Here is a 57,671-nt window from a genome sequence, read left to right as displayed (position 1 = left end):
GAACGACCAGCCCTGGTACGGCAGGATGCCCTTCATGTACCAGCCGGCGACGATGGTCTGGCCGATCATCAGGGTCAGCAGAATATACCGGCGGATCGAGCCGACCGTGCGCCAGCGCGCCGGCGGCAGCTCGCGCTTGGGCGGCTGCGGGGCGTTGGTGCGCCCGGTCATGCGCCGCCAGATGCGAATCAGCACGTTGGTGCGCCACGGCTCGGGCACGACCTTGGTGCGCTTGATCGGCGGGGCGATCTTCAGGCACAGCCGGCCACTGCCATCGACGCCGAGCATCTCGGCCTCTTCAAGCTCGGCAGCGCTGCCGACGGTCAGGCGCGAACCCACCGAAGCCTGCACGGCCTCGGTGGTGCTGGCGGCAGGATGCGCCGCCAGGCGTTGGTGCAGCTCGCCGAACGAGGTGCAGCTGGCGAGTTCCACGCGCTGCTCATCGCTCAGGGGCAGGTGGGCCAGGTATTCGCCAAGCGATTCTGGCCTTGGGCTTGAATTACTCATCGGCAGGCAACTGATAGCTCCAGGTCTCGGTCAGCACTTTTTCAGTAGTGGCCGGGGCCTCGGTGGTGGATGCCGCATCGGCGGCTGGTTGCTCGGCTGGTTTCTCGGCCTTGGCTTTTTCAGCCTTGGCGTGGGCCTGCTTGGTTGCGGCCTTGGTTTCCTTGGCAGGCTTGGGCTGCTCGACCGGCACGTCACGCACCAGCGCGGCACGCATTTCGGTGGACTTTTTCGGGTCCTTGAGTTTCAACCGCAGGGTCAGGCGCCAGCCTTTGGTCTCTGGGTTGTAGCGCAGGTTGTTCTCGACCACCTCGGCGTTGTCGCCGGTGCTGACCTGGCTGCGCACGTTGGCGTCGGCCGGCAGGGCCGCCAGGTTGGTGCCGACGAAGTCGACCAGCAGGGCCACGCTGCCATCGAGCTGACGGATCAGGTTGGCCTGTTTGACGTCACCGCTGGAGCGCAGGGTCTGCTTGACCCAGCCCAGGTCCTGGGCGTGCAGCTGGTCTTCCTTGATGGTCCAACGCAGACGGTAGTCGTATTCGAACGGTTTGCCAGGCTCTGGCAGGGTTTCCGGGCTCCAGAACGCAACGATGTTGTCGTTGGTCTCGTCGGCAGTCGGGATTTCTACCAGGTCGACGGTGCCTTTGCCCCAGTCGCCTTTAGGCTCGATCCAGGCGCTCGGGCGCTTTTCGTACTCGTCGTCGAGGTCTTCGAAGTCGCTGAAGGCGCGCTGGCGCTGCAGCAGGCCGAAACCACGCGGGTTTTCGACGCTGAAGTTGCTCACGGCCAGGTGTTTCGGGTTGTTCAGCGGGCGCCACAGCCATTCGCCGTTACCGGCATGGATGCTCAGGCCTTCGGAGTCGTGCAGGGCCGGGCGGTAGTTCTGCACCTTGGACGGCTGGTTGGGGCCGAACAGGAACATGCTGGTCAACGGGGCAATACCCAGGCGGCTGACGTGGTCACGCAGGTACACCCGCGACTTGACGTCGACCAGGGTGTCTTCACCCGGGCGCAGGGTCAGCTTGTAGGCGCCGGTGGAGCGCGGCGAGTCGAGCAGCGCGTAGATCACCAGGTGCTTGTCGTTGGGCTTGGGTTTTTCGATCCAGAACTCACGGAAGCGCGGGAACTCTTCGCCCGACGGCAGCGCGGTGTCGATGGCCAGGCCACGGGCCGACAGGCCATAGCGGTGGCCCTTGCCGACCACGCGGAAGTAGCTGGCGCCAAGCAGGGTCATGATCTCGTCCTGCTTGTCGGCCTTGTTGATCGGGTAGAGCACGCGGAAACCGGCGTAACCCAGGTTCTTGGTGGCCTCGGCGTCATGCGGTACGTCGCCGAACTCGAAGCGGCTCGGGTCGTACTTGATCTCTTCGACTTTTTTAGCGGTGATTTCGTTGATTTTCACCGGCGTGTCGAAGTGCATGCCCTGGTGGTAGAAGGACAGCTTGAACGGCGTCTTGTCCTTGGCCCACTCGGCCTTTTCCTGGAGGAAGTGAATCTTCTGGTAGTCGGCGTACTTCATGTCACGGAACACCGGCGGCAGGTTGCTCTTCGGTGCCTCGTACTTCTGGCCGGCCAGATCCTTTGCCTTGGCTGCAACGTCGTCCAGATTGAATGCCCACAGCTGGCCGGCGCTCATCAGGCCAACCAGCGCAACGCCAGCCAACACTGCCTTGCGCAGCCGGGTGCCGGGGATTCTTGGTGCAATACAGGGGCTTACAATCACGAGCAATCCTCGCCGAAAAACAGATCATGAAACCAACGGCCAGCGACAAAGCCGGGTTGGCGAGCACTGTTCGGACCCCGTGAGGGCGTAATGATTCCCCAAACGGACCCAGACAATGCTCGTGTCAAAGTGGATCGAACCTGCGAACGCAGGTTCACGCAGCGCGCGATTATCCAGCAGGTCGCGTTACAACGCATCAGGCTGAACCAACTATTTATCGTACAAAACCCCTTGTTTTCCTACAAACAAGGGGTTTTTTGACCTCACATTTGTAACATAAATGTTACGGGGCCATCATTGACCAGGTGTACCTGCATGTCGGCGCCAAAACGCCCGCTCGCAACCGTTGGGTGCTGGCGCGTCGCCTGCGCCAGCAAATAGTCGAACAATTCGGCGCCCAGGGCCGGCGGCGCTGCAGTCGAGAAGCTCGGGCGCATGCCGCTGCGGGTGTCGGCCGCCAGGGTGAACTGCGAAACCAGCAGCAGGCCGCCGCCGACATCCTTGAGCGAGCGGTTCATCTTGCCCTGCTCGTCGCTGAACACCCGATAGTTGAGCAGCTTGTGCAACAGCTTGTCGGCATGTTCGGGGGAATCTTCAGGTTCCACCGCCACCAGCGCCAGCAAGCCCTGATCGATGGCGCCGACGATTTCGCCGGCGACTTCCACCCTGGCCCCGCGCACGCGCTGGATCAGCGCCTTCATGCTTCTTCCAGGGGCAGGTCGAGCAGACGCCGGGCCATCTGATCGGCAGCGCGTACCAGGGCGTCGGTGATGCCAGGCTCCGAGGCGGCGTGGCCGGCGTCGCGGATCACCTTGAGCTCACTGTTGGGCCAGGCCTGGTGCAGTTCCCAGGCGTTGTCCAGCGGGCAGATCACGTCGTAGCGGCCATGCACGATCACCGCCGGCAGGTGGGCGATTTTCGGCATGTCGCGGATCAGCTGGTCCGGCTCGAGGAAGGCGTTGTTGGTGAAGTAGTGGCACTCGATACGGGCGATCGACAGTGCGCGCTGCGGCTCGGAGAAGCGGTCGACCACCAGCGGGTTGGGGCGCAGCGTGGCGGTGCGGCCCTCCCAGGTGGACCAGGCCTTGGCCGCGTGCATCTGGGCGATCTGATCGTTGCCGGTGAGGCGCTTGTGGAAGGCGCCGACCAGGTCGCCACGCTCCTCTGCCGGGATCGGCGCGATGTAGTCCTGCCAGTAGTCGGGGAACAGGCGGCTGGCGCCTTCCTGGTAGAACCAGCTGATTTCCTGCGGGCGGCACAGGAAGATGCCGCGCAGGATCAGCCCGTGCACGCGCTCGGGGTGCTTTTGCGCATAGGCCAGAGCCAGGGTGGAACCCCAGGAGCCGCCGAACAGCACCCACTTGTCGATACCAAGGTGCTCGCGGATGCGCTCGAGGTCTTCGACCAGGTGCCAGGTGGTGTTGTTCTCCAGGCTGGCGTGGGGCGTGGAGCGCCCGCAGCCGCGCTGGTCGAAGGTGACGATGCGGTACAGGTTGGGGTCGAAGTAGCAACGGCTCTGGGCATCGCAACCGGCACCCGGCCCCCCGTGGATGAACACCACAGGCAGACCTTCCGGCGAACCGCTTTCATCGACATACAGCACATGCGGCGCTTCCACGGCCAGATCGTGCCGGGCGTAGGGTTTGATCTGCGGGTACAGGGTCTGCATTGCGCACTCCGTGTGAGGATTTAATCTGCCGTTGGGCATCATAAACCTGAATCGCGCGAAGAGCATGTACCCGTGTGAAACGGCGGGTTTTTGGGGGTGATGGGGGGCGTGATGCCAGGGAGCGCATGGTTTGGGATTGCGTCAGGGCTTACAGGTGTCCGCCACAACCCTTGCAGCGCCTATCAGATCGAGCGCCGCCCGCGCGGCGCTCGATTTCACAGGCACCGAAAGGGCCATGGCGGACACCTGCCAGCCCTGACACGGTTAACCGCCCTACCCTCGCGAACCACCCCGGTACCGCTCCCCGCCCCACGCCAGCACCGTCTCCAGCAGACGCTTGAGCACCACCTGCGTCGGCTGTGCCAGGTCCTCGCGATAATCGAACGGTTCCACCTCATTCATGTAGGTGCACTGACCCAGCTCCAGCTGCACTGCATGGATATGATTGGCCGGATCACCATAGTGGCGAGTGATGTGCCCGCCTTTGAAGCGGCCATTGAGCACATGGGTATAGGCCGGGAACTCGGCGCACACGCCCTGCAGCCGCTCAGCCAACACCGGATCGCAACTGGCGCCATTGAAGGTCCCCAGGTTGAAGTCCGGCAACTTGCCGTCAAACAGATGCGGGATCACCGACCGGATCGAGTGCGCATCCCACAGCAACGCATAACCAAACTCCTTACGCATCCGCGCCAACTCACGACGGATCGTGTCGTGGTAAGGCCGCCATATCTGCTCTAGGTAGGTCGCCCGCTCATCGGCGGTCGGCACCTGCCCGTCCATGAACAGCGGCTCGCCCTCGAACAGCGTCGCCGGGTACAGCCCGGTGGTGGCCCCGGCATATAAAGGTTTGTCGTCATCCGGCCGGTTGAGGTCGATGACGAAACGCGAATACTCCGCCGCCACCACGCTGGCCCCCAGTTCGCGGGCAAAGTCGTACAGGCGCGGGATGTGCCAGTCGGTGTCCGGCAGGCAGCGAGCAGGCGCCACCAGCCCGTCGCGCACGGCGTCGGTCAGGGCAAGGCCTGCGTGGGGCATGCTGATCAGCAGTGGCAGCCGACCTTGGTGAAAACTCAATACCTTGTTCATCGGGCTTCCTATTCAGGTGTTGAACCCTGCAGCCCCAAGGCCGGGGAGTCGGCGCTCATGGGGCTGCACATGGCTTGCTGGCTTGGCAGGGGCCTGTAGGAGCGGCTTTAGCCGCGAACACCGGCATAGCCGGTGCCATTCACCGCGCCGCCTGCTTCGCGGCTAAAGCCGCTCCCACAGGGTGCGCGGAGCACCTGTGACTACGCAGCTTTCAGTTGGAAATTTCATGGCCCAGGCGCACCACGCGCTTGGGCAACTCGCCGCCGAGCCAGTAGGCAAGGTCCGCAGGGCGGTCGATTTGCCAGGCGATGAAGTCAGCCACCTTGCCCTCCTCCAGCGAGCCATGGCTGTCACCCATGCCCAGCGCTGTGGCGGCATGCAGGGTGACGCCGGCCAAGGCCTCTTCGGGTGTCATGCGGAACAAGGTGCAGCCCATGTTCAGCATCAGGCGCAACGACAAGCCAGGCGAAGTGCCCGGGTTGAGGTCGCTGGCCAGGGCGATCTTCACCCCGTGGCGGCGCAGCGCGTCCATCGGCGGCAGTTGAGTCTCGCGCAAGAAGTAGAAGGCGCCAGGCAGCAGCACGGCGACGGTGCCGGCCTTGGCCATGGCGATGGCGTCTTCTTCGGTCATGAACTCCAGGTGGTCGGCCGACAGCGCCTGGTAGCGCGCCGCAAGGCTTGAGCCGTGCAGCGACGACAACTGCTCGGCGTGCAGTTTGACCGGCAAGCCCAGCTCATGGGCCTTGATGAATACCCGCTCGACCTGCGCCGGGGAGAACGCCAGGTGTTCGCAGAACGCGTCCACCGCATCCACCAAACCCTCGGCGGCCAGTGCCGGGAGCATCTGCTCACAGATGTGGCTGATGTAGTCATCCGCTCGCCCTGCGTATTCCGGTGGCAATGCATGGGCCGCCAGGCAGGTGGTGCGCACGCTGATCGGCAGCTCTTCACCCAGGCGCCGGGCCACCCGCAGCATCTTGCGTTCGCAGGCCAGGTCCAGGCCGTAGCCGGACTTGATCTCGATGCAGGTCAGTCCGTCACGCATCAGCGCCTGCACGCGCTGGCGGGCGCTGGCGAACAGCTCATCCTCGCTGGCGGCACGGGTGGCGCGCACGGTGCTGGCGATGCCGCCGCCCTGGGCGGCGATCTCGGCATAGCTCACACCCTGCAGGCGCTGCTCGAATTCGCCGCTGCGGTTGCCGCCGAACACCGCGTGGGTGTGGCAGTCGATCAGCCCCGGGGTGACCCAGGCGCCGCCCAGGTCGACGATACGGTCGGTGGCCACCGGTGGCACGTCGTCGCGCGGGCCGATCCATTCGATCAAGCCTGCGCTGGTGACGATGGCGGCGTCCTCGATGACCGAGTAGCGGCCACCGGCCAAGGTTGCGGCGTGGCAGTGCTGCCAGAGGGTTCTCATCACGGTCTCCTTGAGTTTCAGCGGTGCAGCTCGGCAGGTTCCCGGGCCGGCTCGCCCTTGCCTGCGCGCGGCTTGCACCACAGCAGGTAGGAAGCCACCAGGAACACCACCCAGATGACACCGACGAGCAATGCGGCCTGGGTATCCGGGAAGTACCCGAGCACGCCGAAGATGAACAGCATGAAGGCGATGGCCATGGCCGGCCCATAAGGCCAGAACGGTACCGGGAACTTCAGCTCGGCCACCTGTTCACGGCTCATGCCGCGGCGCATGGCCACTTGGGTCACCAGGATCATCAGCCACACCCACACGGTGGCGAAGGTAGCGATCGAGGCAATCAGCAGGAACACGTTTTCAGGGATCAGGTAGTTCAGCAGCACCCCGACCAGCAGCGCGGCGCCCATCACCATCACCGTCATCCAAGGCACGCCATGCCGGGACAGCTGGCCGAAGCCGCGCGGCGCATGCCCCTGGTGGGCCAGGCCGTACATCATGCGGCCGGCACCGAAAATATCGCTGTTGATCGCCGAGACTGCCGCGGAAATGACCACGATATTGAGCAGCGCCGCCGCCGAGCCGATGCCCAGGTTGCTGAAGATCTGCACGAACGGGCTGCCCTGGCTGCCGATCTGCGGCCAGGGGTAGAGGCACATCAGCACGAACAGGGTCAGCACGTAGAACAGCAGGATGCGCAGCGGCACCGCGTTGATCGCCTTGGGGATGACCCGCTGTGGGTCCTTGGCTTCACCGGCGGTGACGCCGATGATCTCGATGCCGCCAAAGGCAAACATCACCACCGCGAACGAAGCGATCAGGCCACCCACGCCATTGGGCAGGAAACCCCCATGCTCGAACAGGTTGCTGACGCCAACAGCGTGGCCGCTGCCCACCTGGCTGAAGCCGAAGGCCATGATGCCGAGGCCGGCGAGAATCATCGCAACGATGGCGCCGACCTTGAGCAACGACAGCCAGAACTCCATTTCGCCGAATACCCGCACATTGCACAGGTTGAGGCCGCCGATCAGGAACACGATGCCCAGCACCCAGACCCAGCGCGCCACTTCGGGGAACCAGAAGCCCATGTAGATACCGAAGGCGGTAACGTCGGCGATGGCGACGATGACCATCTCGAAGGCATAGGTCCAGCCAAGGATGAAGCCGGCCATGGGGCCGAGGTAGGTGCTGGCATAGTGGCCGAAGGAGCCGGCCACCGGGTTGTGCACGGCCATTTCGCCGAGGGCGCGCATGACCATGAACACCGCGGCGCCGCCGATCAGGTAGGCCAGCAGCACGGCCGGGCCGGCCATCTGGATGGCCGAGGCCGAACCATAGAACAGGCCGGTGCCGATGGCAGAGCCAAGGGCCATGAAACGGATGTGGCGGGCCGTTAGCCCGCGCTTGAGACCTTGAGCTTGTTGCATGTCACGTCCTTGAATTGTTTTTGTGGTCGTGAGATCGATGGGGCTGCTTTGCTGCCCTTTTCGCGGGGCAAGCCCGCGCCTACAGGCCTGTAGGAGCGGCCTTGTGTCGCGAAAGGGCCGCAAAGCGGCCCCGGTTGGCATCAGAGGCTAGGCAGGACACCCGCTGGCAGCAGCCCGGTCAGGCTGCCCTTGGCCAGCAGCTCGACAGCTGCCTCGATGTCCGGCGCAAAGAAGCGGTCGCGGTCATAGTGCGGCACTTCGCGGCGCAGCGCCTGGCGCGCCTGCTCCAGCTTCGCCGAAGTTTTCAGGCCCTTGCGCAGGTCCAGCCCCTGACACGCACCCAGCCATTCGATGGCCAGCACGCCACGGGTGTTCTCGGCCATTTCCCACAGGCGCTTGCCAGCAGCCGGGGCCATGGAAACGTGGTCTTCCTGGTTGGCCGAGGTCGGCAGGCTATCGACACTGTGCGGGTGCGACAAGGCCTTGTTCTCGCTGGCCAGGGCGGCAGCGGTGACCTGGGCGATCATGAAGCCGGAGTTGACCCCGCCGTTTTCCACCAGGAACGGCGGCAGCTGGGACATGTGCTTGTCCATCATCAGCGAGATGCGCCGCTCGCTCAGCGAACCGATTTCGGCAATCGCCAGGGCGAGGTTGTCGGCGGCCATGGCCACAGGCTCTGCGTGGAAGTTGCCGCCGGAAATCACGTCACCTTCGGCAGCGAACACCAGCGGGTTGTCCGATACGGCGTTGGCTTCGATGCCCAGCACCTCGGCGGCCTGGCGGATCTGGGTCAGGCAGGCGCCCATGACCTGCGGCTGGCAGCGCAGCGAGTACGGGTCCTGGACCTTGTCGCAGTTCTTGTGCGACAGCGACACTTCACTGGAATCGCCCAACAGGTCGCGGAAGCACGCCGCGGTGTCGATCTGGCCGCGCTGGCCACGCACGGCGTGGATGCGCGCATCGAACGGCGAGCGCGAACCCAGGGCCGCCTCGACGCTCAGGCCGCCACAGGCGATGGCGGCGGCGTACAGGTCTTCGGCGTGGAACAGGCCGCGCAAGGCGTAGGCGGTGGATGCCTGGGTGCCGTTGAGCAGGGCCAGGCCCTCCTTGGCGGCCAGGGTCAGCGGCTCTAGGCCAGCGACAGCCAGCGCTTCGGTGGCCGACAACCATTGGCCCTTGTACCTTGCCTTGCCCTCACCCAGCAGTACCAGCGACATGTGCGCCAGCGGGGCGAGGTCGCCGGAGGCGCCGACCGAGCCCTTGAGCGGGATGTGCGGATAGACTTCGGCGTTGACCAGGGCGATCAGGGCATCGATGACCTTGCGCCGGATACCCGAGAAGCCGCGGCTGAGGCTGTTGATCTTGAGCACCATGATCAGCCGCACCAGGGCGTCGTCCAGCGGCGCGCCGACACCGGCAGCGTGGGACAGCACCAGCGAGCGCTGCAGGTTTTCGAGGTCGTGGCTGGCGATGCGGGTCGAGGCGAGCAGACCGAAACCTGTGTTGATGCCATAAGCGGTGCGGTCTTCGGCGATGATCTGCTCGACGCAGGCGACGCTGGCGTCGATGGCCGGTGCTGCGCTGGCATCCAGTTGCAGGCGCACGGGCGCGGCGTGGATCGCGCGCAGCTGGGCCAGGGTCAGGGTGCCGGGCTTGAGGGTCAGTTCGGTCACTTTGCTACTCCATTCTGTCGGGGCCCGCAGGCCCCTCTTGTTGTTCAGTATCACTCAAAGTGAGCGATCAGCCGGTGATCATCGGCAGGTCCAGGCCCTGCTCCTTGGCGCACTCGATGGCGATGTCGTAACCGGCGTCGGCATGACGCATCACGCCGGTACCCGGGTCGTTGGTCAGCACCCGGGCAATGCGCTCGGCAGCTTCGTCGGTACCGTCGCAGACGATGACCATGCCCGAGTGCTGGGAGAAGCCCATGCCCACGCCGCCGCCGTGGTGCAGCGAAACCCAGGTGGCGCCGCCTGCGGTGTTGAGCAGGGCATTGAGCAGCGGCCAGTCGGAAACCGCGTCGGAGCCGTCGCGCATGGCTTCGGTCTCACGGTTGGGGCTGGACACCGAGCCCGAGTCCAGGTGGTCGCGGCCGATCACCACCGGTGCCGACAGCTCGCCGCTGCGCACCATTTCGTTGAACGCCAGGCCCAGCTTGGCACGCAGGCCCAGGCCAACCCAGCAGATACGCGCCGGCAGGCCCTGGAAGCTGATGCGCTCGCGGGCCATGTCCAGCCAGCGGTGCAGGTGGGCGTCGTCGGGGATCAGTTCCTTGACCTTGGCGTCGGTCTTGTAGATGTCTTCAGCCTCACCCGACAGCGCAGCCCAGCGGAACGGGCCGATGCCGCGGCAGAACAGCGGGCGGATGTAGGCCGGCACGAAGCCCGGGAAGTCGAAGGCGTTGGCCACGCCCTCTTCCTTGGCCATCTGGCGGATGTTGTTGCCGTAGTCGAAGGTCGGGATACCCTGCTTCTGGAAGTCGAGCATGGCTTGCACATGCACGGCCATCGACTGCTTGGCAGCCTTGACCACAGCAGCCGGCTCGGTCTGGGCGCGGTCGCGGTACTGCTCCCAGGTCCAGCCGGCAGGCAGGTAACCGTTGAGTGGGTCGTGGGCGCTGGTCTGGTCGGTGACCATGTCCGGGCGCACGCCACGCTTGACCAGCTCGGGCAGGATTTCGGCAGCGTTGCCGTGCAGCGCGATGGAGATCGCCTTGCCTTCGCCGGTGTACTTGGCGATGCGCGCCAGGGCGTCGTCCAGATCCTTGGCCTGCTCGTCGACGTAACGGGTTTCCAGGCGGAAGTCGATGCGGCTCTGCTGGCACTCGATGTTCAGCGAGCAGGCGCCGGCCAGGGTCGCGGCCAGCGGCTGGGCGCCGCCCATGCCACCCAGGCCTGCGGTCAGTACCCACTTGCCTTTGAGGCTGCCACCGTAGTGCTGGCGGCCGGCTTCGACGAAGGTTTCATAGGTGCCCTGGACGATGCCCTGGCTGCCGATGTAGATCCAGCTGCCGGCGGTCATCTGGCCGTACATGGCCAGGCCCTTGGCATCCAGTTCGTTGAAGTGCTCCCAGTTGGCCCAGTGCGGTACCAGGTTGGAGTTGGCGATCAGCACCCGCGGTGCGTTGCTGTGGGTCTTGAACACGCCGACCGGCTTGCCCGACTGCACCAGCAGGGTTTCGTCGTCTTCCAGGCGGGTCAGGGTCTCGACGATCTTGTCGTAGCACGCCCAGTTGCGCGCGGCGCGGCCGATGCCGCCATACACCACCAGCTCTTTCGGGTTTTCCGCGACCTGCGGGTCGAGGTTGTTCATCAGCATGCGCAGTGGCGCTTCGGTCAGCCAGCTCTTGGCGGTCAGCTTGTTGCCACGGGGGGCACGGATTTCAACGTCACGGTATTTGTTGTTGTCGGTCACGGGAAAGGTCCTCGGCGGTGGTCCGCGGGCAGGTGTGTCGTGGTGAATAGATAAACACACCTTTACTTGTATGTACAAGCATGGACAACCAAAATTAACGAACCCCTCCTTCGAATTCATGAATGCACCGGGGGCCGCTTCGCGCCCCTTTCGCGACACAAGGCCGCTCCTACAGGGGGAACGCATATTCCTGTAGGAGCGGCCTTGCCGGGGCGCCGGACCGGCCGGAAAGGGGCGCGAAGCGGCCCCGGCTATCTCAAGCTGGAATGAGTTCGATCAGGCAGAACCGCCCCTGCACATCCAGCCCCAGCAACGCTTCATTGCCCTCGATACGCAGGCAGTCATACAAGCCGAGTCGCTGTGTTTCATGCCCGGCCATCGCCACCTCCACCTGACTGCTCGCAGCAAACAACAACACCGTCGACGCCGAACTGAACAGCCGGCTGGTACCGTCGAACCACTGCAACCGCGCCCGGTAGCGGTGCGGTGCGTAGATCAGGTTGAAATCGCGGATGGCTGAGCCAAGCAGGTTGCAACTGACCTGGCTTTCGCCACTGAAGGCGAACGCATCGAACGCCAGCAGCGGCCGGCTTGCCTGGCCATCGACCAGCAGGCGCATGCCGTCGCCCTGCAACACGCTGATGATGCGCTGGTAACCGGCAAAGCTGGAAAAGCCCCCGGACTCCTCGATATCGGCGATCGACAGGCGCCAGCCGAAGCCTTCCAGGCCCTCGCCGCTGTCGCGGGTGATCTCTTCGGTGAAACCACCACCGTTCTTCCAGGGCATGCGCGGGTAATCGCTGGCGCGCAACAACTGCAGCTGGCTCATTTGCTGAAACGTCCTTCCAGGCGGTGACGGGAACCGGGGTGGATCAGCCGCGCGGCGGTCACCGGCTGGCGGCCTGACCAGGTGCGCCGGCGGATCAGCAGGCACGGCTCGCCGCGCTCGATCTGCAACAGGCGGCATTCGTCAGGCTCGGCAAGGATGGCCTCGACCACGTGCTCGCCCTCGGTAAGAGGCGCCACCCGGGACAGGTACTCGTAGGGCGTCTGCCGGGTGAAGTCCTGCTGGAGGTAGTCCGGGGCGATGCTGGCGTTGACGTAACGATCTTCGATCTGCACCGGCACGCCATTCTCGAAGTGCACGATCAGCGAGTGGAACACCCGCTGGCCTTCGCGCATGTCCAGGGCCAGGGCGCGCTCGGAGCCGGCGGCCTCCTCGACCAGCTTGATCACCTGGCAGCTATGCTGGTGGCCGCGCCCGGCGATTTCGTCGGCGATGTTGTTGACCTCGAACAGCGCCGAGCGGCTCTTGGGCTCGGCGACGAAGGTGCCGACGCCTTGCATGCGCACCAACAGGCCTTCGGCAGTCAGCTCGCGCAGGGCGCGGTTGATGGTCATGCGGCTGAAGCCCAGCTCGGCGACCAGCTCGCTCTCCGAGGGCACCCGGTGATGGGGCGGCCAGCTGCCGCTCTCGATCTGCTGGATGATCATCTGTTTCACCCGGGCATAGAGCGGCGCCGGCCCTTCGCCCATCTGGGCAACCAGCGCGGAGACAGGAGGTGTCGGCACGGCGTTGAGTCCTTGTGCGGTTGGAGTGAGCGGTAGCTTGCCGGAGTTTACCCGGCAGGCAAACGGCTGTATATGTATATACAAGCATGACAATAACAGGAAACCACTGATGCCCGCCTATTTTGCCGAACGCGCCCTGCTGCCCACGGGCTGGGCCCGCAACGTCCGCCTGGAGGTCGCTGCCGACGGCCAGCTGGCGGCGATCATGGCCGATGCCGACGCCGAGGGCGCCGAGCGCCTGGCAGGGCCGCTGCTGCCGGGCATGCCCAACCTGCACTCGCACGCCTTCCAGCGGGCCATGGCAGGGCTGGCGGAAGTGGTCGGCAACCCCAACGACAGCTTCTGGACCTGGCGCGAGCTGATGTACCGGCTGGCCGGCAACGTCACCCCCGGGCAGTTGCAGGTGATCGCCCGCCAGCTGTACATCGAGATGCTCAAGGCCGGCTACACCTCGGTGGCCGAATTCCACTATGTGCACCACGACAAGGATGGCCGCCAGTACGCCGACCCGGCCGAATTGTCGCTGCGCTTGAGCGCCGCAGCCGCCGCCACTGGCATCGGCCTGACTTTGCTGCCGGTGCTCTACAGCCACTCAGGCTTTGGCGGCCAGGCGCCCAACGACGGCCAGCGGCGCTTCATCAACTCCACCGAACAGTACCTGCGCCTGCAACAGCAGCTCGGGCCGCTGCTTGCCGCACAGCCGGCGCAGCAACTGGGGCTGTGCTTCCACTCGCTGCGCGCGGTAACGCCCGGGCAGATCGCCGACGTACTGGGCGCCAGCGATGCGCAATGCCCGGTGCATATCCACATCGCCGAGCAGCAGAAGGAGGTCGATGACTGCCTGGCCTGGAGCGGCCGGCGGCCGTTGCAGTGGCTCTACGAGAACGCCGATGTCGACCCGCGCTGGTGCCTGGTGCACGCCACCCATGCCGAACCCGACGAGGTCCGCGCCATGGCCCGCAGCGGTGCAGTGGCCGGCCTGTGCCTGACCACCGAGGCCAACCTGGGCGACGGTATTTTCCCGGCGGTGGATTACCTGGCCCAGGGCGGGCGCATGGGCATCGGCTCGGACAGCCATGTGTCGTTGAGCGTGGTGGAGGAACTGCGCTGGCTGGAGTACGGCCAGCGCCTGCGTGACCAGCGGCGCAACCGGCTGTACCGCGCTGACCAGCCGATGGTCGGCCGCACCCTGTACGACGCGGCACTGCTGGGCGGCGCCCAGGCGCTGGGGCAGCCGGTGGGCGAGCTGGCAGTGGGCAAGCGCGCCGACTGGCTGGTGCTGGACGGGCACGACCCGTACCTGGCCGTGGCCGAGGGTGATGCCATTCTCAACCGCTGGCTGTTTGCCGGCGGCGACCGCCAGGTGCGTGATGTGATGGTCAATGGCCAGTGGGTGGTGCGCCAGGGGCGGCACGGGCTGGAAGAAGAAAGTGCCGGGGCGTTTGCTCAGGTGTTGCGCCAGTTGCTGGGCTGACGCGCTGTTGCAGGAGATCACCTGGCCCTGTGGGAGCGGGTTTACCCGCGAAGCAAGCGACGTGGTGCTTGGCACCGGCTTCGCCGGTGTTCGCGGGTAAACCCGCTCCCACAGGCATCGCGCGGGCTTATCGAGAGTCAGGCTCGCAAAGCGCCACAGGCCCAGGCAACAGGCTTCAATGCCGGGCGACGATATCCTTGTCGGGCGTGCGCCAGATCAGCCGGCGGGTGTCATAACCCTGCTGGCGGGCCTTGGACATCAGGCTCTCGCGCTCCCACACCGGCATCGACGGCGTGCGCGACAGGATCCACAGGTACTTGCGGTCGGGGCTGCCGACAATCGCGGTGCGGTAGCGGTCATCGACGTAGAGAATCCAGTAGTCACCCCTGGCCACACCTGGCACCAGGCGGGTGAACCAATTGTCGAACTCCACCCACAGCTTGTCGGTGTGCCCGGGCTGTTGAATGGAGGCATGGCCCTCGGCGCGCAGCCACTCGTCACCCAGGGTGCGGCAGCGGTTGAGCACCCCCACCGTACCGTCGGGCTTGAGGTTGTAGTGGGCCTCGGCCTGGGCGCAGCCGTCCTGGTATTTCATCGGCAGGCGGGCCAGCTCGAACCACTTGCCCTGGTAACGCTTGAGGTCGACCGCACCTGCGGTCTTCGGCGCCAGCGGGTCGGTGGCAGAGGTGGCGCAGCCACCCAGCAGCATCACCAGGCACACGCCCAGCAGCAGGTGCAGACGCCTCATTTGAGGCCCTGCCCGGAATACATCAATACCTTGTCGGCCGCGTACTGCACGCTGATGAAGCTCTTCTCGTCACCCCAGGTGCAGCTGCTCATGCCCAGTGCGCCGGAGCACTCGGTGGGCGTGCCGAGCAGTTGCTCGACCTCGGCCTTGTTCATGCCGGCCTTGAGCTTGGAATAGTTTTCCTGGTTGATCTTGCTGCAGGCGGTCAGGACGACGCACAAGGACAACAGGGCGAGGGAACGCAACGACATGAAGGGACACTCCTGGAGGTAGATACACAGGTATGAGGGCCTGCAGGGAGCTTAGAAGGGAAAAAGGGTCCTCGGTTCCCTGCCCGCCGAGGTTTTCGTCGCCTGCCGTCGGTCGGCTGTTGCGCAAACGGTTAATGTTTTTGCCCGGCGTGACGAAACAGTCGTCGAGGATGTGGCCTTTTGCCGCATCCGCCCTCCTCCGTGCCCGTGCGCAGACCTTCAAAAATGACCAAGAACCTCAAGTTCAGCCACAAGATCCTGTTGGCCGCTGCCCTCGTGGTGGCCGTTGCCTTCACCTGTTTCGTGCTGTTCAACGATTACCGACAACGCCAGTCCCTGCGCAGTGACACGGAGGCCACTCTGCAGGACTTGGGCAACCTGACCGCCGGTAATATTCGCAACTGGCTCGACAGCCGCATCCAGCTGCTCAACACCTTCGCCCAGCAGGTGGCCGTCGATGGCCCGGGCAAGGCCAGCCTGGACCGCAGCCTGGCGCTACCGGTGTACGCCAGCAACTTCATGCTCACCTATTTCGGTGGCCAGGACGGCAGCATGCAGTCGGTACCGGTGGGCAGCCGCGCCGCCGACTACGACCCGCGGGTACGTGGCTGGTACAAGGCGGCCACCGCCGCCGGCCAGACCATCGTCACCGAGCCGTACATCTCGGCCTCGGCCGGCAAGCTGGTGATCACCCTGGCAACGCCGGTGCAGCAGGCCGGCCGGGTGATCGGTGTCAGCGGCGTCGACACCGACCTGCAGACCATCAGCAACCTGATCAACACCCTCGACTTCGACGGCCATGGCCATGCCTTCATCGTCAACGGCGAAGGCAAGATCCTCATCCACCCCAAGGGCGAGCTGGCGCTCAAGGCACTGGCCGATGTGTACCCCGGCAACACCCCGCGCATCGGCAGCGGCCTGAAGGAGGTCGAGGTCGATGGCCGCAAGCAGTTCATCAGTTTCACCCACGTCGACGGCGTGCCGTCGGCGGACTGGTACGTGGCGCTGGTACTGGACCAGGACGCGGCCTTCGCCATGCTGGGCGAGCTGCGCACCTCGGCGGTGGTGGCCACGCTGATTGCCGTGCTGGTGATCATCGGCCTGCTGGGCCTGCTGATTCGCGTGCTGATGGAGCCGCTGCACGTGATGGGCCGCGCCATGCATGACATCGCCGAAGGCGAAGGCGACCTGACCCGGCGCCTGAAAATCCACGCCCAGGACGAGTTCGGCAGCCTGGCGCAGTCGTTCAACCGCTTTGTCGAGCGTATCCACGAATCGATCCGCGAGGTGGCTTCGGCTACCGGGCAGGTGAACACCGTGGCCGGCCAGGTGATCAGCGCCTCCAACGCGTCGATCCACAACGCCGACCAGCAGTCCAGCCGCACCAGCAGCGTGGCCGCGGCGATCAACCAGCTGGGCGCTGCTGCCCAGGAGATCGCCCAGAACGCCGCCCTGGCCTCGCAGCACTCCAGTGCTGCCCGGGGCCTTGCCGAGGAAGGCCAGCAGGTGGTCGGCGAGACCATCGAGGTGATGAACCAGCTGTCGGCGCGTATCAGCGATGCCAGCGGCAACATCGAGACGCTGAACGGCCACACGGTGAACATCGGCCAGATTCTCGATGTGATCAGCGGCATCTCCCAGCAGACCAACCTGCTGGCGCTAAACGCCGCCATCGAGGCAGCGCGTGCTGGCGAGGCCGGGCGTGGTTTTGCCGTGGTCGCCGACGAGGTACGCAACCTGGCCCACCGCACCCAGGATTCGGCGCAGCAGGTACAACGCCTGATCGAGGAGCTGCAGGCCGGCGCGCAGATGGCGGTGAGCACCATGGGCCAGAGCCAGCAGCACAGCGACCGCAGCGTGGGCATCGCCAACCAGGCCGGCGAGCGCCTGGGCAGTGTCACCCAGCGCATCGGCGAGATCGACGGCATGAACCAGTCGGTGGCCACCGCCACCGAAGAGCAGACGGCCGTGGTCGAGTCGATCAATGTCGACATCACCGAAATCAACACGCTGAATCAGGAAGGGGTGCAGAACCTGCAGAGCACCTTGCGTGCCTGCACCGACCTGGAACGCCAGGTGGAGCGGTTGAAGCACCTGGTGGGCAGCTTCAGGATCTGAAACCGCTGGGGCCGCTTTGCGGCCCTTTCGCGACACAAGGCCGCTCCTACAGGGACACGCAATCTCCTGTAGGAGCGGCCTTGTGTCGCGAAAGGCCTGCGCAGCAGGCCCGAGGGCTCAGAACCTGGACCCAGGCTCGAGCAAGAAGTCCATCTCGTCACTGGTGCTCGGCCGCCCCAGCACCAGGTTGCGGTGCGGAAAGCGGCCGAAGCGGGCGATCACCCGCTGGTGCTGCTCGGCGTAGTCAAGAAACCCTTCGAACAACCGGCGGTTGGCCTCGGGCTGCTCGGCGAGCAACAGTTGGTAGCGCTCGACGCACAGGTTCTGCCAGTCCAGCACCTCGGCATGCTCCAGCACCAGCAGCACGAACACCCGCTGGATCGGCAGCAACTGGTAGTCCCAGCCCTTCTGCAAACCCTGCATCGCCACCACCTGCGCGCGCCGGTCGCCGTCGAAGGCGCGCGGCGTGTCGCGGTAGAGCATGCGCGGCAGCTGGTCCAGCAAAATCAACAGGCCCAGCCAGCCCTGCGGGCTTTGCTGCCATTCGTCGAGCCCGCCCGCCAGGGCTTGCTCGACCAGGTCGCCAAACTGCGCATGGGCCTCGGCATCGTGATGCTTGCCGAACCACAGCGTGTTCTTCTCGTCAGCCACGGCCTGGGCACTGCTGCCCCAACCGAACCACCATTCCAGCAACGGCTGCCAAGGTGCGAGCATGGGTTACTCCTTGTGGTAGGCGGTGACGCGTTCCACTTCTTCCTTCGAGCCGAGGATCACCGACACACGCTGGTGCAGGCCTTCAGGCTGGATGTCGAGGATGCGCTGGTAACCATCGGTGGACACGCCGCCGGCCTGTTCGATGATGAACGACATCGGGTTGGCTTCGTACATCAGGCGCAGCTTGCCCGGCTTGCTTGGGTCGCGGGCATCGCGCGGGTACATGAACAGGCCGCCACGGGTGAGGATGCGGTGCACGTCGGCCACCATCGAGGCGATCCAGCGCATGTTGTAGTTCTTTTTCAGCGGGCCGGTCTCGCCAGCCAGCAGCTCGCCGACGTAGCGCTGGATCGGCGCTTCCCAGTGGCGCTGGTTGGACATGTTGATGGCGAACTCGGCGGTGCTTTCCGGCACGCGGATGTTCTCGTGGGTGAGCACGAAGCTGCCCAGCTCGCGGTCCAGGGTGAAACCCTTGACGCCGTTGCCCAGGGTCAGAATGAGCATGGTCTGCGGGCCGTAGATGGCATAACCGGCGGCGACCTGCTGGGTGCCTGGCTGCAGGAAGGCGTTTTCGTTCAGGGTTTCGTTCTGGCTCAGGTACTCGTTGGGGCAACGCAGTACCGAGAAGATGGTGCCGACCGAGACGTTGACGTCGATGTTCGACGAGCCGTCCAGCGGGTCGAAGACCAGCAGGTAGGCGCCTTTGGGGTACTTGCCCGGAATCTGGTAGGCGTTGTCCATTTCTTCGGACGCCATGCCGGCCAGATGGCCGCCCCACTCGTTGGCTTCGAGCAGGATGTCGTTGGAGATCACGTCGAGCTTCTTCTGCACTTCGCCCTGCACGTTTTCGGTGCCCATGCTGCCCAGCACGCCGCCCAGGGCGCCCTTGGACACGTGGTGGCTGATCTCCTTGCATGCGCGCGCCACCACTTCGATCAGGAAGCGCAGATCGGCAGGGGTGTTGTTGCTGCGGGTCTGCTCAATCAGATAGCGACTCAGGGTAACGCGGGACATGTATGGCTCCGAAAAGGATAGGGGGAAAAAACCCCCGCAGTTTACAGGGAGTGTTGCGGGCTAGCGAGCAAAGAGACTCGCTTGAAGGGGTTAGGTTCAGCATAGACCTGGCCAGTGGTCGGCTGAGCGCCCCATCGCGGGGCAAGCCCGCTCCCACGACTTGCAGCCCGTGGGAGCGGGCTTGCCCCGCGATGGGTTCACCTCAATCCAGCGCCTTCCAGATCTCGCTGGCGTACTCGCGAATGGTCCGGTCCGACGAGAACCAGCCCATCCGCGCGGTGTTGAGCACTGCCATGCGCCACCAGTCCTGGGGTGAATGCCACAGCTCCTCGACCCGGCGCTGGGCATCCCAGTAGGCGTCGAAGTCGGCGCACAGCAGGAAGCGGTCGTAGGCCACCAGGCCATCCACCAGCCCGGTGTAGCGCGACGGGTCGTCCGGCGAGAACACCCCGCTGCGGATCGCCTGCAGCACATCACCCAGGCGGCTGGAGGCGGCGATCGCGGCATTCGCGCCGAAGTCGCCGGCCTTGCCGCGGGCGCCCACCTGCTGGGCAGTCAGGCCGAAGATGAACATGTTCTCCGCACCCACCTGCTCGCACATCTCGACGTTGGCGCCGTCCAGGGTACCGATGGTCAGCGCGCCGTTGAGGGCGAACTTCATGTTGCTGGTGCCGGAGGCCTCGTAGCCTGCGGTGGAGATCTGCTCGGACAAATCCGCCGCCGGGATGATGCTTTCGGCCAGGCTGACGTTGTAGTTGGGCAGGAACACCACCTTCAGCAGCCCGCGCACCGTGGGGTCGTTGTTGACCACCCGGGCGATGTCGTTGGCCAGCTTGATGATCAGCTTGGCCTGGTGGTAGCTGGCCGCGGCCTTGCCGGCGAAGATCTTCACCCGCGGCACCCAGTCGGTGCTCGGGTCGTTGCGCATGGCCTGGTACAACGCCACGGTGTGCAGCAGGTTGAGCAGCTGGCGCTTGTATTCGTGGATGCGCTTGACCTGCACGTCGAACAGCGCCTCGGGGTTGACCGTGACGCCGATGCGGTCCTGGATGATGCTGGCCAGGGCGCGCTTGCTGTGCAGGCGCTGGGCGGCGAACTGCTTGCGGAAGGTGGCCTTGTCGGCAAACGGCACCAGGCCCTTGAGCTTGCCTTCGGGGTCGTCCAGCACGCCCTCGCCCAGGGCCTCCACCAGCATCGCCGTGAGTTGCGGGTTGGCCTGGTACAGCCAGCGGCGAAAGGTGATGCCGTTGGTCTTGTTGTTGATGCGCTGCGGGTAGAGCTTGTGCAGCTCGGCGAACACCGTGCTCTTCATCAGCTTGCTGTGCAGCGCCGACACGCCGTTGACGCTGTGCGAGCCGAGGAACGCCAGGTTGCCCATGCGCACCCGGCGGCCGTTGTCTTCTTCGATCAGCGACACCGCGCGCAGCACGTCGAAGTCGTGCAGGCCCTTCGCCCGCAGGGCGTCGATATGGTAGGCGTTGATCAGGTAGATGATCTGCATGTGCCGCGGCAGCATGCGCTCCATCAGCGCCACCGGCCAGGTTTCCAGCGCCTCGGGCAGCAGCGTGTGGTTGGTGTAGGCCAGGGTGCCGACGGTCAGTTCCCAGGCGCTGTCCCAGGGGATTTCGTGCTGATCCACCAGCAGGCGCATCAACTCGGCCACGGCGATCGAGGGGTGAGTGTCGTTGAGCTGGATAGCCGCAGCGTCGGGCAGGTTGAGCAGGTTGTCGTGCATGTTCAGGTGGCGGCGCAGCAGGTCCTGCAGCGACGCCGAAACGAAGAAGTACTCCTGGCGCAGGCGCAGCTCCTGGCCGGCCTCGGTGCTGTCGGCCGGGTACAGCACCCGTGAGATGCTTTCGGCGCGGGCCACTTCGGCCACCGCGCCCAGGTGGTCACCGGCGTTGAAGCGCTCCAAGTGCAGCTCTTCCAGCGCCCGGGCACGCCACAGGCGCAGGGTGTTGACGCTGGAGCCGCGCCAGCCGACCACCGGCGTGTCGTAGGCCACTGCCCGCACCGTCTCGCCCGGCGTCCACACCTGGCGCTGCTGGCCGTTGGTTTCGACCACGGTCTCGACACTGCCGCCGAAGCTGATCGGGTAGATAACCTCGGCCCGCTCGAACTCCCAGGGGTTGCCGAAATCCAGCCAGTTCTCGGTCTGTTCCTGTTGCCAGCCATCGACCACCGCCTGACGGAACAGGCCGTGCTCGTAGCGGATGCCGTAGCCGTGGGCGGCGATGCCCAGGGTCGACATGCTTTCCATGAAGCACGCCGCCAAGCGGCCCAGGCCACCGTTGCCCAGCGCCGCATCGGGCTCCAGCAGGCGGATGCGCTCAAGGTCCACATCCAGCCCCTCGAGCGCCTCGCGGGCGATGTCCAGGTAGCCGAGGTTGCTCAAGCTGTCGTATAGCAGCCGGCCGATGAGAAATTCGAGGGAGAGGTAGTACACCCGCTTCTGGCTGCGGCGATAGGCCTGGCGGGTGTGGTCCATCCAGTGGTCGACCATGTGGTCGCGGGCGGCCAGGGCAATGGCTTCGAACCAGTCGTGGTCGAAGGCGTGTTCAGGGTCCTTGCCGACCGCGTAGGTCAGCTTGGCCAGCACGGCGGCGCGAAACTGCGCCACCTCTACATCACGAGCTTTGGCCTCACGGGCCTTGTTTTCCTGGGACATGCGGCATCCTCGGGCAAGTAGGCGAAAGCGCAGGGAGATTGTTCAGCCTAGACGCTCTGACACGGAGCGACAGTGACGGTTCGCGGTTTTCATCAAGCCGTGGCGAATTAGGCGAAAGGTTGTTCACATTTTGAACAACTCCGGTATCATCGCGCGCCCAAAGACCGTGATTCGCCCCCAAAAAATGAAAACGACCCTGATCGCCGCCGCCGAAGTCGACCGCCTGGAGACCTGGCAGCGCTATGCCAGCCACATGTGCGGTGGCTGCCATTCGACCTGCTGCACCCTGCCGGTGGAGGTGAAGATCAAGGATCTGATCCGCATTGGCGTGGTGGACGAGTTCGAAAAGGACGAGCCGCCGAAGAACGTGGCCAAGCGCCTGCAGAAGGAAGGCATCATCGAGCGCTTCAACCAGAAGTCGGGGATCTTCACCCTGACCCGGATGAGCAACGATGACTGCATGTACCTGGATCGCAAGAGCCGCCTGTGCACCATCTACGACAAGCGCCCGGACACCTGCCGCAACCACCCCAAGGTCGGGCCGCGGCCGGGGTATTGTGCGTACAAGCCCAAGGTGGTCGGGCGCTAGCATGCACTGGCCCTATCGCCGGCAAGCCGGCTCCTACAGAAGCACGCACCCCCTGTAGGAGCCGGCTTGCCGGCGATGCTTTTTGCGGCCCGGCAAGACAAACAAAAACGCCCCCGGCCTTTCGACCGGGGGCGTTTTCATTCAGCCTGAACTAATGACTCAGTTCTTGGCTTTCTTGGCAGCGCGGGTACGCTCGCCTTCGTCCAGGATCTTCTTGCGCAGACGGATCGACTTCGGCGTCACTTCGCACAGCTCGTCGTCCTGGATGAATTCCAGGGCCTGCTCGAGGGTGTGGCGAACTGGCGGTACCAGGGCGATGACTTCGTCTTTGCCCGAAGCACGCATGTTGTCGAGCTTCTTGCCTTTGGTCGGGTTCACGCCCAGGTCGTTGTCGCGGCTGTTCAGGCCGATGATCTGACCGTTGTAGATCTCCTGGCCGTGCTCGACGAACAGCTTGCCGCGCGCCTGCAGGGTTTCCAGCGAGTAGGTCAGGGCCTTGCCGGTTTCGACCGAAACCAGAACGCCGTTCAGACGGCCGGACATCTGGCCCGACTTCATGGTGTCGTAGCGATCGAAGATCGAGGTCAGGATGCCTGCACCGTTGGTCAGGGTCAGGAACTGGTTACGGAAACCGATCAGGCCACGGGCCGGGATGTTGTACTCAAGGCGCACACGGCCCTTGCCATCCGGAACCATGTTGGTCAGGTCGCCTTTACGCAGGCCCATCTCTTCCATGACCTTGCCCTGGGATTCTTCAGGGATGTCGATGGTGACGTTTTCGAACGGTTCCTGCTTCACGCCGCCGACTTCGCGGATGATCACTTCAGGACGGCCTACGGCCATCTCGAAGCCTTCACGGCGCATGGTTTCGATCAGCACCGACAGGTGCAGCTCACCACGGCCCGATACCTTGAACTTGTCAGGGGAATCGGTTTCCTGAACGCGCAGGGCCACGTTGTACAGCAGCTCCTTGTCCAGACGGTCCTTGATGTTGCGGCTGGTGACGAACTTGCCTTCCTTGCCGCAGAACGGCGAGTCGTTGACCTGGAAGGTCATCGAAACGGTCGGCTCGTCGACGGTCAGTGGCTTCATGGCCTCTACCGCGTCCGGGGCGCACAGGGTGTCGGAGATGAACAGCTCGTCGAAACCGCTGATGCAGACGATGTCGCCAGCCTGGGCTTCTTCGACGTCAACGCGGTGCAGGCCGTGGTGGCCCATCAGTTTCAGGATACGGCCGTTACGCTTCTTGCCGTCGACGTCGATGGCAACCACCGGGGTGTTCGGCTTGATGCGACCACGGGCGATACGGCCAACGCCGATAACACCCAGGAAGCTGTTGTAGTCCAGAGCGGAGATCTGCATCTGGAACGAGCCTTCACGGTCAACGTCCGGCGCCGGTACGTTGTCGACGATCGACTGGTACAGGGCGGTCATGTCTTCGCCCATTTCGGTGTGGTCCAGACCGGCGATGCCGTTCAGGGCCGAGGCGTAGACGACTTTGAAGTCCAGCTGTTCGTCGGTGGCACCGAGGTTGTCGAACAGGTCGAAGATCTGGTCCAGAACCCAGTCAGGACGCGCGCCCGGACGGTCAACCTTGTTGATCACGACGATTGGCTTCAGGCCTGCTTCGAAGGCTTTTTTAGTCACGAAGCGGGTTTGCGGCATCGGGCCGTCCTGGGCATCGACCAGCAGCAGCACCGAGTCGACCATCGACATTACACGCTCAACCTCGCCACCGAAGTCGGCGTGGCCGGGGGTGTCGACGATGTTGATGTGGTAGCCGTTCCAGTTGATGGCGGTGTTTTTCGCCAGAATGGTAATGCCGCGCTCTTTTTCCTGGTCGTTGGAGTCCATGACGCGCTCGTCGTTGAGCTCGTTACGTTCCAGGGTGCCGGACTGGCGCAGCAGTTTGTCGACCAGGGTGGTTTTACCATGGTCAACGTGGGCGATGATGGCGATGTTACGCAGTTTTTCGATCACAACTGTATCTCGATCAGAGGATTCGGTTGCCACCTAGTGTAGGCGGCGAATATGTACGCTTTTAGGCTCAGCGGGCCCGGTGGTCGGGAGGGCGATGGCGGATGCTGCCGCCATACAGCCCTGGCGTCTTATGCCGGACGATAAACACGCACATTGGCATGTCCCTCACTGAGCAGGTGGTGTGCGTGCAAACGGCTCATCACACCTTTGTCGCAATACAGCAAGTACTGGCGCGTAGGGTCCAGGTGCTTGAACTTGCTGTTGATGGCGTAGAACGGCATGGCCTGGACTTCGATACCGTCCAGCGCCAGCGGTTCGTCTTCCTGGGCGTCGGGGTGACGGATGTCGATGACGATCTGGCCTGGCAGCGCCTCGGCCACTTCCTCGATTTCGATATCCTTGCCCAGTTCGTCGATCACGTGGTCGATGGAGATGAACTTGGCGCGCTCCAGGGCACGTTCCAGCACGGCCATGTCGAACTGTTTTTCTTCGTGCTCCATGCGGTGACGCTTGGCATGGGTGGTCGGGTTCACCGAAATCACGCCGCAGTACTCAGGCATGTGCTTGGCGAAGTCGGCGGTGCCGATTTCGGTGGCCTGGTCGATGATGTCCTGCTTGTGGCTGGCCAGCAGCGGGCGCAGCACCAGCTTGTCGGTGGCCGAATCGATGATCGACAGGTTCGGCAGGGTCTGGCTGGACACCTGCGAGATCGCCTCGCCGGTAACCAGGGCGTCGATCTGCAGGCGCTCGGCCATGTGCGCGGCACCGCGCAGCATCATGCGCTTGAGGGTGACGCCCATATAGCTGTTGTCGACCTTGTTGAGAATCTCGCCAACCACCTCTTCGAACGGCACGCTGATGAACAGCACGCGCTGGCTGCTGCCGTACTTTTTCCACAAGAAGTGCGCCACTTCCATCACACCCAGCTCGTGGGCACGCCCGCCGAGGTTGAAGAAGCAGAAATGGGTCATCAGGCCGCGGCGCATCATCTGGTAGGCCGCCACGGTGGAGTCGAAACCGCCGGACATCAGCACCAGGGTTTGCTCCAGGGCGCCCAGCGGGTAGCCGCCGATGCCGTTGTGCTGGTTGTGGATCACGTACAGGCGCTGGTCGCGGATTTCCATGCGCACCACGACCTCAGGGGTCTTCAGGTCGATACCGGCGGCGCCGCACTGCTGGCGCAGCTGGCTGCCGACGTAGCGGTCGACGTCCATCGAGGTGAAGTCGTGGTGGCCGCCACGCTTGCAGCGCACCGAGAAGCGCTTGCCGGCCAGCAGGTGGCCGAAGTGCTGCTTGCACTTGGCGACGATGTCGTCGAAGTCGCCCAGCGGGTATTCCTCGACCTGCAGGAAGTGGGTAATACCCGGGGTGCAGGTGAGGCGCTCGATCATCTCGCGCTGGATCTTCTCGTCTTCGACGCGGGTAACCACCTCGAGATTGTCCCAGACACCATCGACCGCGAGCTCAGGGTCAAGGTCCTTGAGCACGTTGCGGATGTTCTTGCCGAGCTGGCGGATGAAGCGCTTGCGCACCGGCCGGCTCTTGATGGTGATCTCTGGGAAGACTTTGACGATAAGTTTCATTGGTTTAACAGCGCGCGCAGGGCCTGCCAAAAATAGGGGGCGCGAATTATAGCGGAAATTGCTCAGGTTTTGAGCAACTTTTGATCAGGGGCTTTCAGATAAATGCAGGAGCCGGGTTTTGTGCAGCCTGTTCCGGCCCTTTCGCGGGTGAACCCGCTCCCACAGGGACCGCACAGATTTCAGAGGGGGCGTATTTCCTGTGGGAGCGGGTTTACCCGCGAAGAGGCCCCCAAAAGGAGCACATCATTCACATCGCGCACCATAATAGTGCGCAACTGTTAAGATCCGCATCTTAAGGGTGCACTTTTCAAATTCAATCCACCCACAAATGCCCGCAAACGCCCCCTTTTATCCCGCCCTCGCCATTTTCGGGCACTGGCATGCAATTTGCTCCCTTGTGAGGCAGGTAAGCTTGGCCGACTATCCGCGCCCGGCGACACCCTTTTTCCAGGGCAGCGTTCTGACGCACCCTAGACCATCCGGAGGACAACATGTCGAAGTCGGTTCAACTCATCAAAGATCATGACGTCAAGTGGATTGATCTGCGTTTCACGGACACCAAGGGCGTTCAACACCACGTGACCATGCCGGCGCGTGATGGCCTGGACGAAGACTTCTTCGAAGTCGGCAAGATGTTCGACGGCTCCTCCATCGCTGGCTGGAAGGGCATCGAAGCATCGGACATGATCCTGATGCCGGTCGACGAAACCGCCGTACTGGACCCGTTCACCGAAGAACCGACCCTGATCATCACCTGCGACATCGTCGACCCGTCGAGCATGCAGGGCTACGATCGCGACCCACGTGCGATCGCCAAGCGCGCCGAAGAGTACCTGAAGAGCACCGGCATCGGTGACACCGTCTTCGCAGGCCCAGAGCCTGAGTTCTTCATCTTCGACGAAGTGAAGTTCAAGTCGGACATCTCCGGCTCGATGTTCAAGATCTTCTCCGAGCAAGGCTCGTGGATGAGCGACGCAGACGTCGAAGGCGGCAACAAAGGCCACCGTCCGGGCGTCAAAGGCGGCTACTTCCCGGTTCCGCCGTTCGACCACGACCACGAAATCCGTACTGCCATGTGCAACGCACTGGAAGAAATGGGTCAGACCGTCGAAGTTCACCACCACGAAGTGGCAACTGCCGGCCAGAACGAAATCGGCGTCAAGTTCAACACCCTGGTGAAGAAAGCTGACGAAGTACAGGCCCTGAAATACGTCGTGCACAACGTTGCCGACGCATACGGGCGTACCGCCACCTTCATGCCGAAACCGCTGTACGGCGACAACGGCTCGGGCATGCACGTGCACATGTCGATCTGGAAAGAAGGCAAGAACACCTTCTCCGGCGAAGGCTATGCCGGCCTGTCCGACACCGCCCTGTACTTCATCGGCGGCATCATCAAGCACGGTAAGGCCCTGAACGGCTTCACCAACCCGTCGACCAACTCGTACAAGCGTCTGGTCCCAGGCTTCGAAGCCCCGGTCATGCTGGCCTACTCGGCCCGCAACCGTTCCGCCTCGATCCGCATTCCTTACGTCGGCAGCCCGAAAGCCCGCCGTATCGAAGCACGCTTCCCGGACCCATCGGCCAACCCGTACCTGGCCTTCGCAGCCCTGCTGATGGCTGGCCTGGACGGCATCCAGAACAAGATCCACCCAGGCGATGCCGCCGACAAGAACCTGTATGACCTGCCGCCAGAAGAGGCCAAGGACATCCCGCAGGTTTGCGGCAGCCTGAAAGAGGCCCTGGAAGAGCTGGACAAAGGCCGTGCGTTCCTGACCAAGGGCGGCGTGTTCTCCGACGACTTCATCGATGCCTTCATCGAGCTGAAGAGCGAAGAAGAAATCAAGGTCCGCACCTTCGTGCACCCGCTGGAATACGAGCTGTACTACAGCTGCTGATGTGATCGGCGCCTGGCGTCGATAACCTCTGGAACGGCCTTCTTCGGAAGGCCGTTTTTGCTTGTTCGCACCATTGTTTCAGACGCATCCTACAAGCAGTCTGCCCGCTGCTGCCCAACACTGTGGTCTCCCGGTATAAGGAGATCATCATGCGCCAACCCCCTGCCCTGCTTACCCTGTGCCTGGCCCTTGCACTGTCAGGGTGCAGTGCCCCGCCCCCCTCCCACAGCGAATTCGCCCCCCTGCTCAGCGCCATCGAACAGCGCCTGGAGCTGGCCAGCTCGGTCGCACGGCACAAATGGGTGCACAACCTGCCGGTGCAGGCCCCCGCACGGGAAGCCGAGGTGCTGCTGCAGGTACGCGCCACTGCCGGCGACTACGGCCTGGCACCTGAGCGCGCCGAGGCGTTCTTTGCCGACCAGATCGAAGCCAACAAGCTCGTCCAGTACGCCCTGCTCGACCGCTGGCGCGCAAAGGGCCAGGCGCCGCAGCAAGCAACCCGCGACCTGTCCAGCGAGCTGCGCCCAAGGCTGGACAAGCTCCAGGGCTCGCTGTTGTTCGAATTGGGGAAAATCGACCACGAGCCACCTGCCGATTGCACAAGCAAGCTGGTGCAGGCGCTGGCCGAACGCACCCACGACCCGTTGCGCCACCTGGCCCTGGTTCGCGCCACCGGGCAGCTGTGCCGAAAACAGTGAGGCACGCAATGCTCTATATTGGTGCATGAATCTGTTCGTGCACCCGCCCTGCACACCAAAACGGGTCGCATGAAACGATAAATCAGTGAATTCTGAGCCGAATTTGCGCACTTCAAGGTCTTTATCAGGGAATTCCGCTTCTTTTCGGAGCCTTGGTTTGTTTCTTGCATTTTCCTCGCATCAGCGGATCCATAGCGCCCCTGCCCCGGGCATGCACCGGGGCAGGCAGGCGCCAAAAGAGGTCAACAACGCCTTATGACCATCAGCGATGCACAGCACCGTCTGCTTCTGGACAACCTGACCACGGCCACGCTCCTGCTCAACGCCGAGCTGCGCCTTGAGTACATGAACCCGGCCGCCGAGATGCTCCTGGCCGTCAGCGGCCAGCGCAGCCATGGGCAGTTCATCAGTGAACTGTTCACCGAATCGACCGAAGCGCTCAACTCGCTGCGCCAGGCGGTGGAGCAGGCGCACCCGTTCACCAAGCGCGAAGCCCAGCTGACCTCGCTGACCGGCCAGGCGATCACCGTCGACTACGCCGTGACGCCGATCCTGCACCAGGGCAACACCCTGCTGCTGCTGGAGGTGCACCCGCGCGACCGCCTGCTGCGCATCACCAAGGAAGAGGCCCAGCTGAGCAAGCAGGAAACCACCAAGATGCTGGTGCGCGGCCTTGCCCACGAAATCAAGAACCCGCTGGGCGGCATTCGCGGCGCGGCTCAGTTGCTGGCCCGCGAGCTGCCCAACGACGGCCTGCGCGACTACACCAACGTGATCATCGAAGAGGCCGACCGCCTGCGTAACCTGGTCGACCGCATGCTCGGCTCGAACAAGCTGCCATCGCTGGCCATGACCAACATCCACGAAGTGCTGGAACGCGTGTGCAGCCTGGTGGAGGCCGAAACCCAGGGCGGCATCACCTTGGTGCGCGACTACGACCCGAGCCTGCCCGACGTGCTGATCGACCGCGAGCAGATGATCCAGGCCGTGCTCAACATCGTGCGCAACGCCATGCAGGCCATCAGCAGCCAGAACGAACTGCGCCTGGGGCGCATCAGCCTGCGCAGCCGTGCGGTACGCCAGTTCACCATCGGTCATGTGCGCCACCGCCTGGTGGCGCGGGTCGAGATCATCGACAACGGCCCCGGTATCCCCGCCGAGCTGCAGGACACCCTCTTCTACCCCATGGTCAGCGGCCGCCCGGACGGTACCGGGCTGGGCCTGGCCATCACCCAGAACATCATCAGCCAGCACCAGGGGCTGATCGAGTGCGAAAGCCACCCTGGCCACACCGCGTTCTCGATCTACCTGCCGCTGGAACAAGGAGCCAACGCCTCATGAGCCGAAGTGAAACCGTCTGGATCGTCGATGATGATCGCTCCATCCGCTGGGTGCTGGAAAAGGCCCTGCAGCAGGAGGGCATGAACACCCAGAGCTTCGACAGCGCCGACGGCGTCATGGGCCGCCTGGCCCGCCAGCAGCCGGACGTGATCATCTCCGACATTCGTATGCCCGGGGCCAGCGGCCTGGACCTGCTGGCGCAGATCCGCGAGCAGCACCCGCGCCTGCCGGTGATCATCATGACCGCCCACTCCGACCTGGACAGCGCGGTGGCTTCGTACCAGGGCGGCGCCTTCGAGTACCTGCCCAAGCCGTTCGACGTGGACGAGGCGGTATCGCTGGTCAAGCGCGCCAACCAGCACGCCCAGGAGCAGCAGGCACTGGAAGTGCCTCAGGCCCTCACCCGTACCCCCGAGATCATCGGTGAGGCGCCGGCGATGCAGGAGGTGTTCCGCGCCATCGGCCGCCTGAGCCACTCCAACATCACCGTGCTGATCAACGGCGAGTCGGGTACCGGCAAGGAGTTGGTGGCCCACGCCCTGCACCGCCACAGCCCGCGGGCAGCGTCGCCGTTCATCGCCCTGAACATGGCGGCGATCCCCAAGGACCTGATGGAGTCCGAGCTGTTCGGCCATGAAAAGGGCGCCTTCACCGGCGCCGCCAACCTGCGGCGCGGGCGCTTCGAGCAGGCCGACGGCGGCACCCTGTTCCTCGACGAGATCGGCGACATGCCGGCCGACACCCAGACCCGCCTGCTGCGGGTGCTGGCCGACGGCGAGTTCTACCGCGTCGGTGGCCACGTGCCGGTGAAAGTGGATGTGCGCATCATTGCCGCCACCCACCAGAACCTCGAATCGCTGGTGCAGGCCGGCAAGTTCCGTGAGGACTTGTTCCACCGCCTGAACGTGATCCGCATTCATATCCCGCGCCTGGCTGACCGGCGCGAAGACATCCCGGCCCTGGCCCGCCACTTCCTCGGCCGCGCCGCCCAGGAGCTGGCGGTAGAGCCCAAGCTGCTCAAGCCGGAAACCGAGGAGTTCATCCGCAACCTGCCGTGGCCGGGCAACGTGCGCCAGCTGGAAAACACCTGCCGCTGGATCACCGTGATGGCCTCGAGCCGCGAGGTGCTGGTGGGCGACCTGCCGCCGGAGCTGCTCAACCTGCCATCGGACGCCGCGCCGGTCACCAACTGGGAGCAGGCCCTGCGCCAGTGGGCCGACCAGGCCTTGGCGCGCGGCCAGTCGAGCCTGCTCGACAGCGCCGTGCCCAGCTTCGAGCGGATCATGATCGAAACCGCCCTCAAGCACACCGCCGGCCGGCGCCGCGATGCCGCCGTGCTGCTGGGCTGGGGCCGCAACACCCTGACCCGCAAGATCAAGGAGCTGGGCATGAAGGTGGACGGCGCCGAGGATGATGACGGCGACGAGCACTGAGTTCAAAGCCGCCACACCGCCATCGCAGGGTTGCCAGGTGCTCGCCACAACCCTTGCAGCGTCTATGAGATCGAGCGCCGCGCGGGCGGCGCTCGATCTCATAGGCGCTAGAAAACTTTCGGCGAACCCCAGCCATTTCCAGCCCATGCACCGATCCTGTGCCTGCTGCACCTCGCGAAGGCACAAACCCCCTGCAAAACCGGCCACCCCCCCCTCAAAGCCCTTTATTTGCGGGCTTTGCAAAACTGGCACGCCCCCTGCAATAAGCAATACATCTCCAGTTTCGGGGGCCTCGGTACAGGCAGGCCGGGATATCCCCCTCTTTATTCGTAGCGACACCCGCTTCGGGGACCTTGGTACAGGCAGGCCAGGAAATCCCCTTTTTATTCGCAGCCATGCACCCACTTCGGGGACCCTGGTACAGGCAGGCCGGGAAATCCCCTTTTTATTCCAGCAACACCTGCTTTGGGGACCTCGGTACAGGCAGGCCGGGAATTCCCCTCTTTTATTCGTGCAGCCTCACCTGCACCTTCCAGCGCCCCGCGTCCTCTGCACCGGCCCACTCGCCACGCAGCGGGCGCGCGGCAATCACGGTCAGCAGCAGGCCTTCCTGGCTCTTCTGCAATCGCCACCCCACCGGCTTGCCCTGCAGCATCAGCTGCCCGCGCTGGCTCTTGCCCTCGGCCTGGAACACCACGGCCACGGTACCTTCGACATTCTCGCCATGCAGCGGTGGTTCTTCGTTGAACCACAGGTCCAACCCGTCCTGCACCACCACTACCTGCTCGAGCACCAGCTCGTCCGGCGCGGTCAGGCGGCCGATCATCAGGCCGACCATCACCCCGACCAGGGCCAGCGACAGGATCATTCGCGGCATGGCCTTCGAACGCACATCGGGTTCGGGGGTAGAATGCCCGTCATCTTCATGCTTGGAGCCGTGCATGTTTCACGTCATCCTTTTTCAACCAGAAATTCCGCCGAATACCGGCAACATCATCCGCCTGTGCGCCAACAGCGGCTGCGCCCTGCACCTGATCGAGCCGATCAGCTTCGAGTTGGACGACAAGCGCCTGCGCCGCGCCGGGCTGGATTACCACGAGTATGCCACGCTCAAGCGCCACGCAAACCTGGCCGCCTGCCTTGAAAGCCTCGGCAACTCACGGCTGTTCGCCTTCACCACCAAGGGCTCGCACCCGTTCCACGAAGTCGCCTATCAACCCGGCGATGCCTTCCTGTTCGGCCCCGAGAGCCGCGGCCTGCCGGCCGAGGTGCTGGACAGCCTGCCGGCCGAGCAGCGCCTGCGCCTGCCGATGCGCCCGGGCTGTCGCAGCCTGAACCTGTCCAATACCGTGGCGGTGACGGTGTACGAGGCCTGGCGGCAGAACGGCTTTGCCGGGAGCTGATCTTTAGCCTGTCATGGCCTCTTCGCGGGCAAGCCCGCTCCCACAAGGACTGCATCAACCTTGAAACCTGTGCAATACCTGTAGGAGCCGGCTTGCCGGCGATAGGGCCGGTACAGCCAACACAAAAAAAGCGCCCCGAAAGGCGCTTTTTTCATGACCGCTGCAATTACTGCACAGTCGGCGCTTCGCCAGCTTCCTGCATACGCTGCATCTCTTGCGCGTACAGGGCGTCGAAGTTGACCGGCGACAGCATCAGCGCCGGGAACGAACCACGGGTCACCAGGCTGTCCAGGGTCTCGCGGGCGTACGGGAACAGGATGTTCGGGCAGAACGCACCGAGGGTGTGGCTCATGGACGCTGCGTCCAGGCCCGAGATCAGGAAGATACCGGCCTGCTGCACTTCGGCAATGAAGGCGACTTCGTCACCGTTCTTGACGGTCACCGACAGGGTCAGCACCACTTCGTGGAAGTCGCCTTCCAGGGCTTTCTGACGGGTGTTCAGGTCCAGCGAAACGCTCGGTTCCCACTGCTGGCGGAAGATCTGCGGGCTTTTCGGGGCCTCGAACGAGAGGTCACGCACGTAGATGCGCTGCAGGGAGAATTGTGGGCCGTTGGCTTCGGCGGCGCCGTTGTTCTGTTGATCAGTCATGGCAGATCCTTTTCCTAATGTTCTTGAATGCAGTGCGAAATCAGGCCGCCAGCAGCGCGTCGAGCTTGCCGGCGCGCTCCAGGGCATAGAGGTCATCGCAACCACCGACATGCGTGCTGCCGATCCAGATCTGCGGCACCGAAGTCCGGCCGGCCTTCTGGCTCATTTCGGCGCGAACCTGCGGTTTGCCGTCGACCTTGATCTCCTCGAACGCCACGCCCTTGCTCTGGAGCAAGTGTTTGGCGCGCATGCAGTAGGGGCAGTAGTCGCTGGAGTAGACGATGACGGGCTTCATATCACTTCACCAGGGGCAGGTTATCGGCTTTCCAGCTGGATACGCCACCGCTGAGCTTGGCAGCGGTGTAACCAGCCTTGAGCAGCTCGCGGCAGATGGTGCCGGACTGCTGGCCCATCGCGTCGACGACGATCAGGGTCTTCTCTTTGTGTTTTTCCAGCTCGGCCATGCGGCTGACCAGCTTGTCCTGCGGGATGTTCACCGCACCGACGATGTGCCCGGCGGAATACTCCTTGGCAGGGCGGATATCGATCACCAGGGCCTTGTCGGCGTTGACCAGCGCGGTCAGCTGGCCGGTGCTCAGGCTCTGGCCGCCACGACGCACTTCGTTGATCAGCAGCAGTACCAGCAGAACGACGAAGATCGCCACCAGGATGAAGTGATCTGTCGCGAATTGAATCAGGTGAGCAACCATCGGGGGTGTTCCAGGCGATTGAAAATGGCGGCCAGTATACACAGCCCCCCATGACCGCCAAAGCCCGGCGGGCCGGTGGGATGGCAGGCTTCATGCTGCAATTCCTACTGCATTGGTCGGGCAAGGGGAGGAATATTCGCCGCAGGTGGCGTATTTGCCCTAAAATGCGTGTCTTTATCATCTTTGAACAACCGTGAGTTTGATTGATGACGAGTACGCCTAAACCCCTGGTTCTGATCATCCTGGATGGCTTCGGTCACAGCGAAAGCCCCGAATACAATGCCATCTACGCCGCCAACACACCGGTCTACGACCGCCTGCGCGCCACCCAGCCGCATGGTTTGATCTCCGGTTCCGGCATGGATGTCGGCCTGCCAGACGGGCAAATGGGCAACTCCGAAGTCGGTCACATGAACCTCGGCGCCGGCCGCGTGGTGTACCAGGACTTCACCCGCGTCACCAAGGCCATCCGCGACGGCGAGTTCTTCGAAAACCCGGTACTGACCGGCGCGGTGGACAAGGCCGTAAGTGCCGGCAAGGCCGTGCACATTCTTGGCCTGCTGTCCGACGGTGGCGTGCACAGCCACCAGGACCACCTGGTGGCCATGGCCGAACTGGCCGCGCAGCGTGGCGCCGACAAGATCTACCTGCACGCCTTCCTCGACGGCCGCGACACCCCGCCGCGCAGCGCCCAGTCGTCCATCGAGCTGCTCGACGCCACCTTCGCCAAGCTCGGCAAGGGCCGCATCGCCAGCCTGATCGGCCGCTACTTCGCCATGGACCGCGACAACCGCTGGGACCGCGTACAGGCCGCCTATGACCTGATCGTCGACAGCACCGCCGAATTCACCGCACCAACCGCCCTGGCCGGCCTTGAAGCCGCCTATGCCCGCGACGAGAGCGACGAATTCGTCAAAGCCACACGCATCGGTGATGCGGTCAAGGTCGAAGACGGCGATGCGGTGGTGTTCATGAACTTCCGCGCCGACCGTGCCCGCGAGCTGTCCCGCGTGTTCGTCGAGCCGGACTTCAACGAATTCCCCCGTGCGCGCCTGCCAAAAGTTGCAGCCTTCATCGGCCTGACCCAGTACTCGGCGAAAATCCCGGCCCCGGCCGCGTTCGCCCCGGCCAGCCTGGACAACGTGCTCGGCGAATACCTGGCGAAAAACGGCAAGACCCAGCTGCGCATTGCCGAAACCGAGAAGTACGCCCACGTGACCTTCTTCTTCTCGGGCGGGCGCGAGGAGCCGTTCGAAGGCGAAGAGCGCATCCTGATCCCGTCGCCGAAGGTCGCCACCTATGACCTGCAGCCGGAAATGAACGCCCCCGAAGTCACCGACCGCATCGTCGAGGCCATCGAGCAGCAGCGTTACGACGTGATCGTGGTCAACTACGCCAACGGCGACATGGTTGGCCACACCGGCGTGTTCTCGGCGGCGGTGAAGGCCGTCGAGGCACTGGATACCTGCGTCGGGCGCATCGTCGAGGCGCTGGCCAAGGTCGACGGCGAAGCGCTGATCACCGCCGACCACGGCAACGTCGAGCAGATGGAAGACGAAAGCACCGGCCAGGCGCACACCGCCCACACCACGGAGCCTGTGCCATTCATCTATGTCGGCAAGCGCAAGGTCAAGGTACGCGACGGCGGCGTGCTGGCCGATGTTGCACCGACCATGCTCAAGCTGCTGGGCCTGGAAAAGCCTGCCGAAATGACCGGCACCTCGATCCTGGTCGACGCCTGATCGCCGGCAAGCCGGCTCCTGCAGAACAAATCACAACTCGTTGATTCAACGAATACTCTGTAGGAGCGGCTTCAGCCGCGAACACCGGCGAAGCCGGTGCCATCTACCGCGGCGCCTGCTTCGCGGCTAAAGCCGCTCCCACAGGTGTCGCGGCGTTCTTGCGGCCGTCGTTCTCTGCGCAATAGCGCAGCCCAAGGGTCTGGGTGATCTCCCACAGGGGAATGCGCTCGCCGGCGATTGGCTCACAAAGCCGGTGAATTCCAGACAAACGCCCCGCCGCATCTGCCGCGGGGCGTTTTTTTTGCCGCGACGGGCGGGCATACTAGGCCGGTCTCCATCCCTGGTACGCCCAACCCCATGCTTCGCGCCCTTTTATTACTCGCCCTGTCATGCCTGCTCGCCCCGGCCTTCGCCGCCGACGATCGCGCACAGACCCAGCAGCAGCTGGACGCCACCCGCCAGGACATCGCCGAGCTGAAAAAGATGCTGGGCAAGCTCCAGGACGAAAAGTCCGGCGTGCAAAAAGACCTCAAGAGCACCGAGACCGACATCGGCAACCTCGAAAAGCAGGTGGAGGCGTTGCAGCAAGAGCTAAAAAAGACCGAGGGCGAACTGGAGCGCCTTGACCACGAGAAAAAAAAACTCCAGAGCGCCCGCGTTGAACAGCAACGCCTGATTGCCATCCAGGCCCGTTCGGCCTACCAGAACAATGGCCGCGAGGAATACCTCAAGCTGCTGCTCAACCAGCAGAACCCCGAGAAATTCGCCCGCACCCTGACCTACTACGACTACCTCAGCAAGGCCCGCACCGAGCAGTTGCGCGCCTTCAACGAGACCCTGCGCCAGTTGGCCAACGTCGAGCAGGACATCGGCCGCCAGCAAGAGCAGCTGCTCGCCCAGCAAGCCGACCTCGACAGCCGCCGCCAGGCCCTGGTCAGCGAGCGTGACAAGCGCCAGCAGGTGCTGGCCAAGCTCAACAGCGACCTGAAAGAGCGCGACCAGAAGCTGCAGGCCCGCGAACAGGACCAGGCTGACCTGGCCAAGGTACTGAAAACCATCGAAGAAACCCTCGCCCGCCAGGCCCGCGAGGCTGAAGAAGCCCGCCAGCGTGCGCTGCTGGCCAAGCAGGAAGAAGAAAAACGGCGCAAGGAGCAGGCCCTGGCTGCCGCCCGCGACGAACAACCCGAAGAACCCCCGAAAAAGGCCCGCACCACCCTGGGCCCGGTGGTTTCCAGCGACGGCGCCAACTATGGCGGTGCATTTTCTGCGGCGCGCGGAAAACTTCCATGGCCGGTCAATGGTCGATTGCTGGCACGTTTCGGTGATGCGCGCGGCAGCGATGCCCGAGCCAAGTGGGACGGGGTGATGATCAGCGCCAGCGCCGGCACCCAAGTGCGCGCCGTGCATGGCGGGCGCGTGGTGTTCGCCGACTGGTTGCGCGGCGCCGGACTTCTGGTCATTCTCGACCATGGCAACGGTTACCTGAGCCTGTACGGGCACAACCAGAGCCTGCTCAAGAGCGCCGGCGACGTGGTCAAGGCCGGTGAGGCCATCTCCACCGTCGGCGACAGTGGCGGCCAGGACAGCGCCGGGTTGTACTTCGCGATTCGCCAGCAGGGCCGGCCCGCCGACCCTGCGCAATGGTGCCGAGGCTAGGTACCGACTACTTTTACGGCGCGGCGATCGATAACCGCGCCGATGCTCCCCCGGGGGCGCCAACAGGATCAGGAGTTCGTTCGACATGCTGCACTCGCCTCGCCTCACCCAGCTGGCCCTGACCATCGCCCTGGTCATCGGCGCGCCCTTGGCCATTGCCGCCGAGCCGGCCAAGCCAGCCGTCGCCGCCAAGCCGGCCGCGGTACCGGCCACCGAGGTGACCGCCAAGGCACCGCTGCCGCTGGAAGAGCTGCGCACCTTCGCCGAGGTGATGGACCGCATCAAGGCCGCGTACGTAGAGCCGGTGGACGACAAGACCCTGCTGGAGAATGCCATCAAGGGCATGCTCAGCAACCTTGACCCGCACTCCGCCTACCTTGGCCCGGAGGACTTCCAGGAGCTGCAGGAAAGCACCAGCGGCGAGTTCGGCGGCCTCGGCATCGAAGTGGGCCAGGAAGACGGCTTCATCAAGGTGGTCTCGCCCATCGACGACACCCCGGCTTCGCGCGCCGGCGTGCAGGCCGGTGACCTGATCGTCAAGATCAACGGCGCCCCGACCCGCGGCCAGACCATGACCGAGGCAGTCGACAAGATGCGCGGCAAGGTGGGCGACAAGATCACCCTGACCCTGGTACGCGACGGCGGCACGCCGTTCGACGTGACCCTCACCCGCGCGGTGATCCAGGTCAAGAGCGTGAAGAGCCAGCTGCTGGAGAACGACTACGGCTACATCCGCATCACCCAGTTCCAGGTCAAGACCGGCGACGAGGTGGGCAAAGCCCTGGCCAAGCTGCGCAAGGATAACGGCAAGAAACTGCGCGGCGTGGTGCTGGATTTGCGCAACAACCCGGGCGGCGTGCTGCAGTCGGCCGTGGAAGTGGCCGACCACTTCCTCACCAAAGGCCTGATCGTCTACACCAAGGGCCGCATTGCCAACTCCGAGCTGCGCTTCTCGGCCGACCCTGCCGACGCCAGCGAGGGCGTACCGCTGGTGGTGCTGATCAACGGCGGCAGCGCCTCGGCCTCGGAAATCGTCGCCGGCGCCCTGCAAGACCAGAAACGCGCCGTGCTGATGGGCACCGACAGCTTCGGCAAGGGCTCGGTACAAACCGTGCTGCCGCTGGCCAACGACCGCGCCCTGAAGCTCACCACCGCGCTGTACTTCACCCCCAACGGCCGCTCGATCCAGGCCCAGGGCATCGTCCCGGACATCGAAGTGCGCCCGGCCAAGCTCACCGCCGAAGCCGACAACGACACCTTCAAAGAGGCCGACCTGCAAGGCCACCTGGGCAACGGCAACGGCGGCGCCGACCGCCCCACCGGCAGCAGCAAGCGCAAGGAACGCCCGCAGGACAACGACTTCCAGCTGAGCCAGGCGCTGAGCCTGCTCAAGGGCCTGAACATCACCAAGGGCGATTGACCTGCGGCCATGCGTTATCTGTTGTTTCTGCTGTGCTGCCTGTTGGCCGGCGCCCTGCAAGCGGCGCCGGCCAACAAGGCCTACCTGAGCCTCATCATCGATGACCTGGGGCAAAGCCCCGAACGCGACAGCCGCACTCTCGCGCTGCCCGGGCCGGTCACCCTGGCGATCATGCCCGACACGCCCCACGCCACCGACTTCGCCCGCCAGGCCCACAAGGCCGGCAAGACGGTGATCCTGCACATGCCCATGGACCCGGCCACCGGCCCCTACGCCTGGCACCCCGGCATCCCCATCGAAGAACTGGGCAAGCGCCTGGACAGTGCACTGGCCAAGGTGCCTTACGCCGCCGGCATCAACAACCACATGGGCAGCCGCATGACCTCCCAGCCCGAGCCCATGGCCTGGCTGATGGGCGAGCTGCAGCGCCGCCACCTGTTCTTCGTCGACAGCCGCACCAGCGCCGCCACCGTGGCGGCGGCCAAGGCCCAGGACATCGGTCTGGCCCATGTCTCGCGGGACGTGTTCCTGGACGATGTGCGCACCCCTGAAGCCATTACCGCGCAGTTGCAGCAAGGCATCGCCCTGGCACGCAAGCAGGGCTCGGCGGTACTCATCGGCCACCCCTACCCGCAAACCCTGGAAGTGCTGGAACGCGAACTGCCCCGGCTGAAAAGCCAGGGCATCGAGTGGATACCGATCAGACAGATGATCGCCCAGCGCGGCAACCAGGCCATGCCCGCCCATGGCAGCCATGGCCGCTACCGCTGAGCCGGCTCAGTCGAAGGGGATGATGCCCTCCACCTGATCCATCCGCAGGTCGCCACGGTAGATCGCCAGCAGCACGCCCTGGCTGCCGGCCGCAGCGAACTGTGCCTGGCGGCCAAGCTTACGTTGCGACCACAGCTTCAGATGGCCCTTGCTGAACGACCGGCCTGGCGTGTCCTGCGCCGGGTAATGGAAATGCACCTCCCACAAGCCCACGCCCTGCGCCTTGCCTGCCGCGGGTATGCGCCGCACCTCGTAGACATCCAGGTAATCGTTGCCGGCCAGTGCCTTGCGCCTCCCGGCGCGTTGCACCGTCACCTGCCCCTGCTCCACCAGAAACCGCAAGCTGGCGGCGGTGGGGTTGCTGGTGGTGAGGTACAGGGAGGTCAGCAGGTCGCCGCGTACGGTCTCCAAACGCTCGATGCCCTCCTGCAGGCGGTCGAGCAGAGGCTGCTCTTTTTCTGTGCGCGGCAGGGCCGCCAGGCTTTCCTTCAGCCGCTCGACATGCCCTTCGATCACGCAGGTCAGGCCCACCGGCTGGTCCTTCTGCAGGTATTGCTTGGCCAGGGCGATCACCGACTCGACCTTGTCGAGCAGGCGCCGGGCATTACCCCGCTCCTTGCCGATATCCACCTGCAACGACTCCTTGGCCGAGGCGGGTGTCTCTTCGACCCAGCCCTGCCCTTGCTGGCGGAAGGTCTTCAGCAGCTGCCCCTCGTCGCCACGCTGCTCCAACACCGTAGCCCCGTCACGCTGCGCTTCCACGCCCACCACGCTGCGCCCCTTCGACGTACGCACCACATGGCGCCTGCCGCCACGCGGGCGGTAGAGTACCGGGCGCTGGGGCCTTGCCTGGTGCTGGTCATGGCCCTGCTCCTGGTGCTGCTCCTGCACGCAGTTGGCCAGCTCCCGCTCGGCGGCGTCGACCAGGCCGACCAGTACCTTGCGATACTGCAGCAGATTCTGCAGCTGGATGATCTCCCCACCTGTCTCCGTCAACAGCAGCGCTGCCGCCTCGGACTCGGCATAGGTCTCCAGCACACTGGTGAGCACCTCGGTGCGTTGGCCAATATCCAGCTCGCCACTCGGCACTTCGCCGTGGGCCGCAAGCGCACTGCGCAAATCGTCGCTGATCAAGGCGTGCTCGGCCTGCTTCAAGATCAGCTCGTCGGTGTCGGCCAGGCGGTCGATGCTCAACTCGCCAAGGTCTTTGAGCAGATGCGCCTGCAGGTCGATCCCGGTGGCGCCACGCTGGCGAATCAGGTCTTTCAACCAGGCGTCCTTGTTGACCCGCGCTCCGTCGTTAGAGGTGAAAACCAGTGCGTCGTCCTTGATGCAGTCGGCCAGCACTTCGTCGAATGACACGGACATGTCGACCAATTGCGTCTCCCAGCCGGCCACCCGTTGCAAGACCGCCCTGAACGCCCGGTAGGTCGCCACTTCAGCGTCGCTGCGCGGGTTGATCAGAATGTCTTTTGCCATTTCGACCATGTTTTCGGCGTTGATCAGGTCGGTCAAGTAGTTGTACCGCGCCTGGAAGTACTCGATGAGCTGATGCTGGGTGGTATTGCGCTGGACCTTGATCGCCTCGGCCATCGCAGCGGAGGGGTTGCCGGCCTTGGCCCTGGCACTGAGCCGGTTCTGCTCCAGGTAGTTGTCGATGACCGCTTTCAGGTCGTCGGCCGCCTTCTCCTTGAGCAAGTTGACCATCTGCCTGGCCTGCTCAAGCTGCTTGAGCTGTAGCGCGTCAGGCTCAGGGACCTGCTCGAGCTCCTGGACCTTGTTCAACGTGCCAAGCAGCATGTCGCTGTGTTTCTGCAGCGTGGCACCCAGCACCTTGGCCTCACTGGCGAGTTGGTTATCCTCGTCGCGAATCTTCCGCTCGACGGCTTCCCTGTCCGCCCTTTTCTTCTGAACCCGGGACATCATCCCGCCATGCAACCCAGTGTCGATACACCAGCCACGTCCATCACTGACCACCCAGGGCCCGTGCTCCCCAAGCCCGGACACAACGCGGACCCCGGCATCGCTGGCCTCCACCTGAAAGACATGACCGGCCAGCGGTACGTAGTGTTTGCCGGCTACCGGGTAAAGGCCGGACGCGTCAGGCTTGACGCTCTCCAGATCGACGTTCGCACGTAAGGCCATCAGCTTCGTGCGCAATTGCGGCGTCAGCACGTTGCTCCCGGACACGCCGCGCCAGCTGAAATCCATCACTCTGCCCGCCTTTTCCGGCAAGGGGCCCGGCAGGCCGACACTGCCGCGGGTCACCCTCGGTTCGGCGGCACCCACTACCGAAGGCAGTACTGGCAAGCCGTCAAAACCAACGCCCTCAGGCACCCGCGTGACAGCGGGTGGCTCGCTGCCAGGCAAACGCGCATGCATCAGCACCATGGCAGCGTTCAGCAGCAGGTCGACCACCGCCGAGCTGCGTTCGAATGCATCGCCTTCGCGCAAGGCCTGCACATCCTGCTCGACTGCGAGCACGCCCTGTACCAGCCAGGCCACTGTAGCCACCGGCCCGCGCAGCAGCAGGTTCACAGCCTGGAAGACCAGCCAGGCGCCCTCCTTGAGAATCGCCCAGCGGCTTTCGGCGGTTGAGGTCGACTCGCGGTCCGCCAGCTCCACCAGCAGGTCGCGGTTGGCCAGGTACATCTGCTCATCGACATCGGTGCGCCAGAAGCTCGCGGCAAAGGTGGCCGGCTTCACCGGCTCGGGCAAGGTCGAAGTGTCGACGATGGGCCGGCCCAAGTGCGGTTCGCTGAAACCACCGTGGTCGTATACCTTGCGCGCTTCAGGCGTGAGCCAGGTCAGGATGCTGTCCTGCAGCGCCTGCTGTTCGCGGATAGCCGCCATCAAGGCCTTCAGGTTGGCGAACTCGGTCAATGCCGCGGCCGGGTACAAGGGCCGGTACAACAGCACGGTTTCACGCTCTGCCGCAAACAGTACGAACATGCCGTGTACCCGGTCCCGCACCTTGGTACCTGGCTCCCGGGCGAATGCCAGCGGCATCAGCATGATTTCCGGGAGCCGGGCATCTACCCGCCCCCGGCAATAGTCGACCACGCACTGCAAGCCGTTCTCGCTCAGGCTGCCGTCGAGCCTGGCGCCCAATGCACTGAACAACAGCGAGCAGCGCCACTCCCGGGCAAACCGTCGGCAACGCTCGTCGCGCGTGGCCGGCGCATCGAGCAAGGACTTCACGTAGCCCGGGTAATGCCCACCGATATCGACACGCTCGACCAGGCCCTTCACATAATCAGGTGTCATCCAGCCCATGATCAGTTGCCCACTGCCATGGCTGATCGATGTGAGCACCCAGCCCTCCAGAGAGGCCAGGTTGCCGATGGCGAATTCGGTAAGGGTCAGCTTTCGGGTCTGGGTCACGCCATCGCCGGTACCCGTCCCTTCCCCGCCCGGCACGCCCAGTGAGCGGGTCAGGGTGAGGTCGAGGTCATCGGCGTAGTAGTTGGCCTCGATCGGATAGTCCTCGAGCATTTGCCTGCGCAGGCGCTCGCGGGTGTAGGTGCGCAAGTCCTGCACCTGCTCCAGCGCCGACAGCCCGGCTGACTGGGCCTGGGCCAACGCCAGGTCGAACAGCCCGCATTGTACGGCGAAGCTGTCGACAGCGCGTGCCTGCTGGTGGGCCTGCGGGAACTCAATGCTTGCAGGCGGCTCGACCAGGTAGCCTGCGATGAACACACCCGAAGGGTCGCTCAACGCCGCGAACGATCGCTCCAGGGCGGCCACATCGGCGCACTGCCCGTAGCGCGCGAGCAGCACGTCGTCCAGCAAGCGTTCCAGCAGTACTGCGACCTGCTGGGCAAACACATCGCCCTCCAGTGCATGGCAATCCCAGGTGAGGCTGTCGAACTGGTGCTGCCAGCTCAGCGCCTGTTGCAGCCCCGCAGCAAAGCTGGCATCCGAGTCGAAGGCGGCAATCACACTGGACGGCGAGCACCAGAGCAAAAACTGGCGCTCGTCGCGCTCGGCGCGCAGCAACAGGTTTGGCAGCAGGCGGCGGACAGTGGCATCACCACGGGTCAACTGCACCTCGACCAGGCACACCGGCGGCAGTTGCGCGCCCCCTTGCAGCAGGCCATGCACACACGCTGCCTGCTGCTCGTCCAGCCCCTGCAAGGGCAGGTTCTGCAACAGCGCCTGCTTCAACAGCTGCTGCAGCCATTGATCACGACTCACCCCCAGGCTCCCCGGCGCCGACCAGTAGCGAATCTGCGCCTGGCAGAAAGACTCCAGCAAGGCATCAAGCGCTACCTGAAGCTGGCCGAGCACCGGCTGGATCGATACCGCCCCGTACGGCTGGAGTTCGCCTTTGCTGTCAGTGAACACGTAGGGTGGCGCCACCACGACCATGAAGTCGCCTGCACCATCGCCCAGCGAGGCCAGTGTCCTGCCCTGGCACAGGGCATCAAGCAGCGTTTCGAGCAATGGTTGTCGCGACCAACGCGGATAGAACGTTGCCGAGCCCTGCTGGGAGAGGCCGGGGATCAACAAAGTCAGTGCTTCGGCGTCGGGCAGGCTCAACTGCTGGATAGTGGTCGAGTGGCCATTGAGTATTGGTAAGACGCTGTCGCTCAAGACCTGGCGTAACCTGGGGCGAGCCGCGAACTCAAGGGCGACGGCCTGCTGGAAGTCCCTGGCGGGGGAAGAAAGGTGGGGCATGGAGGCTTCCTCAAAAGATGAGCGAAAAGCTTGCTCAAGCAGAGGCGGGAGCCGGTGGCAGATATTGCTATGCCAGCGCACCGCAAGGCCCGCCGGGCTCCATCAAGTAACGCAACCCTGAAACAAAAAGGGCCCGGTTCTTGCGAACCGGGCCCTTCTGGCACCTCAGCACAGCATCAGCTGTACACACGCCCCAGCAGTTGGCGTTGGCTTTCGAACTGATCCAGCACGTCACGCACGATCTGCTCGCGGGTGAAGCCCATCAGGTCGTACTCCTGGCTGCCATCGTGCAGGTACACCTCGGCGCGGTAGAAGCGCTGGCGCACTTCAGGCTCACCTTCCACCGGCGCCTCGCTCGGCGCGGCCAGGTAGCCGTCCAGGCACACTTCGTAGACGAACGGGTTGCCCTCTTCCATCATCACCCGCAGGCCCATCATGTTGCGCGACTGGCCTACGCGGGTTTCCACTTCGAAGCCCAGGGTGCCCAGTTGCTCGGCGGCTTCTTTCAGCGCCGGGCTGACCTGCTTGTCCATGAAGCGCTGCACCAGCGCCTGGGTCGGCTGCAGGTCCAGCTGGCTCAGCCGCTCGCTGAAGCCGCGCCGGCCACGGGCGGCCAGCTCGGCACGCTCGTTCTCCACCGCCGTGTCCTGCTTCATGGCCTTGAGCAGGCCGAACATGAACAGCACCAGCACCACCGAGAACGGCAGGCCCGCCAGCACCACCATGGTTTGCATGGCCTCGAAGTTACCGGCAAACAGCAGGCCGATGGTCACCAGGGTGATCACCACCGACCAGAACACCACCATCCAGTGCGGGGCGTCTTCGTCCACCTGGCCGCCTTTGCACGACAGGTTGGCCATCATCACCGCGCCCGAGTCGGCCGGGGTGAGGAACAGCACGAAGCCGACGAAAATCGCCACGCCAATGACGATCTTGGCCGCCGGGAAGTATTCCAGCAGCTGGTAGATCGACATCGAGGGCTGCTCGAGCGCGGTCTTGCCCAGCTCCACGGCGCCGTGGTTCATCACCAGGTCCAGGGCGGTGTTGCCGAAGATCGACAGCCAGGCCAGGGTGAAGCCCAGCGGGATCAGCAGCACGCCGCTGACCAGCTGGCGCACGGTACGGCCCTTGGAGATACGGGCAATGAACATACCCACGAACGGGCCCCAGGAGATCCACCAGGCCCAGTAGAACACGGTCCACAGGCCCAGCCAGCGCTCGGACTTGTCGCCTGCGCCTTCGTACACGTACAGGTCGAAGGTCTTGAGCACGAAGCCGTTCAGGTAATCACCGACGTTCTGCACGAAGCCGTTGAACAGGTGCAGGGTGTTGCCAGCCAGCAGCACGAAGATCAACAGGCCGCTGAACAGCAGGATGTTCAGGTTGGACAGGCGGCGGATGCCGTTCTCCACGCCCGACACCGCAGCGACGGTGGCAACGCCGGCCATCACCAGGATCACCACCAGCAGGTTGGTCTTGCTGTGGTCCATGCCGAACAGGTACTCAAGGCCCGAGGCCACCTGCATCGAGCCGATACCCAGGTTGGTCACCAGGCCCAGCAGGGTGACGAACATGCCGAAGATGTCCACCGCGTTGCCACCGGCGCCCTTGACCCAGCGCTCGCCCACCAGCGGGTACAGCGCCGAGCGCAGTGCCAGCGGCTGGTTGTGGCGGTAGGCGAAGTAACCCACGGCCAGGCCTACCAGGGCGTAGATCGCCCAGCCGTGCAGGCCCCAGTGCAGGAAGGTCAGCTGCAGGCCCTGGCGCGCAGCTTCGAGGCTGGCCGGGGTGCCTTCAGGCGGGTTGAAGTAGTGGTCCAGCGGCTCGGACGCACCAAAGTACAGCAGCGAAATACCGATGCCGGACGAGAACAGCATGCCGGCCCAGGCGCCGTAGCTGAAGTCGGGGGTATCGTCCTTGCCACCGAGCTTGAGCTTGCCGAAGTCGGAGAAAGCCAGGTAGATGACGAACAGCAGGTAGCTGCAGATCACCAGCATGTAGTACCAGCCGAAGGTGCGGGTCAGCCACTTCTGGGCGACACCGAGCACTTCGCCGGCGGTTTCAGGTACAGCGATCAGCAGGGCAGTCAGAACGAGGATCATCATCGCTGAGGTGAAGAACACCACGCGGTTGACCCGTACCCGCTCGGCGGGGGGCTTTGTCAGGGAGGCAGAACTCATTGCACGAATGCTCCGGGGAGTGCGGCAGTGGAGGCTAATCAGTCATTTCCCGCGCAATTGGTGCAATAGCCCCACTGCTACAGGTGTTATAAAAGCACCCTGGAAACCGTGATCCCGAATCGAAACGCTGCAAAAAAGCAGACCGGTGAGCCGTGTTCGAGCTGCGCAATCCGTCAGAAGTGCGCGCATTCGCCACAGCCGCCAGGCCCGCTCCAAGGGCCGACCGCGCAGCCTGTGACCGCGCGGCAGAATCTGCCTTTGCATCGCCCGTGCCCGTCAACGCCTTGTATTCCGGGGGTTACGCGATTTCCTGGGGTGCCAATCCGTGCTTCTTTGACCGCCTGAAAAACTGTCAATGGCACAAATTGTCGCAGAGCTTATTCTTTATTGATTGAACGTTCAATCAAAACAAAATAGACTGGCCTTCGCCGAGTCAGCCGCTTGTCGTCTGCTCGTAGGCCTGAGGAGAAAGCAAGATGCCCAAGGTCGGTATGCAACCCATCCGCCGCCAGCAGTTGATCGAAGCCACCCTGCAGGCGGTCGATCAGGTGGGGCTGGGGGACGCCAGCATTGCGCTGATTGCCCGTTTGGCCGGTGTGTCGAACGGCATCATCAGTCACTACTTTCAGGACAAGAACGGCCTGATCGCAGCGACCATGAGCTACATCATGAAAATGCTCAGCGACGGCGTTGTCGCACGCCGCGCAGCACTTGAGGACGATGGCCCGCGAGCCCACCTGCAGGCAATCATCGAGGGCAACTTCGATGCCAGCCAGGTGAACGGCCCGGCAATGAAAACCTGGTTGGCCTTCTGGGCCTCCAGCATGCACCAGCCGTCTTTGCACAGGTTGCAGCGGATCAACGATCACCGCCTGTATTCCAACCTGTGCTGTCAGTTCCGCCGCGCCCTGCCGCTCTACCATGCGCGCAAGGCAGCCCGCGGCCTGGCAGCCCTGATCGACGGCCTGTGGTTGCGTGGCGCCCTGTCGGGAGATGCATTCGACACCGAACAGGCAATACGCATCGCTAACGAATACATGGATCTACAACTGGCTAAACAGCAGACCCTGGGCACACAAGACCAGGCCGCTGCCAAGCCGCGCGCAGCCACCAGCCAACCGGCGGGGGCGTGACGCGGCAGCCAACCACACACTGCACTTGCGAGGACTTTATGGCCCGTTTCGGAACGCAAAAACTCTACATTGATGGCGCTTACGTCGACGCTGGCAGCGATGCCACCTTCGAGGCCATCAACCCGGCCACCGGCGAAGTCCTCGCCCACGTACAGCGTGCCACCCAGGCCGACGTCGAAAAGGCCGTTGAAAGCGCCGAGCGCGGCCAAAAAGTCTGGGCCGCCATGACCGCCATGCAGCGTTCGCGCATCCTGCGCCGCGCCGTCGACATCCTGCGTGAGCGCAACGACGAACTGGCCCAGCTGGAAACCCTGGACACCGGCAAGTCGTACTCCGAAACCCGCTACGTCGACATCGTCACCGGCGCCGACGTGCTGGAATACTACGCAGGCCTGGTACCGGCCATCGAAGGCGAGCAGATCCCGCTGCGCGAATCGTCCTTCGTCTACACCCGCCGCGAGCCGCTGGGCGTGACCGTGGGTATCGGCGCCTGGAACTACCCGATCCAGATCGCCCTGTGGAAATCCGCCCCGGCCCTGGCCGCCGGCAACGCGATGATCTTCAAGCCTTCGGAAGTCACTTCGCTGACCACCCTGAAACTGGCCGAGATCTACACCGAAGCGGGCCTGCCGAACGGCGTGTTCAACGTGTTGACCGGTAGTGGCCGTGAAGTCGGCACCTGGCTGACCGAGCACCCGCGCATCGAGAAAGTCTCGTTCACCGGCGGCACCACCACCGGTAAAAAGGTCATGGCCAGCGCCTCGAGCTCCTCGCTCAAGGAAGTCACCATGGAACTGGGCGGCAAGTCGCCACTGATCATTTGCGCAGACGCCGACCTGGACAAGGCCGCCGACATCGCCATGATGGCCAACTTCTACAGCTCCGGCCAGGTGTGCACCAACGGCACCCGCGTGTTCATCCCGGCCTCGATGAAAGCGGCCTTCGAAGCCAAGATCGCCGAGCGCGTTGCGCGTATCCGCGTCGGCAACCCGGAAGACGAGAACACCAACTTCGGCCCGCTGGTCAGCTTCCAGCACATGGAAAGCGTGCTCAGCTACATCGCCAAGGGTAAAGAAGAAGGTGCCCGCGTACTGTGCGGCGGCGAGCGTCTGACCGCCGGTGATTTCGCCAAGGGCGCCTTCGTTGCCCCGACCGTGTTCACCGATTGCTCCGACGACATGACCATCGTCAAGGAAGAGATCTTCGGCCCGGTGATGAGCATTCTGTCCTACGAGACCGAAGAAGAAGTCATCCGCCGCGCCAACGACACCGAGTACGGCCTGGCCGCCGGCGTGTGCACCAACGACATCACCCGCGCCCACCGCATCATCCACAAGCTCGAAGCCGGTATCTGCTGGATCAACGCCTGGGGCGAATCGCCAGCCGAAATGCCGGTCGGCGGCTACAAGCAGTCGGGCGTCGGCCGTGAGAACGGCGTCAGCTCGCTGGCTCAATACACTCGCATCAAGTCGGTCCAGGTCGAGCTGGGCGGCTACAACTCGGTTTTCTAAGCCGCGTATAGCCACGCCCGTGCCGCTGCGCACGGGCGTTCCCGCCCCCTGATCACCGCCAACACGAGGGTACTTGCATGTCCCAAGAATTCGATTACATCATCGTCGGTGCCGGCTCGGCCGGTAACACCCTGGCCACCCGCCTGACCGAAGACGCCAGCGTCACGGTCCTGCTGCTGGAAGCCGGTGGCCCCGACTACCGCTTCGACTTCCGCACCCAGATGCCGGCCGCCCTGGCCTTCCCGCTGCAGGGCCGGCGCTACAACTGGGCCTATGAGACCGACCCGGAGCCGCACATGGACGGCCGCCGTATGGAGTGTGGCCGCGGCAAGGGCCTGGGTGGCTCGTCGCTGATCAACGGCATGTGCTACATCCGCGGCAACGCCATGGACTTCGACGGCTGGGCTGAACTGCCGGGCCTGGAAGACTGGACTTACCTCGACTGCCTGCCGTACTTCCGCAAAGCCGAAACCCGCGACATCGGCCCCAACGACTACCACGGCGGCGAAGGCCCGGTCAGCGTTGCCACGCCAAAAGCCGGCAACAACCCGCTGTTCCACGCCATGGTCGAGGCCGGCGTGCAAGCCGGCTACCCGCGCACCGAAGACCTGAACGGCTACCAGCAGGAAGGCTTCGGCCCGATGGACCGTTCGGTGACCAAGAACGGCCGCCGTTCCAGCACCGCACGCGGTTACCTGGACCAGGCCAAGAAGCGCCCCAACCTGACCATCGTCACCCACGCCCTGAGCGACCGCGTGCTGTTCGACGGCAAGCGCGCCGTGGGTGTGACCTACCTGGTGGGTGACAGCGAAGAGCGCGTCGAAGCCCGCGCCCGCAAGGAAGTCATCGTCAGCTCCGGCGCCATCGCCTCGCCACAGCTGCTGCAGCGCTCCGGCGTGGGCCCGCGCGCCCTGCTGGAAAGCCTCGACATCCCGGTGGTGCACGATCTGCCGGGCGTCGGCGAGAACCTGCAGGACCACCTGGAGCTGTACCTGCAGTACGCCTGCACCCAGCCGGTGTCGCTGTACCCGTCGCTGCTGTGGTGGAACCAGCCGGCCATCGGCGCCGAGTGGATGTTCAAAGGCACCGGCATCGGCGCCAGCAACCAGTTCGAGGCCGGCGGTTTCATCCGTACCCGCCCCGAGTTCAAGTGGCCGAACATCCAGTACCACTTCCTGCCGGTTGCGATTAACTACAACGGCTCGAACGGCGTCAAAGAGCACGGCTTCCAGGCGCACATGGGCTCGATGCGCTCGCCAGCCCGTGGCCGCATCCAGGCCAAGTCGAAGAACCCGCGCCAGCACCCGAGCATCCTGTTCAACTACATGGCCACCGAGCAGGACTGGCAGGAATTCCGTGACGGCATCCGCCTGACCCGCGAAATCATGGCCCAGCCGGCGCTGGACCCGTACCGTGGCCGCGAAATCAGCCCGGGCGCCGACGTGCAAACCGACGAGCAGCTGGACAAGTTCATCCGCGAGCACGCCGAAACCGCCTTCCACCCGTCCTGCTCGTGCAAGATGGGCACCGACGACATGGCGGTGGTCGATGGCGAAGGCCGCGTGCACGGCATGCAGGGCCTGCGTGTGGTCGACGCCTCGATCATGCCGCTGATCATCACCGGCAACCTCAACGCCACCACGATCATGATCGCCGAGAAAATCTCCGACAAGATCCGTGGCCGCAAGCCATTGCCGCGCAGCACCGCCAAGTACTACGTGGCCGGTGATGCCCCGGTGAAGGGCAAGCCGATGCGTGAAGTGAAGCAAGGCTGAAGGCCGCATCAGGGCCAATCGCCGGCAAGCCGGCTCCTACAGGGATATCTGTAGGAGCCGGCTTGCCGGCGATGAGGCCCGGCCAGGCAACACAATGAAAAGGCACCTCTCGAGGTGCCTTTTTTCATATGCAGAAACGCTTTACAGCCTGCCAATTCATCAGGTTAGAATCGATTGGCACGCGACCTGCTAGCCCGAGGCTATCAAGGTCCTTTTTCCCCCGCGATGTACCGGAGTAACGCCTTTGGATGCGAGCACCATCAACAGCCTGTTCCTGATCGGCGCTCTGCTGGTCGGGGCCAGTATCCTGGTCAGCTCGCTGTCCTCGCGCCTGGGCATCCCGATTCTGGTCATCATCCTCGCCGTCGGCATGGTCGCCGGCGTCGACGGTGGCGGCATCATCTTCAACAACTACCCGACTGCCTACCTGGTGGGCAACCTGGCCCTGGCGGTGATCCTGCTGGACGGCGGTCTGCGCACCCGGGTGGCGAGTTTTCGCGTGGCGCTGTGGCCGGCGCTGTCGCTGGCCACGGTCGGCGTACTGATCACCACCGGGCTGACCGGCATGGTCGCCGCCTGGCTGTTCGACCTGAGCCTGATCCAGGGCCTTTTGATCGGCGCCATCGTCGGCTCCACCGACGCTGCGGCAGTGTTCTCGCTGCTCGGAGGCAAGGGCCTGAACGAGCGGGTCACCGCCACGCTTGAAATCGAATCGGGCAGCAACGACCCGATGGCGGTGTTCCTCACCGTCACCCTGATCGACATGATCGCCAGCGGCCAGACCGGCCTGCACTGGAGCCTGCTCACCCACCTGCTGCGCGAGTTCGGCATCGGCAGCCTGCTGGGCCTGGGCGGCGGCTGGCTGATGCTGCAGCTGGTCAACCGCATCAACCTGGCCGGCGGCCTGTACCCGATTCTGGTGGTGGCCGGGGGCTTGGCGGTGTTCTCGCTGACCAACGCCCTGCACGGCAGCGGCTTCCTCGCCGTGTACCTGTGCGGCCTGGTGCTGGGCAACAAGCCGATCCGCAGCCGCCACGGCATTTTGCACATGCTCGACGGCATGGCCTGGCTTGCGCAGATCGGCATGTTCCTGGTGCTGGGGCTGCTGGTCACCCCCCACGACCTGCTGCCCATCGCCGTGCCGGCGCTGGGCCTGGCGCTGTGGATGATCCTGGTGGCGCGGCCGCTGTCGGTGGTCGCCGCGCTGCTGCCGTTCAAGGCTTTCCATGGTCGCGAAAAAGGCTTCATCAGCTGGGTCGGGCTGCGCGGCGCGGTGCCGATCATTCTGGCGGTGTTCCCGCTGATGGCCGGCCTGCCGGACGCCCAGCTGTTCTTCAACCTGGCGTTCTTCATCGTGCTGGTGTCGCTGCTCGTGCAGGGCACCAGCCTGCCGTGGATGGCCAAGCTGCTGAAGGTCACCGTACCGCCGGACCCTGCACCGATCTCGCGTTCGGCGCTGGAGGTGCACATCACCAGCGAGTGGGAGCTGTTCGTCTATCGCCTGGGCGCCGAAAAGTGGTGCATCGGCGCCGCCCTGCGCGAGCTGAAAATGCCTGAGGGCACGCGAATCGCCGCGCTGTTTCGTGGCGAGCAACTGCTGCACCCCTCGGGCAGCACGGTGCTGGAGGTGGGCGACATGCTTTGCGTGATCGGCCACGAACACAACCTGCCGGCCCTGGGCAAGCTGTTCAGCCAGGCACCACAACGCGGCCTGGACCTGCGCTTCTTCGGTGATTTCGTGCTCGAAGGCGATGCCGAGCTGGGTGCGGTGGCCGCGCTGTATGGCCTGAAACTCGATGGCCTGGACGCGAAAATGCCGCTGGCGCAGTTCATCCGACAAAAGGTCGGAGGCGCTCCAGTAGTAGGCGATCAGATCGAATGGCACAGCACGATCTGGACCGTCGCGGTCATGGACGGGAACAAGATCCAGAAAGTGGGCGTCAGATTCCCCGAAGGAACCCGGCCAAGCCCCGGGTTGTTCCTCTAAACTCCGATTTGCCTCGTCGCACAAGAATTCTGCCTATGTCCCTGCGCGTGTATAGCCGCGCAGCCCTGCTGGGGCTGTGCCTGACCCTGTCGTTCGCCGCCGGCGCGGCAGAAGTACCCACCACCCCCGGCATCCAGACCAGCCTCGACAAGATCGCCGAGCGCAAGCTGCCCGAAGCCGAGCAAAAGGCCGTGCAGCAGGTGCTGGAACAGACCCTGGCGCTGCTGGCCAGCAAGGAGGATAGCGAGAACAAGCTCGCCGCCCTCAAGCAGCAACTGACCGGCGCCCCCCAGCAGATCCGCGACAGCCAGCGTGAACTGATCAAGCTCAAGGGCAGCAGCAGCGCACCGGTGACCCAGCGCTACGCCAACCTCAACGTGCCGCAGCTCGAGCAGATGCTCAGCGAGCGCAGCACCCAGCAGGGCGAGCTGCAGAAGGCCCTGAGCGAAGCCAACAGCCTGATCATCAACGCCCAGACCCGCCCCGAGCGCGCCCAGGCCGAAATCAGCAACAACCAGACGCGCATCCAGCAGATCAGCAACGCGCTCAAGGCCGGCAAGGACAATGGCAAGCCGCTGACCAGCGACCTGCGCAACCAGCTCAACGCCGAGCAGGCCTCGCTCAACGCCCTGACCCTGCTGCGCCGCCAGGAACTGGCCGGCAACAGCCTGCTGCAGGACCTCGGCAGCGCCCAGCACGACCTGCTGATCGAGCGCGCCGCACGCCTGGAGCAGGAGATCCAGGACCTGCAGACGCTGATCAACGACAAGCGCCTGGCACAGTCCCAGCAAACCGTCACCCAGCAGTCGATCGAGGCGCAGAAGGCCGGCGGCAGCACCCTGCTGGCCAACGAAAGCGCGGCCAACCTCAAGCTCTCCGACTACCTGCTCAAGAGCACCGACCGGCTCAACGAGCTGACCCAGCAGAACCTGCGCGCCAAGCAGCAGCTCGACAGCCTGACCCAGGCCGACCAGGCGCTGGACGAGCAGATCAACGTGCTCAAGGGCAGCCTGCTGCTGTCGAAGATCCTCTACAAGCAGAAGCAGGCCCTGCCGCACCTCAAGCTGGACCGCGACCTGGCCGACCAGATCGCCGACATCCGCCTGTACCAGTTCGAGATCAATCAGCAGCGCGAGCAGATGAGCAGCCCGTCCAGCTACGTCGACAAGCTGCTCGCCAGCCAGCCCCAGGAGGATGCCAGCCCAGCCCTGCGCAAAGCCCTGCTGGAGGTGGCGATCACCCGCAGCGACCTGCTCGAGCGGCTCAACCGCGAACTCTCGGCGCTGCTCAACGAATCGATCACCCTGCAGCTGAACCAGAAGCAACTGCTGGGTACCGCGCAGAACCTGCGCACCACCCTCGAAGAGCAGATGTTCTGGATCCCCAGCAACAAGCCGCTGGACTGGGAATGGCTGCAGTACGTGCCGCAGCGCCTGGCCGACCAGGTCGCCAGCCTGCCCTGGGGCTCGGGCATAAGCGAAGTGGCCGACGGGCTGATCCAGCGCCCGCTGCTGTTCCTGCCGCTACTGCTGGTGATCGGCGCGCTGCTGTGGCGGCGCAAGGCGCTGTACCGGCGCCTGGGCAAGGTCCACCAGGACATCGGCCACTTCAAGCGCGACAGCCAGTGGCACACGCCCCAGGCGATCCTGGTCAACATCCTGCTGGCGATGCCCCTGGCGCTGGCCCTGGCCCTGGGCAGCTACGCCCTGCAGATCGACGCCCGCGGGCAGAACGCCAACCTGGGCGCCGCCCTGTGGCAACTGGCCCAGGCCTGGCTGGTGTTCTACACCGCGTATCGCATCCTCGCCCCGGGCGGGGTGGCCGAAATCCACTTCCGCTGGCACAAACCACAGGTCGAATTCCTGCGTGGCTGGGTGCGCCGCCTGGGCACCGTGGTGCTGGCCCTGGTGGGTGTGGTGGCGGTGGCCGAACACCAGCCCTCGGCGCTGGCCGACGACGTGCTGGGCATCGGCGTGGTGCTGACCTGCTACGCGCTGATGGCCTGGCTGCTCAGCCGCCTGCTGCTGAGCAGCCCGGCGCACCGTGACACCTCGCTGTTCCGCAAGGCGGTGGGGGTGGCCTTTACTGCCCTGCCCATCGCCTTGTTCGTGGCGGTGTGCTTCGGCTACTACTACACCGCCCTGAAGCTCACCGACCGGCTGATCTACACCCTCTACCTGCTGCTGTTCTGGCTGGTGATCGAGGCGGCGTTCGTGCGCGGCCTGTCGGTGGCGGCGCGACGCCTGGCCTACCAGCGTGCGCTGAGCAAGCGCCAGGCGGCCAAGGAAGGTTTGGATGGCGAGGTGGTGATCGAGGAGCCGACGCTGGACATCGAGCAGGTCAACCAGCAGTCGCTGCGCCTGATCCGCCTGGCCCTGCTCGGCGGTTTCATCGCCGGGCTGTACTGGGTGTGGGCCGACCTGATCAGCGTATTCTCCTACCTCAACAACGTCACCCTGTACGAGTACAGCAGCGGCACCGGCGCCACCGCCAGCATGGTGCCGATCAGCCTCGGCGACCTGCTCGGTGCGCTGGTCATCGCCGGCATCACCGTGGCCCTGGCCAGCAACCTGCCGGGCCTGCTGGAAGTGCTGGTGCTGTCGCGCCTGAGCCTGGCCCAGGGCAGTGCCTACGCCATCACCACGCTGCTGTCGTACGTGATTGTCGGCGTGGGCATCGTCAGCACCCTGGCAACCCTCGGGGTGAGCTGGGACAAGCTGCAGTGGCTGGTGGCGGCACTGTCGCTGGGGCTGGGTTTCGGCATGCAGGAGATCTTCGCCAACTTCATCTCCGGCATCATGATTTTGTTCGAGCGCCCGGTGCGTATCGGCGACACCATCACCATCGGCAACCTGTCCGGCACGGTGAGCAAGATCCGCATCCGCGCCACCACCATCACCGACTTCGACCGCAAGGACATCATCGTCCCCAACAAGACCTTCATCACCGGCCAGCTGATCAACTGGTCGCTGACCGACACGGTCACCCGGGTGACGCTGAAGCTGGGCATCGACTACGGCTCGGACCTGGACCTGGTGCGCGACCTGCTGCTCAAGGGCGCCCACGACAACCCGCGGGTGCTCAAGGACCCGGAGCCGATCGTGTACTTCCTCAACTTCGGCGAAAGCGCGCTGGACCACGAGCTGCGCATGCACGTGCGCGACCTGGGCGACCGCAACCCGACCCTGGACGAGGTCAACCGCTACATCGACCGCGAGTTCAAGGCCCACGGCATCAAGATTTCGGTGCGCCAGGTAGAGGTGTTCCTGATGGACACCAAGGGTGGCCGGCAGCAGTTGATTCCCATGGATGGCAAAACGGATGGCACGCCTGGGGCCTAAGAGGGTTCGAATACTTTATTCTGTGCTCAAACCCAGCGAGGGCTGCGCCCTCGATCGCGGGTAAACCCGCTCCCACAGGCTTGGCGATATCCCTGTGGGAGCGGGTTTACCCGCGAAGGGCCGCAAAGCGGCCCCAATGGCACGACACCCAGGAGCCGGCCCCGTGAAGTCCCTCGACCACCTCACTTTCGACAACCGCTTCGCCCGCCTGGGCGATACCTTCTCCACCGAGGTTCTGCCCGACCCCATCGCCGAGCCGCGCCTGGTGGTGGCGAGCGAATCGGCCATGCAGCTGCTCGACCTCGACCCGGCCCAGGCCCATGAGCCGGTATTCGCCGAGCTGTTCAGCGGCCACAAGCTGTGGGCCGAGGCCGAGCCGCGGGCGATGGTCTATTCCGGCCACCAGTTCGGTTCGTACAACCCGCGCCTGGGCGATGGCCGCGGGCTGCTGCTGGGCGAGGTGGTCAACGACGCCGGCGAGCACTGGGACCTGCACCTCAAGGGCGCCGGCCAGACCCCGTACTCGCGCATGGGCGATGGCCGCGCGGTGCTGCGCTCGTCGATCCGCGAATTCCTCGCAAGCGAAGCGCTGCACGCCCTCGGCATCCCCAGCAGCCGGGCGCTGTGCGTGATCGGCTCAAGCACCCCGGTATGGCGCGAAACCCGCGAGAGCGCCGCCATGCTGCTGCGCCTGGCGCAGAGCCATGTGCGTTTTGGCCACTTCGAGTACTTCTACTACACCAAGCAGCCCGAACAGCAGCGCGTACTCATCGACCACGTGCTGCGCGAACACTACCCCGAGTGCGTCGACGCCGAGCAGCCGTACCTGGCCATGTTCCGCAGCATCGTCGAGCGCAACGCCGAACTGATCGCCCGCTGGCAGGCCTACGGCTTCTGCCACGGGGTGATGAACACCGACAACATGTCGATCCTCGGCATCACCTTCGACTTCGGCCCCTACGCCTTCCTCGACGACTTCGACGCCAACTTCATCTGCAACCACTCCGACGACCGTGGCCGTTACAGCTACGCCAACCAGGTGCCTATCGCCCACTGGAACCTCAGTGCCCTGGCCCAGGCCCTGACCACGGTCATCGAGGTGGAGCCGCTCAAGGAAGCGCTGGGGCTGTTCCTGCCGCTGTACCAGGCCCATTACCTCGACCTGATGCGCCGCCGGCTGGGCCTGACCACCGCCGAAGACGACGACATGGCGCTGGTGGAGCGCCTGTTGCAGCGCATGCAGAGCGGCGGCGTGGACTACACGCTGTTCTTCCGCCGCCTTGGCGAACAGCCGGTGGCCGAGGCCTTGCAGGTGGTGCGTGACGACTTCATCGACCTGGCCGGGTTCGATGCCTGGGGCGCCGACTACCTGGCGCGCTGCCAGCGCGAGCCGGG

At 64.4% G+C, this 57,671-nt stretch carries 42 protein-coding genes and 1 pseudogene (2 of these 43 running past the window's edge); 19 read left to right on the top strand and 24 right to left on the bottom strand.

All coding sequences use genetic code 11. The features are described 5' to 3' along the window. From mdoH to hutC, 11 genes are all read right to left on the bottom strand, one after another. Positions 1-507, bottom strand: the beginning of a protein-coding gene (gene mdoH, locus ACI2KK_RS08105; protein ID WP_404668540.1) for a glucans biosynthesis glucosyltransferase MdoH. The gene continues 2,061 nt to the left of window position 1, outside the view; 507 of the gene's 2,568 nt are visible here — the first part of the coding sequence; the start codon lies at positions 505-507; its stop codon lies beyond the left edge, outside the window. Further along, complete coding sequence (locus ACI2KK_RS08100; RefSeq protein ID WP_404668539.1) at positions 500-2,227, bottom strand: glucan biosynthesis protein G; 1,728 nt, start codon at positions 2,225-2,227, stop codon at positions 500-502. Before ACI2KK_RS08100 ends, mdoH begins: the two co-directional genes overlap by 8 nt. A gap of 263 nt (positions 2,228-2,490) precedes the next feature. Further along, positions 2,491-2,928, bottom strand: a complete 438-nt coding sequence (gene dtd / locus ACI2KK_RS08095; RefSeq protein ID WP_404668538.1) for a D-aminoacyl-tRNA deacylase — start codon at positions 2,926-2,928, stop codon at positions 2,491-2,493. After that, a complete protein-coding gene (pip, locus tag ACI2KK_RS08090) occupies positions 2,925-3,896 on the bottom strand; it encodes a prolyl aminopeptidase (protein ID WP_217887243.1) in 972 nt (323 codons plus the stop codon). The genes dtd and pip overlap by 4 nt, the downstream gene beginning before the upstream one ends. Before the next feature lie 273 nt (positions 3,897-4,169). Further along, positions 4,170-4,985, bottom strand: a complete 816-nt coding sequence (hutG, locus tag ACI2KK_RS08085; protein ID WP_404668537.1) for an N-formylglutamate deformylase — start codon at positions 4,983-4,985, stop codon at positions 4,170-4,172. A gap of 211 nt (positions 4,986-5,196) precedes the next feature. After that, on the bottom strand, positions 5,197-6,402 hold the full coding sequence (hutI, locus tag ACI2KK_RS08080; RefSeq protein ID WP_404668536.1) for an imidazolonepropionase: 1,206 nt from the start codon (positions 6,400-6,402) through the stop codon (positions 5,197-5,199). Positions 6,403-6,419: 17 nt separating this feature from the next. Beyond that, positions 6,420-7,823 (bottom strand): amino acid permease, encoded by a 1,404-nt coding sequence (locus tag ACI2KK_RS08075; protein ID WP_217840701.1) that lies wholly within the window; start codon positions 7,821-7,823, stop codon positions 6,420-6,422. A gap of 140 nt (positions 7,824-7,963) precedes the next feature. Further along, on the bottom strand, positions 7,964-9,496 hold the full coding sequence (gene hutH, locus ACI2KK_RS08070; RefSeq protein ID WP_404668535.1) for a histidine ammonia-lyase: 1,533 nt from the start codon (positions 9,494-9,496) through the stop codon (positions 7,964-7,966). 67 nt (positions 9,497-9,563) lie between these two features. Beyond that, positions 9,564-11,237: a urocanate hydratase gene (hutU, locus tag ACI2KK_RS08065; protein ID WP_404668534.1), complete on the bottom strand. Its 1,674-nt coding sequence runs from the start codon at positions 11,235-11,237 to the stop codon at positions 9,564-9,566. Positions 11,238-11,493: 256 nt separating this feature from the next. Continuing rightward, entirely contained in the window at positions 11,494-12,066 is a 573-nt protein-coding gene (locus ACI2KK_RS08060) for a HutD family protein (RefSeq protein WP_404668533.1), read from the bottom strand. Continuing rightward, positions 12,063-12,773 carry a histidine utilization repressor gene (gene hutC / locus ACI2KK_RS08055; RefSeq protein ID WP_404668584.1) on the bottom strand — a complete coding sequence of 237 codons (711 nt, stop codon included), beginning with the start codon at positions 12,771-12,773 and terminating at the stop codon, positions 12,063-12,065. Before hutC ends, ACI2KK_RS08060 begins: the two co-directional genes overlap by 4 nt. A gap of 145 nt (positions 12,774-12,918) precedes the next feature. On the opposite strand from hutC, the gene ACI2KK_RS08050 reads away from it, so the two are divergent. Continuing rightward, complete coding sequence (locus ACI2KK_RS08050) at positions 12,919-14,283, top strand: formimidoylglutamate deiminase (RefSeq protein WP_404668532.1); 1,365 nt, start codon at positions 12,919-12,921, stop codon at positions 14,281-14,283. 175 nt (positions 14,284-14,458) lie between these two features. Here the strand turns inward: ACI2KK_RS08050 and ACI2KK_RS08045 are convergent, their stop codons facing one another. Together ACI2KK_RS08045 and bamE are read right to left on the bottom strand one after the other, a co-directional pair. Continuing rightward, on the bottom strand, positions 14,459-15,031 hold the full coding sequence (locus ACI2KK_RS08045; RefSeq protein ID WP_404668531.1) for a lipocalin family protein: 573 nt from the start codon (positions 15,029-15,031) through the stop codon (positions 14,459-14,461). Further along, complete coding sequence (gene bamE, locus ACI2KK_RS08040) at positions 15,028-15,282, bottom strand: outer membrane protein assembly factor BamE (RefSeq protein ID WP_079230016.1); 255 nt, start codon at positions 15,280-15,282, stop codon at positions 15,028-15,030. Before bamE ends, ACI2KK_RS08045 begins: the two co-directional genes overlap by 4 nt. A gap of 225 nt (positions 15,283-15,507) precedes the next feature. Here bamE and ACI2KK_RS08035 point away from each other — a divergent pair. Both ACI2KK_RS08035 and ACI2KK_RS08030 read left to right on the top strand, forming a co-directional pair. After that, positions 15,508-16,545 (top strand): annotated as a pseudogene (locus tag ACI2KK_RS08035) (cache domain-containing protein); the annotation flags it as partial. A gap of 24 nt (positions 16,546-16,569) precedes the next feature. Further along, the gene (locus ACI2KK_RS08030) at positions 16,570-17,400 is read left to right on the top strand and encodes a methyl-accepting chemotaxis protein (RefSeq protein ID WP_404668583.1); all 831 of its coding nucleotides are present in this window, start codon (positions 16,570-16,572) and stop codon (positions 17,398-17,400) included. A gap of 117 nt (positions 17,401-17,517) precedes the next feature. On the opposite strand, the gene ACI2KK_RS08025 is transcribed toward ACI2KK_RS08030, so the two are convergent. From ACI2KK_RS08025 to ACI2KK_RS08015, 3 genes are all read right to left on the bottom strand, one after another. Then, positions 17,518-18,114 (bottom strand): DUF924 family protein, encoded by a 597-nt coding sequence (locus ACI2KK_RS08025; RefSeq protein WP_404668530.1) that lies wholly within the window; start codon positions 18,112-18,114, stop codon positions 17,518-17,520. Positions 18,115-18,117: 3 nt separating this feature from the next. Further along, a complete protein-coding gene (locus ACI2KK_RS08020) occupies positions 18,118-19,128 on the bottom strand; it encodes a class 1 fructose-bisphosphatase (protein ID WP_217840709.1) in 1,011 nt (336 codons plus the stop codon). Between the two features lie 202 nt (positions 19,129-19,330). Then, the gene (locus ACI2KK_RS08015; RefSeq protein WP_404668529.1) at positions 19,331-21,796 is read right to left on the bottom strand and encodes a glycogen/starch/alpha-glucan phosphorylase; all 2,466 of its coding nucleotides are present in this window, start codon (positions 21,794-21,796) and stop codon (positions 19,331-19,333) included. A gap of 184 nt (positions 21,797-21,980) precedes the next feature. Between ACI2KK_RS08015 and ACI2KK_RS08010 the strand changes: the two genes are divergently transcribed. Further along, on the top strand, positions 21,981-22,385 hold the full coding sequence (locus ACI2KK_RS08010) for a YkgJ family cysteine cluster protein (RefSeq protein WP_016712459.1): 405 nt from the start codon (positions 21,981-21,983) through the stop codon (positions 22,383-22,385). Positions 22,386-22,544: 159 nt separating this feature from the next. Here ACI2KK_RS08010 and typA read toward each other — a convergent pair whose 3' ends face one another. Together typA and thiI are read right to left on the bottom strand one after the other, a co-directional pair. Then, on the bottom strand, positions 22,545-24,365 hold the full coding sequence (typA, locus tag ACI2KK_RS08005; RefSeq protein WP_217840712.1) for a translational GTPase TypA: 1,821 nt from the start codon (positions 24,363-24,365) through the stop codon (positions 22,545-22,547). Between the two features lie 128 nt (positions 24,366-24,493). Beyond that, entirely contained in the window at positions 24,494-25,948 is a 1,455-nt protein-coding gene (thiI, locus tag ACI2KK_RS08000; RefSeq protein WP_404668528.1) for a tRNA uracil 4-sulfurtransferase ThiI, read from the bottom strand. Positions 25,949-26,439: 491 nt separating this feature from the next. On the opposite strand from thiI, the gene glnA reads away from it, so the two are divergent. The 4 genes from glnA (at position 26,440) to ntrC (ending at position 31,318) form a co-directional block, all read left to right on the top strand. Next, a complete protein-coding gene (gene glnA, locus ACI2KK_RS07995) occupies positions 26,440-27,846 on the top strand; it encodes a type I glutamate--ammonia ligase (protein ID WP_369988488.1) in 1,407 nt (468 codons plus the stop codon). A 149-nt stretch (positions 27,847-27,995) separates the two neighbouring features. Further along, entirely contained in the window at positions 27,996-28,544 is a 549-nt protein-coding gene (locus ACI2KK_RS07990) for a chorismate mutase (protein ID WP_404668527.1), read from the top strand. A 255-nt stretch (positions 28,545-28,799) separates the two neighbouring features. Then, entirely contained in the window at positions 28,800-29,885 is a 1,086-nt protein-coding gene (glnL, locus tag ACI2KK_RS07985; RefSeq protein ID WP_217840716.1) for a nitrogen regulation protein NR(II), read from the top strand. Then, the gene (gene ntrC / locus ACI2KK_RS07980; protein WP_404668526.1) at positions 29,882-31,318 is read left to right on the top strand and encodes a nitrogen regulation protein NR(I); all 1,437 of its coding nucleotides are present in this window, start codon (positions 29,882-29,884) and stop codon (positions 31,316-31,318) included. The genes glnL and ntrC overlap by 4 nt, the downstream gene beginning before the upstream one ends. A gap of 505 nt (positions 31,319-31,823) precedes the next feature. Here the strand turns inward: ntrC and ACI2KK_RS07975 are convergent. Further along, positions 31,824-32,261, bottom strand: coding sequence for a hypothetical protein (locus ACI2KK_RS07975; protein ID WP_404668525.1), 438 nt, complete (start codon positions 32,259-32,261; stop codon positions 31,824-31,826). Here ACI2KK_RS07975 and trmL point away from each other — a divergent pair. Continuing rightward, positions 32,260-32,721 carry a tRNA (uridine(34)/cytosine(34)/5-carboxymethylaminomethyluridine(34)-2'-O)-methyltransferase TrmL gene (trmL, locus tag ACI2KK_RS07970; RefSeq protein ID WP_404668524.1) on the top strand — a complete coding sequence of 154 codons (462 nt, stop codon included), beginning with the start codon at positions 32,260-32,262 and terminating at the stop codon, positions 32,719-32,721. The genes ACI2KK_RS07975 and trmL overlap by 2 nt on opposite strands. A gap of 166 nt (positions 32,722-32,887) precedes the next feature. Here the strand turns inward: trmL and secB are convergent, their stop codons facing one another. Genes secB through ACI2KK_RS07955 form a run of 3 tightly spaced genes read right to left on the bottom strand, consistent with a single transcriptional unit; the run spans position 32,888 to position 34,080 of the window. Next, positions 32,888-33,370 carry a protein-export chaperone SecB gene (gene secB / locus ACI2KK_RS07965; RefSeq protein ID WP_217840721.1) on the bottom strand — a complete coding sequence of 161 codons (483 nt, stop codon included), beginning with the start codon at positions 33,368-33,370 and terminating at the stop codon, positions 32,888-32,890. A gap of 40 nt (positions 33,371-33,410) precedes the next feature. Next, entirely contained in the window at positions 33,411-33,665 is a 255-nt protein-coding gene (grxC, locus tag ACI2KK_RS07960) for a glutaredoxin 3 (protein ID WP_138220426.1), read from the bottom strand. A 1-nt stretch (position 33,666) separates the two neighbouring features. Next, on the bottom strand, positions 33,667-34,080 hold the full coding sequence (locus ACI2KK_RS07955; RefSeq protein WP_217840722.1) for a rhodanese-like domain-containing protein: 414 nt from the start codon (positions 34,078-34,080) through the stop codon (positions 33,667-33,669). A 206-nt stretch (positions 34,081-34,286) separates the two neighbouring features. Between ACI2KK_RS07955 and gpmI the strand changes: the two genes are divergently transcribed. The 4 genes from gpmI to ACI2KK_RS07935 all read left to right on the top strand — a co-directional run bounded on the left by gpmI (position 34,287) and on the right by ACI2KK_RS07935 (position 39,669). Continuing rightward, complete coding sequence (gene gpmI, locus ACI2KK_RS07950; protein WP_404668523.1) at positions 34,287-35,822, top strand: 2,3-bisphosphoglycerate-independent phosphoglycerate mutase; 1,536 nt, start codon at positions 34,287-34,289, stop codon at positions 35,820-35,822. 357 nt (positions 35,823-36,179) lie between these two features. Next, the gene (locus tag ACI2KK_RS07945; protein ID WP_404668522.1) at positions 36,180-37,478 is read left to right on the top strand and encodes a peptidoglycan DD-metalloendopeptidase family protein; all 1,299 of its coding nucleotides are present in this window, start codon (positions 36,180-36,182) and stop codon (positions 37,476-37,478) included. An 85-nt stretch (positions 37,479-37,563) separates the two neighbouring features. Then, positions 37,564-38,898 (top strand): S41 family peptidase, encoded by a 1,335-nt coding sequence (locus tag ACI2KK_RS07940; protein WP_217840725.1) that lies wholly within the window; start codon positions 37,564-37,566, stop codon positions 38,896-38,898. Between the two features lie 9 nt (positions 38,899-38,907). Further along, positions 38,908-39,669 carry a divergent polysaccharide deacetylase family protein gene (locus ACI2KK_RS07935; RefSeq protein ID WP_404668521.1) on the top strand — a complete coding sequence of 254 codons (762 nt, stop codon included), beginning with the start codon at positions 38,908-38,910 and terminating at the stop codon, positions 39,667-39,669. 6 nt (positions 39,670-39,675) lie between these two features. Here the strand turns inward: ACI2KK_RS07935 and ACI2KK_RS07930 are convergent, their stop codons facing one another. Both ACI2KK_RS07930 and ACI2KK_RS07925 read right to left on the bottom strand, forming a co-directional pair. Further along, entirely contained in the window at positions 39,676-44,349 is a 4,674-nt protein-coding gene (locus ACI2KK_RS07930; protein ID WP_404668520.1) for a dermonecrotic toxin domain-containing protein, read from the bottom strand. Between the two features lie 176 nt (positions 44,350-44,525). Then, complete coding sequence (locus tag ACI2KK_RS07925; RefSeq protein WP_369992308.1) at positions 44,526-46,472, bottom strand: BCCT family transporter; 1,947 nt, start codon at positions 46,470-46,472, stop codon at positions 44,526-44,528. Between the two features lie 533 nt (positions 46,473-47,005). On the opposite strand from ACI2KK_RS07925, the gene betI reads away from it, so the two are divergent. The 6 genes from betI to selO form a co-directional block, all read left to right on the top strand. Continuing rightward, positions 47,006-47,662, top strand: coding sequence for a transcriptional regulator BetI (gene betI, locus ACI2KK_RS07920; RefSeq protein WP_217840729.1), 657 nt, complete (start codon positions 47,006-47,008; stop codon positions 47,660-47,662). Between the two features lie 38 nt (positions 47,663-47,700). Next, the gene (gene betB / locus ACI2KK_RS07915; RefSeq protein ID WP_404668519.1) at positions 47,701-49,173 is read left to right on the top strand and encodes a betaine-aldehyde dehydrogenase; all 1,473 of its coding nucleotides are present in this window, start codon (positions 47,701-47,703) and stop codon (positions 49,171-49,173) included. A gap of 77 nt (positions 49,174-49,250) precedes the next feature. Then, positions 49,251-50,948 carry a choline dehydrogenase gene (gene betA, locus ACI2KK_RS07910; protein ID WP_217840731.1) on the top strand — a complete coding sequence of 566 codons (1,698 nt, stop codon included), beginning with the start codon at positions 49,251-49,253 and terminating at the stop codon, positions 50,946-50,948. Between the two features lie 244 nt (positions 50,949-51,192). Further along, the gene (locus tag ACI2KK_RS07905; protein ID WP_217840732.1) at positions 51,193-52,935 is read left to right on the top strand and encodes a potassium/proton antiporter; all 1,743 of its coding nucleotides are present in this window, start codon (positions 51,193-51,195) and stop codon (positions 52,933-52,935) included. Between the two features lie 35 nt (positions 52,936-52,970). Then, positions 52,971-56,276: a mechanosensitive channel MscK gene (gene mscK, locus ACI2KK_RS07900; protein WP_404668518.1), complete on the top strand. Its 3,306-nt coding sequence runs from the start codon at positions 52,971-52,973 to the stop codon at positions 56,274-56,276. Positions 56,277-56,439: 163 nt separating this feature from the next. Then, positions 56,440-57,671, top strand: the 5' portion of a protein-coding gene (gene selO, locus ACI2KK_RS07895; RefSeq protein ID WP_404668517.1) for a protein adenylyltransferase SelO. Its footprint extends 229 nt past the window's final position; the window shows 1,232 of its 1,461 coding nt (coding positions 1-1,232); the start codon lies at positions 56,440-56,442; its stop codon lies off the right edge, out of view.

It is taken from the genome of Pseudomonas sp. NPDC089406, from assembly GCF_044900265.1.
Classification (GTDB): domain Bacteria; phylum Pseudomonadota; class Gammaproteobacteria; order Pseudomonadales; family Pseudomonadaceae; genus Aquipseudomonas; species Aquipseudomonas fakonensis.
The sequence above is the reverse complement of the archived record's forward strand: the minus strand, read 5'-3'. Positions and strand labels throughout refer to the sequence as shown.

Bases quoted from the DNA above. Each gene is read 5' to 3' on its own strand.
- dtd (WP_404668538.1), bottom strand. From the start codon at position 2,928: ATGAAGGCGCTGATCCAGCGCGTGCGCGGGGCCAGGGTGGAAGTCGCC.
- pip (WP_217887243.1), bottom strand. From the start codon at position 3,896: ATGCAGACCCTGTACCCGCAGATCAAACCCTACGCCCGGCACGATCTG.
- hutG (WP_404668537.1), bottom strand. From the start codon at position 4,985: ATGAACAAGGTATTGAGTTTTCACCAAGGTCGGCTGCCACTGCTGATC.
- hutI (WP_404668536.1), bottom strand. From the start codon at position 6,402: ATGAGAACCCTCTGGCAGCACTGCCACGCCGCAACCTTGGCCGGTGGC.
- ACI2KK_RS08075 (WP_217840701.1), bottom strand. From the start codon at position 7,823: ATGCAACAAGCTCAAGGTCTCAAGCGCGGGCTAACGGCCCGCCACATC.
- ACI2KK_RS08060 (WP_404668533.1), bottom strand. From the start codon at position 12,066: ATGAGCCAGCTGCAGTTGTTGCGCGCCAGCGATTACCCGCGCATGCCC.
- hutC (WP_404668584.1), bottom strand. From the start codon at position 12,773: ATGGGCGAAGGGCCGGCGCCGCTCTATGCCCGGGTGAAACAGATGATC.
- ACI2KK_RS08050 (WP_404668532.1), top strand. From the start codon at position 12,919: ATGCCCGCCTATTTTGCCGAACGCGCCCTGCTGCCCACGGGCTGGGCC.
- ACI2KK_RS08045 (WP_404668531.1), bottom strand. From the start codon at position 15,031: ATGAGGCGTCTGCACCTGCTGCTGGGCGTGTGCCTGGTGATGCTGCTG.
- bamE (WP_079230016.1), bottom strand. From the start codon at position 15,282: ATGTCGTTGCGTTCCCTCGCCCTGTTGTCCTTGTGCGTCGTCCTGACC.
- ACI2KK_RS08025 (WP_404668530.1), bottom strand. From the start codon at position 18,114: ATGCTCGCACCTTGGCAGCCGTTGCTGGAATGGTGGTTCGGTTGGGGC.
- ACI2KK_RS08020 (WP_217840709.1), bottom strand. From the start codon at position 19,128: ATGTCCCGCGTTACCCTGAGTCGCTATCTGATTGAGCAGACCCGCAGC.
- ACI2KK_RS08015 (WP_404668529.1), bottom strand. From the start codon at position 21,796: ATGTCCCAGGAAAACAAGGCCCGTGAGGCCAAAGCTCGTGATGTAGAG.
- ACI2KK_RS08010 (WP_016712459.1), top strand. From the start codon at position 21,981: ATGAAAACGACCCTGATCGCCGCCGCCGAAGTCGACCGCCTGGAGACC.
- thiI (WP_404668528.1), bottom strand. From the start codon at position 25,948: ATGAAACTTATCGTCAAAGTCTTCCCAGAGATCACCATCAAGAGCCGG.
- glnA (WP_369988488.1), top strand. From the start codon at position 26,440: ATGTCGAAGTCGGTTCAACTCATCAAAGATCATGACGTCAAGTGGATT.
- ACI2KK_RS07990 (WP_404668527.1), top strand. From the start codon at position 27,996: ATGCGCCAACCCCCTGCCCTGCTTACCCTGTGCCTGGCCCTTGCACTG.
- glnL (WP_217840716.1), top strand. From the start codon at position 28,800: ATGACCATCAGCGATGCACAGCACCGTCTGCTTCTGGACAACCTGACC.
- ntrC (WP_404668526.1), top strand. From the start codon at position 29,882: ATGAGCCGAAGTGAAACCGTCTGGATCGTCGATGATGATCGCTCCATC.
- trmL (WP_404668524.1), top strand. From the start codon at position 32,260: ATGTTTCACGTCATCCTTTTTCAACCAGAAATTCCGCCGAATACCGGC.
- ACI2KK_RS07975 (WP_404668525.1), bottom strand. From the start codon at position 32,261: ATGCACGGCTCCAAGCATGAAGATGACGGGCATTCTACCCCCGAACCC.
- secB (WP_217840721.1), bottom strand. From the start codon at position 33,370: ATGACTGATCAACAGAACAACGGCGCCGCCGAAGCCAACGGCCCACAA.
- grxC (WP_138220426.1), bottom strand. From the start codon at position 33,665: ATGAAGCCCGTCATCGTCTACTCCAGCGACTACTGCCCCTACTGCATG.
- ACI2KK_RS07955 (WP_217840722.1), bottom strand. From the start codon at position 34,080: ATGGTTGCTCACCTGATTCAATTCGCGACAGATCACTTCATCCTGGTG.
- gpmI (WP_404668523.1), top strand. From the start codon at position 34,287: ATGACGAGTACGCCTAAACCCCTGGTTCTGATCATCCTGGATGGCTTC.
- ACI2KK_RS07945 (WP_404668522.1), top strand. From the start codon at position 36,180: ATGCTTCGCGCCCTTTTATTACTCGCCCTGTCATGCCTGCTCGCCCCG.
- ACI2KK_RS07940 (WP_217840725.1), top strand. From the start codon at position 37,564: ATGCTGCACTCGCCTCGCCTCACCCAGCTGGCCCTGACCATCGCCCTG.
- ACI2KK_RS07935 (WP_404668521.1), top strand. From the start codon at position 38,908: ATGCGTTATCTGTTGTTTCTGCTGTGCTGCCTGTTGGCCGGCGCCCTG.
- ACI2KK_RS07930 (WP_404668520.1), bottom strand. From the start codon at position 44,349: ATGCCCCACCTTTCTTCCCCCGCCAGGGACTTCCAGCAGGCCGTCGCC.
- betI (WP_217840729.1), top strand. From the start codon at position 47,006: ATGCCCAAGGTCGGTATGCAACCCATCCGCCGCCAGCAGTTGATCGAA.
- betB (WP_404668519.1), top strand. From the start codon at position 47,701: ATGGCCCGTTTCGGAACGCAAAAACTCTACATTGATGGCGCTTACGTC.
- betA (WP_217840731.1), top strand. From the start codon at position 49,251: ATGTCCCAAGAATTCGATTACATCATCGTCGGTGCCGGCTCGGCCGGT.
- mscK (WP_404668518.1), top strand. From the start codon at position 52,971: ATGTCCCTGCGCGTGTATAGCCGCGCAGCCCTGCTGGGGCTGTGCCTG.